The sequence below is a fragment of the Micromonospora sp. NPDC003197 genome (assembly GCF_053590565.1).
The window spans coordinates 1-57,671 of sequence record NZ_JBSFTE010000015.1; the positions used below are offsets into that span (position 1 = coordinate 1).

The following is a 57,671-nucleotide window of genomic DNA, read 5'->3' on the forward strand; positions in this document are numbered from 1 at the left end:
CTTGGCCCACACACGGGCGTCGTGGGTGTTCTGCCGGGCCGCCTTCTTGGCGATTCGGGCCGCTTGCCGCTTCGCCTGCTGGTAGCCCTTCGTCTTTCATCCGGCAAGAGTTCCCAGAGGTCAGATCCCGGATACCGACTCTGTGGACCAACTCGTACCTCGTCGCCACAGTCGGAGGCGCGACCCTGGAAATCGTGAAGAGGTATGTCGAGAGCCAGCGCAACGTCTGACCAGACACCCAACCGCCCTGGCCCGCCTTGGCGGCGGACGGGCTACCCCTGACCCGCTTCGCAGGGATTCCGTTTCCTCCCCACGGCCAAAGCCGGGGGTTTCCACGAAAGGATTTCGATGAACGACCACAACCATCATCCGATCGACCGCTGGACTCTTCTGCTGGGTGCCACGGCCCTCGGCATCGGAGCCACCCAGCTTGGCCGCCAGGCGGTCGCGTATGCGGCCAATGCCGGCACCGACGGTCGGGCAGCGACCTCCATCAGGTCCGTGGGCGGGTTCGACGTGACGGCGCTGCGCGACGCCTCCGGCCCGTTCTTCACCACCCGCCAGGCCGCCTTCCCTACTGCCTCGGCGGCCGACTGGGAACAGGCCGCACGCCTGGATCCCGACGCGTTCGGGGCGGACGGCGCGTGGAACCTGGACTTCCGTTGTTATGCGATCCGGCGGCCGGGGGGCCGGATCATCCTGGTCGACACCGGCGTGGGACCGGCCGGCAGTCCCGCCTCCGGCTGGGCGCCGGTACCGGGACACCTGCCGGAACGCCTGGTCGAGGCGGGGATCGAGGTAGCCGACGTGGATACGGTCGTGCTGACGCACGTGCACGAGGACCACGTCGGATGGTCGGTGACCCCGACCGGGACACCGATCTTTCCCAATGCCCGGTACGTGCTCCAGCACGCCGAGGTCGCTGCCCTGACTGCCAATGCCGACGCCATGCTGCGTTACCTCGTCGAGCCACTGCGGCGGGCCGGGCAGCTACACGAGGTCGACGGCGGGGTCGTACTCGTCGGTGACACCGATGGGCGGGGCGGCACCGTTCGGGTCCTGCCCACTCCCGGGCACACACCGGGGCACCAGTCGGTGCTCGTCGAGCACGGTCGCCGGCAGATCGCGATCACCGGCGACGTGCTGGTGCACGCGGTGCAACTGGTCAACCCCGATGTCGGTTACCGGTTCGAGGATGACCCGGACGTGGCTCGCCGCAGCCGGCGGGCACTACTGGCCGAGGCGGGCCGCCACCGGACCCTGCTCGCCACCGCACACCTCACGCAGCCCTTCGTCCGGACCGGCCGGGTACGGGCAGCCACCGCAGGCTGAGCCACCCGCCTCGCCAACCGGTCCGGTACTGAGCCAACCGGTCCGGTCAAGTACGCCAAGCCCCGGACCGGCCGGGTCGAGGGCCACGGCCCGGAGGGGGACTACACCGGGAAAAGCCACTCCAGCGCGGCGATGCTCTTCTCGGTGTACGTCCCCTGACCTGTCTCGATGCCGTATGCCAGGTCCTCCAACACGCTGCACCTGGCGTAGAAGGTGATCCGTTCACGTAGTGCGGTGGGATCGTCGGTGGCGGTCCGGTAGCTTTCGAGGGCCGCACGGACTGGCGCCGGGCCCAGATCACGGTGGATCAGACCAAAGTCGTACGCCGGGTCCACGATGGCCGCATCGCTCCAGTCGATGACACCGGTCACGGACCACGTCACCGGATCAACGAGGACGTGCTCTATTCCCAGGTCGTTGTGAGAGAAGACCGGGGTGTATGCGGGGTCGGGCGGCTCGGCGGCCAGGAAGGCCTCGACCGCCTGGTGGTATCCGGCCGGTACGTGTGCGACGACGGCGTCGAAGTTCACCTCGGCCTCCCTCCGCCACTCGGTCAACGGATGGTCGTCGGTCTCCACCAGCCCGCCGAACCGCTCGGTCGGCGCGGCGTGCAGCGCCGCGAGCAGCTCGCCGAGGGTTGCGCCGATCGACGTACCGTGTGCTGAGCGCGCGGTGCGAGGCAGATCCAACAGCGGCCGGCCGGGCAACTTGAAGTAGGCCAGACAGCCCAGTTCCGTGACGGTGAACACGGGCTCGGGAACCGGCACCGGTGAGATCCCGGCGACGGCGGAGAGCACCTCGGCCTCCGATTCGAGCCGCGCCGAGTCGGGCTCCTGGCTGAACCGTACGATCAGCCCGCCGCTGGCCTCGTACACCACGTTGTCCAGCCCCGCACCGATCCGAGTCACCGAGTCGACTGGGTGCTCCGGCAGATACGCCGCCACAATTTCGCGTACGTCTGCGGCGTGCTGGATGTGGTGATCGGGCATCGCCCGACCCTATCGACTGGTACCGCCCGGTGACGGCAGAAATCTGGCTCGTCGGTGTCGAGCAGACGGTTGGTCGTTCGTATAGCGGGTGTACGGCCGGCGCGACGACCGGCCACAGCGCACTTACGACAGGAGGTCCACGAGATGAAGCAGTATCTGCTCAGCATCCAGCAGCCCGACGGCGACCCGCCCGGGGCAGAGGTCCTGGAACCGATCATGCGGGACGTCGAGGCGTTCAACCGGGACGTCAAGGCCGCCGGGGCCTGGGTCTTCTCCGGCGGGCTGCACGACCCGAGCACCGCGACCGTGGTGCGACTCCGAGGTGACGAACTGCTCACCACCGACGGCCCGTACGTCGAGGGCAAGGAGCACGTCGGCGGACTCACCATCATCGCCGTACCTGACCTCGACGCCGCGCTGGATTGGGGCCGTAGGCTCGCCCGAGCAACCACGCTCCCGGTCGAGGTTCGCCCGTTCCATGGCGAACCGGGTGACGACTGCGGCGGCGAGTGATCGTCTCCCCCTTCGGAGTCTGGGTCGACCGTGCTCCGCGCGCCCCGTTCGATGACCGGCACCAACTGGGATAATGCCTATCGTGTCGGCCACCACCGGGGAGATCGAGCGGGTGTTCCGCGCGGAGTACGGCCGGGCGGTGGCCGTCCTGGTCCGCACATTCGGTGACATCGACGTCGCCGAGGAGGCGGTCCAGGACGCGTTCACCGCAGCGGTACGGCGTTGGCCGTCGACCGGCGTGCCGCCGAGCCCGGCGGGTTGGATCATCACCACTGCTCGCAACCGGGCGATCGACCGACTTCGTCGGGAGGCCAGTCGGGCCGAACGGCACACCCAGGCCGCCCTGCTGCACACCCACGACGAACCAGTAGCACAGGGCCCGGTACGCGACGAGCGGCTACGGCTGATCTTCACCTGCTGTCATCCTGCTCTGTCCCCGAACGCCCAGGTCGGGTTGACGCTGCGGCTGCTGGGTGGGCTCACCACCGCGGAGATCGCGCGTGCGTTCCTGGTGCCGGAGTCGACGATGGCCCAACGGTTGGTCCGCGCCAAAGGCAAGATTCGGAATGCGGGCATCCCCCACCGGGTCCCTGACGCAGCCGAACTGCCGGAGCGACTCCGGGCCGTGCACGCCGTCGTCTACCTCATCTTCAACGAGGGCTACACGGCGAGCGCGGGCGACCAACTCGTCCGGGCGGACCTGTGCAGCGAGGCAATCCGCCTCGGGCGGCTGCTGGTCGAGTTACTGCCGAACGAACCGGAAGCCATGGGGCTGCTCGCGCTCCTGTTGCTCGTCGAGTCCCGGCGGCCCGCCCGCACCGGGCCGGAGGGCGACCTCGTGCTCCTGGCCGACCAGGACCGGAGCCGCTGGGATCACCGGCTGGTCGCCGAGGGGCAGGCGCTGGTACGCGCGTGTCTGCACCGTAACCAGCCGGGGCCGTACCAGATCCAGGCGGCGATCAATGCCGTGCACAGCGACGCGGCGACGGCGGAGGCCACCGACTGGTCGCAGATCCGGCAGCTTTACGACCAGCTTCTCGCCCTGGATCCGAGCCCGGTGGTGGCGCTGCACCGCGCGGTCGCGGTCGCCGAGGTGTCGGGGCCGCGGGCGGCGCTCGATCTGGTCGAGCGTCTCGACCTGGATCGTTACCACCTCTTCCACGCCATCCGCGCCGACCTGCACCGGAGGTTGGGAAGCGTCGCCGAGGCGGCGCAGGCGTACGACGTGGCGATCGATCTGGCCGGGAACGCGGCCAAACGCGCCTTCCTACACCGTCAACGAGCGACTCTTCGCACGTTGGAGCACTAACGGGGGATCAGGCTGCGCCACTGTCGCAGGCCGTACGGATTTTGTAGAAGTAGCTGAGGTAGCTGGCGTGGTACGCGGCGCTGCTGATCCGGATCAGGGCCTGGTCGGACGAGCGCAGGGAGGATCCGTCGAAGTTGGGGCTGCCGGTGTAGACGCGGGGCGTGATGCTGCCGTTGTAGTCGCCGTCGATCAGCATGAACTTGTTGTGGGGCCGGACGTCGATGCCCGGGGCGACATTGAACTTGCAGCGCAGGTGCTGGATTCCGGCGGCGGCCAGCACGTCCACGACGTCGACCACGCCGGGGACGTCCGGGCTGGTCTCGGCGTAGATGACATCGATCCAACAGCCCTGGCCGCGTAGTTCGGCGAGCTTCCGCACCACCTGGAGCCGGGAGTTGAGGAAGTGCAGCATGACGATGCGGATGTCGGTCTGGTGCCGCAGCCCATCGTGGCCGGTGTAGCCGCAGCTGATCTCGTTGAGGGCGTTGACGATCGTGTCGCTGGCGGGGTTCTGGTAGTTGCTGTCCCGGCGTGGGTAGAAGTACGCGCGGAACGTACTGCCGGTCGGCGTGCTCCAGTAGTAGGCGTTGTTGCCGGTGCTGGAGTAACGCAGTCGCCGCATGTCCTCGTGATACCTGCGGAACCCGTTGTAGACCGTGGCGTCGACGAACGTCACCGCGTCGTTGTAGGACTCGACCTTGTACCAGTCGGTCAGGTTCGACGAGGTCTGGAAGACCACGTTCGAATAGGTCGTGCCGTCATCGAACGGCCCGATCCTGGAAAACAGGAAGAACTTGTTGTGGTTGTACGCCGGTCCTGGTGGCGACGTCGCGATACAGCCCCGCCTGACGTCGTCCACCCCGCCGCCGCCTTCGAACTGGTCGTCACAGACGACGATCCACGACCGCGCACTGTCGTCACTGCCCAGCCCGGTGGTCGGGTCCCGCAACACGTCATAGGCGGGACTGGGCTTGAGCTGACCCGCGCCGCCGAGGTACGACGAATCGTCGACGATGACCTTGACGTTGACCCCGCGGTCGTGTGCCGCGTTCAACGCGTTGGCGACGTCGATGTCGGTGAAGTCGAACATCGAGACGTGGATGTGTTCGCCCGGTGGTGTGGCGTCGACCAACGCGATGATCTGGTGAAAGATCGCCGCCTGCTGGTCCGGTGTTCCGAGTGGGTCGTTGAAGGTGCCGCCGTTGATGACCGGCTTGACGAGCGTTGCCGAGGCCGGAGTGGCCGGGATCACCAGTCCGCCGGCCAGCAGCGGCAGTGCGGCGGCCAGGACACCGAGACGGGACAGACTCCTCCTGCTCACTGCGCTCCCCCGATCCTTACTCAACTGGACGACGCCGTAGGGCTATATCGATATCGTCCTTCTGGTGCGCAACACCCGAACAAGATCGACCCCCGTTGGTTGCGTTACGCTCCATGGCCCATGTCCGATCAGCCCACCAGCACACCCAAACACCCGTTGCCGAGGGTCCAACTCGTCATCGGGATCGTCCGCCGTGGCGACGAGGTGCTGCTGGTTCGGGAGCGCCTGGGTCGCGCTGGCGAACTGCTCTGGTCGTTGCCGGGCGGCGGGGTCCAGGATGGCGAACTGTTCCACGAGGCACTGCGGCGCGAGATGCGTGAGGAGACCGGACTACAGGTCGGCGACCCGACGCGAACAGCCTTCCTGCTGCACATCGACTCACCGCAGTATCCTTCGGCAGTCGCGCTGGCGTTCGAGCTGACCGAGTGGGAGGGCGAACTGTCTCCGCAGGACGACGAAGTGGCAGCGGCCCGCTTCTTTCCGTTGGCCGAGGCGCTCGTGCTCGTCGGGCAGTTGGACAGCGCCGCCCAGCGCGAGCCGATCGTCGGCTACCTCGACGGGTCGGTGCCGCCCGCAACCACCTGGCTCTACCGCAGCCGTGACGGCGAGGACCACCTGCTCGCCCGCTGGTAAAGCCTGCACCGCGTTGCCCGTCTCGACACGCGGGTCGCCAACTGAGCGCTCTGCGCCGTTGCTGCAGTTAGCTGGTTTGGGCGGCGAAGGCCAGTACGACCAGGAGTCCATTGCTCACGGCATGCGCGAGGATCGGTACCCAGAGATTGCGGTGGCGGTGTAGCAGCCAGGCGAAGAGCAGGCCGGCGAAGAGCGCGCTGATGGTGTTGAAGACGCGGGGCAGGTGGACCACGGCGAAGAAGCCGGCCGAGAGGGTGATGGCGGCGAACGTGGGCAGCCGGGCGGCCAGCCCTCGATAGAAGACGCCGCGGTAGAGAACCTCCTCGTAGAGGGGGGAGGCGATGGCGCCGAAGGTGAGGGCGAAGGCGAACTGCGCAAGCAGGCTGCCGGCGGGGTAGCCACCCTCACCCCCACCGCTGTCGACAAGGGCTGGCGGTAACACCAGAAGCAGACCGAGGGTCAGTGCCGCCTTCGCCGTACCCCAGCCGATCGCGGCGCCGACCTGACGTCCCTGCGGACGGTTCAGCATGAGCGGTTGCCTGATCGCCCCGAACCGGTGTCGGACGATCGCAAGGCCGACGGCCAACTGGGTGCCGTTGATCAGGGCCCAGGCGATGCTCGACGCAGCCATCTCCGACATGCCCAGCCATGCCGGCCCCTGGGCCAGGTAGTCCGCCACCGACGAGTTGGCCAGGCCGATCCCGACGATGAAGACGATGGCCAGGTCGACGTAGCTGAATCGTGTCACATGCGATGTGGTGCTGGTCAGGCCCAGGGTGGAGTGGCTCATGGCGCCGATATTAGACGGTTGACCTATATCGGTCAAACGACCGATAATCTAGAATCGAAATCATGCCAAAGGTTGTGGATCACGAAGAGCGACGACGGCATCTCGGTGCCGCCGCGTGCGTCGTGCTGGCCCGTGCGGGTTCCGTCGGAATGACGGTGCGCGCCGTCGCGAACGAGGCCGGGATGGCCCTGGCGACCGCCCAGCATTACCTCCCGACCCGGGAGCGCATGGTCCAGGCAGCAATTGAGCATCTCGCCGACCGAGTGGTGCGGCGGGCCCGGACGATCCCTGCCGAGTCCATCACCCTGGAGGTCGTTCGGCAGGCGGTATTGCAGCTCATCCCGCTGGACGAGGAACGAAACTTCGAATCGCGCGTCTGGCTGATCTTGACAGCAGAAGCGTTGGTCGACGACCAGATCGCGGCGATCCTGGCCGAAAGCGAGGCCGAGTTGCTAGCCAACCTCGAACGGCTGCTCTCGCTCGGCAAGACCAGCGGCAGCATCGGCACCCAGGTGGACACCCGGTTCGAGTCGACCGCGCTGGCCACGCTGATGGACGGCCTCACGGTACGCGTTCTCACCACCGCACTGAGCCCAGCCGACGCGCGGCGCGAGATCGACAACCACCTCGCCCGACTCGCACCGAAACGCAACCAGCCGGCCAGATCCGACTGAGAAGTCGTACTCGGCCCGGACGACCCGATAACAGCAGGGGGCTCACGGCTCAAGGTGCTTCTCGAACCAGTGATGCGCGTAGGGCTCCGTGTTGTACGGCTCGATCTCGCGGTAACCGGCCGCGCGGTACATGGCGATCGCTTCGGTGAGGTTCCGGTTGGTGTCCAGCCGGACCGCGCCCCAGCCCCGCTCGGCGGCATATCGTTCCAGCTCGGCCAACATGCGCCGGCCGATTCCGAGCCCGCGCACGGAGTCGGCGACCCAGACGCGCTTGATCTCGGCAGGAGCATCCCGGTGCAACTTGACCGCACCGCAGCCCACCGGCTCGCCGTTGAGGGTGGCGAGCAGGAAAACACCGGCGGGCGGAAGCAACTCCTCGTCGCGTACCGGCTTGCTCAGCGCCGGCTCGAACCCGTCGTCGAACCGGTGGGCAATGTCCCGGGCATAGGCCCGTACGCATGCCCGGGCCTGCGGATCCGACGGCGAGCACGGTTCGATGACCACCATCGACGCGACGAGCAGTCGTTCGACCTCGACCATCGCCGTGACGAGTTGTTGGCGGCGCTGCTCGGTGAGCGGTGCCAGGATCGACCAGGCGAACTCGTCGGAGCGGTTGTCCAGCTCCGTCCACTCGGCCCGACCGGCGTCGGTGAGTGATACGGCCCGTACCCGCCCGTCACCGGCGAGCGGGGCGGCGGGGCCGACTGCGACGAGACCGTCCTTTTCGAGGGTCCGCAGGAGTCGGCTGAGGTATCCCGAGTCCAAGCCGAGTCGGCCTCGTAGCGCCGCTACCTCAGCACCGCCAGGGCCGATCTCCCAGAGCAGGCGCGCCTGCGCGAGGGGACGTCCCCGGGACATGTACTCGTCATCGAGTGCTCCGACCCGCTGGGTGACAGTCCGGTTGAATCTGCGCACCGCCGCAACAAGCCCTGCATCCATATAGCTGACTTTAGTCAGGCATATTTGCCTACGCCAGTCGGGAAGATGGACCTGTCTAGAGACGCATCACACCTCGGGCCGGGGTCGACGAGAAGACGTGTGGCACCGCAAAGCCGTGCGTCGCGAACGCGTCGGCGACCGCCGCCACCACGTCGTCCGCCCGGTCGGTGCCCACCAGCGCAAGGACGCAGCCACCGAACCCACCACCGGTCATCCGCGCCCCGTACGCCCCGGCGGCCAACGCTGCGGCCACAGCGACATCCAGTTCCGGCACGGTGACCTCGTAGTCGTCGCGTAGCGACTCGTGCGAGGCGGTAAGCAGCGGTCCGATGCCGGCGACGTCACCTGTCCGCAGCCGGCGTACACATTCGAGCACCCGCTCGTTCTCGCTGACGACGTGCCGTACCCGCCGACGCAGCGTCTCGGAGCCGAGCCGGTCGACCACGTCCAGTTCCACGTCCCGCAGAGCCGGTACGCCGAGTTCGGCCGCCGCAGCCGCGCAGGCCGCCCGGCGGGCCGCGTACTCCCCGGTCACCAGCCGGTGCGGTGCCCGGGTGTCAATGACGAGGAGGGTCAGGCCCGCACCGGCCAGGTCAAGTGGAATATGCGACGACGCCAGCGTCCGGCAGTCCAGGAACAGGGCGTGGCCCTCCCGGCACAATGTCACCGCAGACTGGTCCATGATGCCGCACGGCATCCCGACGTACGCGTTCTCCGCCTGTTGTGCCAGGCGAGGCCAGTCCGTGGGAGCTAATGGGAGTTGCCCGAGGTCGACCAGCGCGCCGAGTACCGCGCACGCCAACGCCGCCGACGACGACAACCCCGCGCCGACCGGCAGGTCGGAACTGATCGTCAAGCGGGCACCCGGCACGTCGTATCCCGCCTCCCGCAACGCCCACACCACCCCGGCGACGTAGGCTCCCCAGCCGGCCGGCGCGCCGGGCGTCAGATCGGTGGCGTCGAAGGAAACCGTCTCGGTGGCCTGGTCGGATGTCGCGACCCATCGCCGCTGCCCCAGCGGTGTCGCCGTAACGACGCAGCGCTGTGGAATGGCGAACGGCAGGACATAACCGTCGTTGTAGTCGGTGTGCTCCCCGATGAGGTTGACTCGTCCCGGGGCCGCCCACACCACGCCTCGGTCCCGCGCCTCCGGCAGCGTCACGCTCACCCTGCCACCTCTCGCAGTTGTCCCGCCGCTTCCTCCGGCCGGATGTCGTTGATGAAGACTCCCATCGCCGACTCCGACCCCGCCAGGTACTTGAGCTTTCCGGGTGCTCGCCGGATGGTGAAGAGCTGCAGGTGCAGATAGGCCAGGTCGCGGTCGACCCGGGTAGGTGCCTGGTACCACGCCGAGACGTACGGCATCGGCAACCTGAACAGGCCGTCGAACCGGCGGAGCACGTCAAGGTAGATCGGCCCGAAAGTATCCCGCTCCGCCGCGCTGAGCGCGGGGAGGTCGGGCACGCGGCGGTGCGGGTAGAGATGCACCTCGTACGGCCAGCGGGCCGCCGCCGGGACGAACGCGGTCCAGTGCTCGTTCTCTGCGACGATCCGTTCCCCCGCCGCACGCTCGGCGGCCAACAGGTCGGCGAACAGGTTCGCGCCCGACCGTTCCGTCGCGTACCGCCGTGCGGAGGTGAGCATCTGGCATACCCGAGGCGGCACGATCGGATAGCCGTAGATCTGCCCATGCGGGTGGTGCAGGGTCACGCCGATCTCCTCGCCCCGGTTCTCGAAGCAGAAGACCAGTTCCACGTCGTCGCGGGCAGACAGTTCGGTGGTCCGGTCCGCCCACGCCTCGACGACCGTACGCACCCGCGACGGCGACAACGACGCGAACGATCCGCCGTGTTCGGCGGTGAAGCAGACCACCTCGCATCGGCCGGCACCAGACCGAGACGCCGCCGTTGGACCGGACTGCACCAAGGCGCCGACTGGCGAATCCGGCGCCCGGTGACTGAACGCGGGAAACCGGTTTTCGAAAACGGCCACGTCGTAGTCCGGTGCCGGGATCTCCGACAGCCGGTCGAATGTGGAAGGACAGAGCGGGCACTCGTCCGACGACGGAAGGTGGGTACGGCTCTGCCGGTGTGCCGCGATCGCCACCCACTCATCGAGCACCGGGTCATAGCGCAGCTCGGAGGCGGCCGGCGGGGGCGGGAGATGCCGCCGGTCGACGGTGTCGCGCACCGAGTCGTCACACTCGTCGAAATAAATCAGCTCCCGACCATCGGCGAGCTGGGTTACGGTGCGCTTCACGTTGACGCCGGGCTGGGCGGAATCGGCCATGCTCAGCTCTCCGCTCGCGTCGGCGAACTGTTTGCGGGCCTCCGTCGGCGGACTGGAGTAAGGATCGCCGCCTGGCGTTGCTGCGCGAGCATTCGTTGTCACCTTCCCACCGCGTTTTGACGGCCGGAAACAGCGTGTGTTGACGGCCGGAAACAGCTTCGAGCTTGTCAACCCAGAAGTCAACGGAGATCAACAGCACGGAAAGGGTCTCGCTGCCGATGCCGGTAGAACAGCACCGCAGCAGCGGGATTGCTCCGGCGGAACCGTGCCGCTTGCTTCCGGTCCGGGATCTACTGAACGATGTCCCGCGTGACAGGGGACCGGAATCCGGCCAGCCTCCAGCCGGCCTTCGCGCTCTGGACATCGGCGGTGCTCCTTTGCGCCGCCGTCGCGTTACCAGTCACGCGCGGACATGACGTCGGCACCCTGGTCACCGGCGTCCTGGCCGGCACGACAGGAACCGGCTTGACCTGGTGGGCGGCCCGCCAGGGTCAGCAAGCCGTCGCGACAGTGCTTCTCGCGAGTACGGGGCTGTGGGCCGGTCTTACCGGCGGGGTGGCGACACTGCTCCTCGATCGAATTCCGGTGGTCGCCGGCGCGGCCGCAGCCGTCTGCGCGGTGGCCGTCACCGCCCTGGCGAGCCGCCTGGCCGGGGTCGGCCGGTCGCTTGTCACGGCCGTAGCCGTGGTTACCGTCGTCACCGCCGTAGCGGCTGGCTGGATCACCACGGGCGCAGACCCACGGCAGCCGGTCCGCGTCGCACCGGTCATCGTTCTGCTCAGCGTGGGGCTCCTGGCCCGGTACTCGCTTGCGGCGGGTGGCCTGACGCAGGCCACCTTCCGGCTACGCACCGCCGCCGAGCCGGTGGAACGGTCCGAGCTGCAGCTCACCGTGGCCGAGGAGTATCTGCGCGGCGGGCTGATCGGGCTCTCCACCGCCGCCGGTCTCTGCGCGGCGGTGCTGCTCGGTACGGGCAACGTGGCTGACGTGGCGCTCGGAGCGGCGGTGACCCTGCTGCTGTGGACACGGTCGCGGCTGTTCGAGCGGATCGCACACGTCCTGCCGCTACGCCTGGCCGCCCTGTCGGCGCTTCTCGCCGGGGCCGCCCGGATACTGACCGCCGCGCCCGCCTGGGGGCTGACGGTGGGCCTACTCGTGCTCGTCGCCACGACCGTCTACGCCGCCGGCTCCAGTGGTTGGCTCGCCCGTCGGGGTCGCTGGCTCCGGATTGGTGAACTGGCCCTCGCCGGGGCGATTGCGATCACGCTCCCCATCGCGGTCGGCCTGATCGACCTCGACTCCTAGACCAGGCAGGCCAAATGAAACGCTGGTTCCCCGATCCGCACGACATCGCCGCAGAACGTGCCGCCGCGGAACGGTTACGACAGCTTCCCGCCACGCCACGCGTGGTGGCCATCTGCTCTGGAGCAGGCGGGGTAGGTGCGACAGCGGTGGGTACGGGTATCGCCGCGACACTGGGCACGCTCTGGCCGGACCAGGTGGCATACGTCGGGCTGGCCACGACACCGGATCTGTCTGGCGTGCACGCCGTCACGGCACCAGCATGGACGGATCAGCTCGACCTCGATGAGGTTACGCAGCTCACCGAACGATTTACTGTTGTGTTCCTGGACATCGGCGCGTCTGCCGACCCGACCACGCGAGCCCTGCTGGGGCTGGCCGACCGACTGCTGATCATCACTGACCAGGCCCGGCGCGGCGAGGAACGCGCGCTGGCCCGGGCGGCCGAAGCCGGACCAGCGACCCGTACGGTCGTCGTGGTCGGTCGGGACGCTGACGACCGTGGCCAGCTCGGTTTGCCGCACGACAAGGCGTTGCGGCAATTGGACTACGAAATCCTCGATCGTGTTCGCCCGGCAACCCGCCGCGCCTTCCTGACGATCGCCGCCTGGTGCCTGTAGACAATTGCTATCCGAAGCCGTTAGACAAGATAGTCGGAGCTGCCAGCCCCCGGACCTTGCTACGTTTCCCTGGCGGACATCTCGGCGTTTTCTCGATGGAACGTGTCGACATTCCACGCAATCGTCCGCATTAGACACTGCGCCCTAGCGAACGATGGCATCCCAATTTATCGGTCAGGGGTAGACGGGTTTCGCTCGCGACGAAAGGCGCGATAGGCTGCCGCCCGGTCACACCTGCACGCGCTGCGGAGGCGACGATGAAGCTGCACCGGCTGCGGAAACTGACGAAGTTGCGGAAGCTGACGAAGGGTTACGCGGCAGGAGCAGGAGTGGCGGTGCTCGCCCTGGCGGCCACCATTTTCGCGGTCGGTGCCACGGCACAACAACCGGCGATCGCCGACGGCGCCTCGTGGCTGTGGAGTCGGGACACCGGTGAGGCCGCTCAGGTCAACGCCGTCTCCGGGGTCGTCGGCCTGCGGCAGCCGATGATCGACGCGCAGGGACACCGGGTCCGAATCAGCCAGAGCGACCAGTACGTGATCCTCCACGACCTGGACACCGGCCAGGTGACCTCCATCGACCTGGCCCGGCTCGGGTTCTCCGGTTCGCTGGAAGTGGGTGTCAAGGAGGACACGGCGCTGCTCCTCGACAAGGGGATGGCCGTCCTGGTCGACCGCAGTCGGGGCATCGTGCGTCCGGTAGACCCCGCCAATCTGCAGGGAATCGGCGAGCAACTGCGTCTCCCCAGCCCTCTGGTCGGCGGCGGGTTCGACAAATCAGGGCAGCTGTGGCTGAGTGTGCCGAGCCAGGGCACGGCGGTTGCGTTGCGAGTCCATGAAGGGAAGTTGCGGGTCGAACGGACCGAAGCGGTCAGCACCCCGGGCCGCGCTCAGACGTTGACCGTGCTCGACGAGGGTGCGCTCATCGCCGACCGCAGCGGCGCCGACACGATCACCGTCGTCGGCCGGAAGGGCACCCGGCAGATCAAGTCGCCGGTTCCGCTCACCAGCGCGGTCGTACCGGACCGTACGATCGGCGCGACGGCGGTCATCACCGTGCCGGCCGAGCAGAAGGTCGTCACCATCGGTGACGTGGCGAATGGCGCACCGGTGCGTACCCTGCCGCTACCCCCCGCCCATGGCGAGACCACGCAGCCGGCGGTCAGCTTCGCCAATCGGGTCTACGTGCCTGATCAGTCGGCCGGCGTCGTACGCGTCTTCAAGGCGGACGGTAGTCCCGCAGGAACAATCGACGTCGGCACGCCGCAGACTCCGGTGGAGTTGGAGGTCCGGGAGGACTTCCTGTTCATCAACGCACCCGATTCCGAGACCGCGGTGATGGTCAACGGTGCGGGGGAAACCTCCAAGGTGGAGAAGTACGACCCGAAGCAGGCCAACCCGACGCCGGGTCCCACCGCACCGGCCACCGGGCAGCCCACCGCCCCACCCATTCTCTCCCCGCCGACCGAGCCCACTCCCCCGCTCGAGCCGGCACCCGCCCCAACTTCGTCTCCCACGCAGATCCCGGTGCAGCCGCAGCGCCCCGGCCCGCCGGTCCCGGTCACCGCGTTGGCCGGTGACGGCGACGTACGGCTCTCCTGGGGCCGGGCGAAGCGTGGCTCGGCACCGGTACGCAACTACACGATCGCGTGGGACGAGGGCGGTGGTGGCCAGATCCGCGTCGACGGCGACGTACTCCGTACGACGATCAAGGAGTTGGACAACGGCACTACCTACCGGTTCCGGGTATTCGCCACGAACTCGGTCGGGGCCGGTCCGCCAGCGCTGTCCCAGCCGGTGACCCCGCAGGCCAGCAAGCCGCCGGCCACCCCCGCCGCCCCGAAAGTGACGATGGAGCGCAACGACGCCGGCTTCCCCACCGGTGCGATCGAGGTCAGCTGGGCGGCGATGGCACAGGCCGCCGACTACGTGGTGACGCCGATCCGCGATGGCCAGGCCGGAAGCAACCCGCCGCAGATCGTCTCCGACAACAGCGCCAGATTCCCTGGCCTCACCGCTGGCCAGACCTACACGTTCACCGTCACGGCGCGCAACGCGGCCGGTCGAGCCTCGGCGGCCAGCCCGCCGAGTGAGCCGATCCGGGTGCACTACGCGCCAGCTGCGCCGGGCGGCGTCTCCGGCCAGCAGACCGGCCCGAACACCTACCTCATCCAGTGGAACGCCGCGAAGACCAACGGAACTCCGGTCACGTCCTACACCGTGCGCGACGGCAAGGGCGCGGAACTGGCCAAGGTCAACGGCTCCACGCTCACCGCCACCGTCACCACCACCGGGCTGACCTCGGTCACGGTGACCGCCGGCAGCAGTGACGGGGACGGTCCGGCCGGGTCCGGTCGGGTGCAGACCGCCACCGCCCCGCAGGTCAGGATCACGTCGACGAGCGCCACCCAGAACTCGATCACGGTACGGTTCACCGTGGCCGGTGGTGGTGCCCCCACCTGCGCGGTCCTCTTGGGCGACCAGCGTCGGGCCGAGTCCTGCACCTCGCCGGTGACCGTGGGCGGCCTGAGCCCGAACACGGTTTACCGGGTGACCGTCGAGGCGACGAACTTCATGGGCACCCGCAGTGCCGAGCGCGAGCAGCGCACCCAGCGAATCACCTACGGCGCACAGGTCACCTGCACCGACGCACCGAACAACCCGCAGCCCAACTTCTGTGCGAACGGCCTACCGGTCTACTCCGACAGCAACGACAACGGTGCGGTACGCCGTCGCGTCGCCAACGGATCCCGCATCACGCTCTTCTGCAAGGTGCACGGCGAAAACCAACAGGCCGGGCCGTACAACAACTACAAGGAGGGCGACCACTGGGTGGAGCTCACCGACGGCGGTTGGGTGTCGTGGGTGTGGCTGCGATTCGACAACGGCGACAACGTGGAAGCGATCCAGAACTGTTGATCAGACCAACCGCACGGGGGGTAGGCACGACACTAGGCGGCTGCCTCCTGCTGCTAGCCGGCCTACTGCTCGGCTATCGCGAACTGTTCATGCTGGGCATGGCCGCACTTACCGCAGTAGCGGTAGGTACGGCCTGGGGTCTCGTCCCCCCGGCACTGCACGTCGACCGCGCCGTCGTACCCGCACGGGTCCGGCGGGGCGAAGCCGCCGAATCCGTCGTCGACGTCATGGCACGGGGTCGCGCCGGTAGGCTCCTCTCGCTCCACGACGGGGTACGGGACGCCGACGGCAAGGCATCCTCCGAAACCATCACCACGGAGGTGTTCGCCCGCCCCGGTCTACCCACCCGGGTACGGCTGAAGTTGCCCACCGACCGACGTGGCGTCTTCCAGGTCGGGCCGTTACGGGTCGGCCGTACGGATCCACTCGGTCTGTGGTCGGCACTACGGCCGGTCGGCGCCACCCAACAACTCGTCGTCTGGCCAACCTGGCATAGCCTGCCCGCTTCGGCGATCGGCCGCACCGCGCAGATCGAGGCCACCCGGGATCCACACCACACGGAAAGCACCACCTTCCACACCCTGCGCGAATACGTCTCCGGCGACGACCTTCGCCACATCCACTGGCGTACCTCGGCCCGTATGGGCACCCTGATGATCCGTCGACACGAAGGTGCCTCCATCGCCCGCCTGGTGCTGCTGCTCGACGACCGCGCCTCGTCGTACGTCGACGCCGAAAGCTTCGAGGCGGCCGTCGAGGTCGCCGCCTCGGTGCTGGTGTCGCTGACGGATGCCGGACGCCGGCTCGCGGTGGTAACCGCCTCGGATCCGACCCACGACCCGGTGACCACGACCGCCGCTGGCCTCGATCTGCTCGCCGCCGCCCGGCTGACCAACTCCGGGGTGTCCGACCAGCGGATCCAGGCCCAGCTACGGCTACGTCCACTGGGCGACGCTCTGCTCGTCGTCACCGGCACCATCGGCGACGTGACACTGGCTGCTCCACTCGCCGCCAAGTACCACTCGGTGCAGACCGTGGAACTTGGCCCCGAAAGCACATTCGATGCCGCCGGCATGGTGATCACCGCACCGACCGCCGCCGGCATCATCACCCGACTGCGGGAGCAACGATGAACCAGCTGGTTCTCGCGGTGGCCATCGCGACCGCCGGCCTCGCCGCCGGTGGCCAGATCGCCGGCGGCTACGTCGGCGACCTGGCCCTTTGGGCCATCGCGGCCGCTGCGATCGGCGCTGCCCTGGTCGGACAGGTGACGGCCAGACACCGGGCCCTGACGCTGCCGGCCAACATACTGGGCCTTCTCGCGGCGCTGTTCACCCTGCACAGACTGGCGCCGGCCCCGGACGGCCTGCTCGACGCTCTTCTTCATGCGGGTGCCCGGCTACTCACCAGTGCCACCCCCATCCCGCCTCGGGTAGACACCCTGGCCCTGCCCGTCATGGCCACCTGGATCACGGTCGCGATAAGTGGTGCCCTGGTCCGGGGACGCCACCCCGGCACCGCTGTGGTCCCGCCCGTCCTGCTCGCCTTCGCGATGTTGGCGTTGGCCGGCCCACGTCGGGATCCCGGTTACCTACTCACCGCGATCCTGGTCGCCGTACTGACCGTCATGCTCGCCGCAAGCCGGAGGCTCGCCGCGTCTCGGACGCTCGCTCCGACCCAGACGCTCGCTCCGCCCCAGACGCTCTCTCCGCCCCAGATGCTCGCTTCCACCGGGACTACTCGAACGGGCCACCCACAACCGCAGGTGACTCGACTCGGCGCTGCTGTCCTCCTCGCAATTGTCCTGGCCACAGCGACCGGGCTGCTGACACCCGTGCTGTTGCGTAACGCCACGACGAGCCCACCCGACCTGCGCACAAAGGTGCTCCCCCCGGTGCAGGCGCCGAACCAGGTACACCCGCTGAGCCTGCTGGGCCGGTGGCAGCTCCACCCCGAGCAGCCACTACTCGCCCTCGACTCGAATCGCCCGGTCGCGCTGCGGTGGGCCGTACTGCCGGACTTCGACGGCAAGAGCTGGCAGCCAGCCGCGTCCTACCTCGCGGCCGGCGGGGACCGGGCGCCCCGACAGCCGGTGGTCGCTGCCGAGTCGGTACGCGCCAAGATTGTCGTGGTGGGGCTGACCGGTGGCTGGTTGCCCGTGCCTGACGGCCTGGGTCGGGTCAGCGGGGTGTCGATCGCCATCGACGAGGAGTCCGGCAGCGTCGTCGTACCGGGCGGGCTGCGCGCCGGACAGCTGTACGAGGTCGAGGCCGTGGTACCCGCGCCGACGCCAGCCCAGCTGCTCACCGCGCAGATTCCCACCTCGGCTACCTTCGACCGGTACCGGGAACTTCCGCCGGGCAACACCGGCCCGATCTTCTCGTTGGCGCTCGATGCGGCAGGTGACGGACTGCCATTCCAGCAGGCGACGGCGCTGGCCACCTGGCTGAAGCGGAACTACCGCTACGACCCGTTGGCTCCGGGCGGCAGCGGCTATCCGAGCGTCGTTCGCTTCCTCGCCGCCAAACCACAGGTCGGCGGCGGTCGCGGCACCTCGGAACAGTTCGCTGCCGCGTACGCAGTCCTGGCCCGAGCACTTGGCATCCCGGCCCGGGTGGTGGTCGGCTTCGATTCGAAGGCTCCCAAAGCGGGCTCGACCATAGCCACCATCACCGCTGGCGATGCCCGAGCATGGCCCGAGATCTACCTGGAACCGGTTGGCTGGATTCCGATGGACGTGACCGCACCCCGGGCGTCCGAAAAGCCTGAGACGAGCCCCGCGCCGCAGCCCACACCGTCCGCCACCGCGTCGGTGTTACCGCAGCCAGCGGTACCGGATGTCCCGACGGTCGAGATGGAGGGCAGCAGCGAATCTCGCGTCTCCTGGTGGCACCTCGCTCTCCTACCCGTACCGGTGGCCGGCGCACTCGGGCTGATCGCATTGCTGCGCCTGCGCCGCAGTCACCGCCGCCGGACCGGTCCGGACGACCTGGGCCGGCTCCGGGGTGCCTGGGCCGAACTGATCGACGCGGCACGCCTCGCCGGGATCCACGTCAAGCCACATTGGACGGTGGGTGCGACGGTGGCCGCGGTGAGCACCGCCGTAGCGAGCGCGCCCGCTCCGCACCTGGTGACGGTGGTGAATCGGACCTGGTACGCGGCCAGACCGGACACCGACGGCGTGCCGCTGGCCGTCACCCAGGCCATGGATCTCGTACGCGGTGTACGCCGGAACGCGAGTCGGCTACGTCGCTTCCTCTGGTGGCTCGACCCCCGGCCGCTGTGGTGGTGATGACAACTGCCAGTTGCCCGGTCAGCCGCCCTTGAGTAGTTCGGCCGCCCGGGTGATCGCTGCCTCGTCCACCTCCGGCAACTGGTACTGCCGGCGGGCCAGATAGGCCAGGAAGTCGGCCTCGGGGGCGACGCCGTACCGTTGGGCGAAGTAGGCCAGCGACTCGGACCACACCCACTCCCCATCGGTACGGAAGTGCAGCGGCACGGTTTCCGGGTGCTCCGGGTCGAACGGGTCCGGGTCGAAACCGTACGCCACTGCCACCAGCGGGGCCGTACGCAGGTAGGCCGCGACCGCGCTGCGGTCCGGCTCGGCGAGCCGGGGTCCCCGTACGATCGGCCGCCCCTGCTCGTCCCGCTCGGTATCGACAGCAACGGCCAGCCTCGGCCCGACCTGGTCCTGCCCCGGCGGACCGCCCACGGTTCCGGCCTGCCGCTCGACCAGCCTGCGCCACCAAGCCGTCACTCGCTCCGCCGCAGCGGCGCCGATCGGTACCAACTCGTGGTCGAGTTCGCCCAGCTCGGCCAACTCCAGCGTTTCCGTGGCGCGCCACCTGCCATCCCGGCCAAGTGCCTCGTCGTGGTCGACCACGCCGATCCGGACCCGGCGCAACAGACCGCTCGGGCGTTCCGGCGTGTCGTCATCCGCCACCCGGGCGTAGTACTGGATCTCAAGCTGGTCCAGCCCCAGACCGAACGCGAAGCGCCGACCGTCGGCGGAACTCCACGCCTGATAGGCGAGTTGCCTTGGGCTGGAGAGCCCGAAAACATCCCGCACCACCCCGACCAGACCGCCGGCCAGGTCCGCGTAGCCGGCGGCCGGCGCTGGCCACGCGAGTTCCCGCCACCAGTGCCCGGGATGCTCCTCATCGGGCAAGGACCAGCCTGATTTCCGCAGGTCGTCCTCCTGCTCAGCGGAGAGCCGGCGGTCGCTGTCGCCTGCCGTGGTGGCGGTACCGGAGACCTCGACAACCAGGCGGTCGGGGCGCTGCCACAACTGGGCGAAGTATCCGTCGATCGGACGGGCCACCTCGTGCAGTTGCAGCACCATACCGTCCGATAACCGCCCCACCAGGTCGGTCAGTTGGGTCGTGAGTTCGCCCCAGTTCGTCTCTGCGGTCACCACTCCTCCTTGTCGACCGACGGCTTCGCCGCCCACGCGTCCCCGTCTGCCGTCCGCTCGTCCAGGCTGGCGGCGTACGCGGGGGACAGCAGCGCCAGCTCGACGAAGATCCCGCCGTCGCGTACCCGGACGATCCCGCTCGCAGCGGGCCAGCGGACCTCGGGTCTAGGGCCCGGCCGCCGGTCGGCCGGCGTATCCAGGACGGTGCCGACGGCACCTACGGCAGTGGCGAACGCGTTCCGCCGGAAGGCGACCGCATCCATCGACTCACCGGTCGCCCCGGCCGTCACCATGATCGAGAAAATGGTCGCGGCCGGACCGAAAAACGCCAGCTCGGCATAGTCGGTAACCGGAGCGAGCCCGACCCGCAACACGACACCACTACTGGTGGGGCCGGCGGCTACCGGCCAACCCAACTCCGCCAACGCCAGGTCCAACTCGGTGGTGGACCAAGACCACCGCAGCCCCGCCAACTTACCCGTCAGCTCGACCAACTGTGCCGCCGTGAGCGCACAGGCTGAGGAGTCCATGGCGTTGATCGTAACCACTTGTCAATGGGCGAAGCGGGACGCGAACTACCGGTCGAACCCGGCCAGGGCACGGTCATAGGCGGCCCGCGCCGCCTCCAGCCGCACCCGACCGAACCGACCTGGCTCTGCCGCCCGCACCAGGCGGCCCCGGTGCGACCAGAACGCGTCGTCCGGCACCGCCGCCGCATCGTCCGGCAGGAACTTGAGGACCTCATTGATTGCCGCTCGGGCGGCCAACAGGTCGATACGCGCCTGCGCCCGTTCCGCCTCGGACAGGTCGTCCATCTCCACCGGCACGCTGCCGTAGATGTCCGACACCCACAGCCACTCGCCCGCGTCGATCAGCTCAGACCGTTGCGAGCCGGGTGCCCACTCGCCCTCGGCCGGCGCGGTCGGCTCATCGGGCTGCCGAAACTCGAAACCTCTCGGCCGGCCACAGGCTACACACTCGCCGAGGTAGCTCACGATCCAATCGCCGTCGACCTGTTCCAACGAGCTGGTGTCGCCGAAGTCGATCTCTCCGCACGGACACGGATGCAGCTCGAAGTAGAGGTGCGCCTCCTCGTTCGTACGGGCCAACGGCCGACCCACGTCACCGACCATGACGCTCGGTCAGCTCGGTGCGTTGCTGCTGCAAAATGGACCGTTGTTCGGCGAGAAAGGTCCGTTGAAACCACTCGGGGCTGGTCCGGCGCACCTCGTGCCCGTTGGCCGTCCAGCAGACGCTGCTGGGCAACTCCTCGACCTCGGGTGGGAAGAACTTCTCCACCTCGTCCAACGCGTACATCGACATCGTCAGCATCGTGACCACCGCCTCCCGCTCCGCCGGATCTGGCTCGATAACCTCTCCGCTGGTCTCAGCCACGGCATCGACCGCCGCTGCCAACGCCGTCATCACGCTGGCCGCCAGCACACCGTACGCCTGACTCACCGCCACCCACTCCCCCGGATCGAGCAGTTCCGACGGACCGTCCTCGGGGTAGCTGAACCGCCGCGGATCCCCGGGTAACGAACCTGGGCGCGGTGGCAGTCGGAAGACATGGTCGCGGGGTTGGCCACAGTCGTCACAGGGACCGCTGTAGTTGACGACCACGCCATTCTCGTCACTGCCCAGGACCGCCATCGCGTCGCGGGGAAACTCCACCGACCCGCATCGGCACGGATGGGTGTCCAGGTAGGCGTGCACCTCGGCATAGGTCCGAGCAGGTAGGGGCGAGGGCGGGGCGGTAGTCGGAGCCTCGGTTGACGCGGTGACCGGTTCACTGGCCGCAGTATGGAACGACGACTCGAACCGGCGCTGAAATTCGTCACGGCGGTCCCGGTAGAAGGCCGCGTCGCGGAGCGCTCGACTACGCCGGAACACGTCCCGCCGCTGCTCGTGGACGCGTCGACCACGGTCGGTCCAGAAGGCCGTATCCGGCACTACCTCCACGTCGAATGGTAGAAACTTCTCGATTTCCGTCGCCGCCGCGGCGGCCCCGTTCCACGCGTTCAGGATCGCCCAGTACGTCTCCTCGTCGGGCGGCTCGTCACCCAACTGGGCGAGGCCGACCTCGGCCATGCCCGCGTTGGCCGACTCGATGACATACCACTGGCCGGCGTCCACGAGGGTCGACCGACCCACCCCGTACAGCTCGCCCGACTCCTCCGCGGCCTGCATGCCCGCCTTCGACACCGGCACCTCCGCGACGTACCACTCCCTCTCGTAGGGGCCGTCGAAGCGCAGCAGCCAGTGCTCGTCGTCGAGGTCGTCCAGCGCCGTGTGGCGAAGGTAGTCGACCCAGCCCTCCCCCTCGGGCAGGGTCAGCTCCAGAAAGGCGTACGCCTCAGCCACCGTCCGCGCCGTTGCACTCGTCCGGTTCTCGGCAGCCGTTCGGACCTCAGTCATACGGCAACTCCTCCCCCTTCCTCGATCACCTCACGCAACAGGTTCGCAAGCTGACCCAGGAAGGCGGCGGCAGCAGCGTCCGTCGGCTCATCGAGGACCCAGTTCGCGTCCCATTCCACCAACTTAACCAACTCACCGGGTTCGGTAGGCCCGCTGAGAACCTCCTCCAACGCGGCCAGGTCACGGCGGAGACCCCGTAGCGTCGACTTCGCGATCAGTTGGAAATCACCCTGCACCTCCTCCAGGCTCGACGCGTCGGCAACCTGCCCGCGCAGGAGCGACCGGACGGTCTCAATCGATGACTGTCGGGCCAACTGCTCAGCCCTGCGACGCAACGACTCCGTCAAGTGCGACGGTTCCATGCTGAAGGCACCTAGCTTTCTGGGAAGGCGGTCACGATGAAGGCCCGCGCGGGATCACTGCCGGGCACCAGACGCATCGCCACCCGGATATTAGTGGGCACATAGCGTCTGGCGAGCGGACTTCCCCCCACACCATGCGAGTTCGCGTTGTAGTACCCCTCACCATTGACACCGGATGGACCAACACCTGTGTGACGGCCCTCCAAGGCGAGATCCTCTCGGATGGTCTGCCAGTTCGCCTCCACGTACTCCTTGATTGCCCGGTTCATGCTGATGGCATCGGGCCAGCGGGAGGAGTAATTCTGTCTCCGAGGCCATGGCGGATCTCCGTAGATCCGCCCCTCGATGGTGCGTGTGTGCGGATCACGGGCCAACGGCACGTTGGGTCCGTGCCGATCGAGCGTGTGCGCGCCATGGCTCGCATGGGCCGCATCATTGCTGGCGACATCGAAACTCGGCGGATTGTCGCCGAGGTCGATGAAGACCTTGGCGACCCGAGCCCACTCCACGCGTTCTGTCGCCTGCTGCGGTGTCTCGCCGGGGCGCGGAGTGGGATCAAGGTCGCTCGGGTCGAACGGGAAATGGCTGGATGTCGAGCTGTCCACTCCCCACGCGACCGGGTCGCCGGGCAGTGTTCTTGGAGATTGCTGGAACGATGCGGGTCGCTCGGCCGGCGGCAGGTTGGCGGCGATCTGTTCCAGGTACTGCAGTCGGTCGAATGCTGACTGGGTACGGGTCAACAGCGCGTCGGTGTCCGCCCGGAAGACCGCCAGGTGTTCCTCAGCCGCCGTGCTGATGTGTCGCTTGAGCAGTTCGCTACGGTTCTGCGACGAGACCGCCTCGTTGCCGTCGTAGGAAATGTTGGACAGTTCCCTGGAGCTGGTAGTGACGAGCGCGCTGTTGCTGTAGGCCACCTGCCGCCGGGCGACCCGTTCCAGTTCCCCCTCCGGAGCTCGGAGCAGCGAGACAGACGAGGCGAGCGCCTGGCTGCCCGAGTCACGGGCGAAGGCCAGCCAGCGGCCCTTCGCCCTGGGTAGTCCGGTCGGCTGTTGGGAGATACGGTGGATCTCCTGACTGGCCCAGTCGCGGATCACGTCGGTGATCTTCTCCGGGGTTTGCCTCGGATCGACTCGGAGCACATAGGTCACATCGGAGTCGACGCGGTAGGCGGTGATCGGTGTCCCATCCTGGGCCGGGCCGGTACCGATCTCGAAGGTCAGTTCCTCTGGGCGGTTGCTGGCCCCCTTGAACGTGAGCCGGAAGGTATGTTCGGCATCGGCCACGCGGGTGATCTGCGCACCACCGGGCAGGTCGGTGAAGGCGGCGACGCGTTCGTCGAGGTCGGGCAGCAGGTCCGCGTCGGCGATCGGCAGGAGGCCGTACAACGCCCGAAGCCGGGCCACGACGTCGGCCGTACGCGGATCGGCAGCCAGTTGTTCCTCGATCTGCCGGGTACGCGCTTCGAGTTCCTCGACGGGTTGCCGCTGCTGCTCAACCTGTTCCCGGAGGTGCTGCGGGGTGGTGTTGTCCTTGTTCGTCTCCGACAGCGACCTGATGAAGGCCAAGTCGTTGGTGTAGAGCTGATGGAGCCGAGCGACCCGGCGGCTGATCATGAATCCGACCGCACCGACCCCGGCAAGCAGGCCGTAGATGACCGATCCGACAAGTAGGCCGGTAGCGACGGCGGCGCCTCCCTGGGCCGTTGCTGGCACCAGGTCCTCCCGGACCCATCGACGGGTGGGCAGCCGGTTTTCCCGATCGAACAGGATGTTGTCCCCGATGTGGGTCAGGGTGTCGGCGATCCGGGTCGGGTCGGCATCCACGTTCACGGTGAAGGTGAACTTGCCACGGCGGATCCGGTCGGCGGCAGGCACGACTGGGCGGCCGTCCTCGACCGAGTCGAGCCGGAACCGCATCTCGACACCGTAGCCCCGTTCTGACTGCTCCGAGCGGTAGACCAGCTCGCTTATGTTCCCGTTCTGATCGGCTGTCTGACTGGTAAGGACGAAGGCGTTCCCATGGCTGTCGTTCAACCGCTGAATGGCTTCCTGAACCGCCGTCACGGCTCGGGTGTGGTTGCCCGGTACGGCCGGCGGGGTCGGGGTGGGGATGTGCGGTGTGCCGTCGAGCCGATCGAGAGCCGCACGGGCCAGGTTACTTCCGGTGTTCGCCAACTCACCGATCTGGCCACCGACATTACGCCGCTGCGCCGCAGACAACCGGCCCGAGTGTTCCAGGTCGTGCCGCTCGAGAAGGTCGACGATTTCCCGGCCGCGGAGTCCGTTGTAGCGGTCCACCACCATCTGCACCAGGGCCTTGGCCAGGGCGGCCGCCACCTGCAAGGTGCCGGAGCCACTCCGCGCCAGGTGGCCCGTTCCGAAGACCGGCCCTGCGGTCACTCTCTCGTCTCGGAACCTTCGCGCCAGGTACGCCCGGATACCGGCGTCGTGTCGGGTGAGCTCGTGCTGACGTTCTGCAACCTTGGTCAGGGCGTCCCGGACTGCGGTAGGTAGGCTGCCAGGCTCGATCTCCGGGGAGACCTTGAGGATGATCCGCCAATCGGTGTATTCCACCTCCACCTTGTTCGGGTCCGCGGTGTGGGCCACCTCGACATGCACTACCGCGTCCCTTGCGTCACCCTGCATCACCAGCTTGTACTGGTGGTCGTCGAGGACCCGGATCTTCTTCAGGAACTCGATCTGCTCGTTCCTCGACCGCCGGCTGATCAGCTCGTTCCTCAGCCGCCGGCTGATCAGCTCGATCTCATTGTGTACGAGGCTTCGGATCGGCCGGGCCTGCGGCTCCGGCACCATACGGTTGTCCGGTGTCGGATCCGGATCAGGGTGCTTCGTTCGCTCAGCGGCCGACCGGTCGCCCAGCACGGTCGCGGCCAGCTCACCGGCCCGGTCGTAACTGGCATCGAGGCGACGTTGCAGCTCGCCCTCGGCGATCCCGCTCCGGTCCGGCAACTGGGCCAATGCCCGGTCGTGCTTGTTCTCCAGCTTGCGCGTAGTGACATACCGCGAGAGCCGATTGTTCGTCGCCAACTCGACCGCGGCAACCGTGGTCCGCCTGATCACGAATCCCGGCATACCCAATACGGTGGCCACGACGATCGACATGCCGGCCGCCGCGAGGGTGGGGGCGTTGGCGGCCAAACGGTCAATCCGCCGGTACGGCACCTCACCCGGCCGCGCATGCTGCGTCCTGATCAGATCGCCCAAGGCGTTGCGGATCTGCCGGTCCAACTCATACTCGGCTGCATTGTCCCGTCCTGGCCCCGGCCCGTCCGAATCAAACCAGTCCCGGTCCACCACCAGAACGAAGTGCCGTTCCCGGCCACCGCCCCGAAACTCGACCGCCCATCCGCTCCTCGGCACCGAGCCGGATTGGACCTCGAAGGTGAAGGACAATCGGCCGATATCGCTCCAGTTCTCCGGGGTGACCCGGTACATGGTGCGACCCCATGCCGACACCGGCTCATTCATCATGCCGATCATGCTCGCCACGGCCAGCCGGTGCTGGGTGCCAGCGACCACAGGGTCAGAGTCGTGCCACCAACGTCGACGATCCTCAAGCAACCTGGCCGTTGGTTCGGCCAGATGCCGTCGGGCCAGTTCGGCGCGGGCGTCCGCGCCAGGTACGCCCTCGCGCAACGCCCGAGTCTCGATGAACGCCTGCAGTTCGGCCTCGAGCGCCTTCCGTTGGGTATCGTCCGCGTCGGCGTACAACCGGCCCAGCGCGTCAAGTTCGGCGAGCGCCACCAGATCTGCGTGGCTGGGGCGAAGCGGATGTCCCGGTGTCGGATCGTTGACCAGCGCGTCGTGTCTGTTCAGCCGGCCACCGTGCATGCCGAGAAGCCGACCGAAGCGACTGCCGGTGGTAGCCCTCACCTCACCCTGGACATGTCCAATCGTCCGAGTTAGGAACCGGTCGAGGGCAGCCGCGTCAAGGCCATCGAGATGATTGGCGGCGAAGACCACACGATGCACACCGTCGTTGCCGAGTGCGAACACGGCCGGCGATTCATCGTGTGGAGTCGTGGCGATGTCGATCCGGAACGGCCGGCCATGGCGGGGGTGAATCTCCACCGTGTGCTCGCTCACCACCGTGATCTGCGCAATGCCGCTGGTCTGCTGGCCGTTGAAGGCATCAGCCAGCCTCCTGGCGGAGTCGTACAGTCGACGACCGAGCGCCGGATCAGGCTTTGCGGACGGAGGCGGCAACCGGTCGGCCAGCCCGTCGAGGTCCAATCCGCTCAGATCGGTTTGCCGGGTCGTGATCGACACCTGCCGGTCACCGTCGACATCGAAATCGACTTCGACGCGGCGAAACTCCACCTGGAGATCCCCCCGAGCCAGCGCCCGGTGCAGCTCGTCGAGGACATCCGGGTTCTGACGCAGCTGCTCGTGTAGATGAGGGCTGGTTTCCAACACGTCCCGCACATGCTGCGGCGTGCCGCGCTCGGTGAGGCTGCCGTCCTGCAGTAGATATCGGGACTGGTGAACCGGTCGCGTATCCAGGATCACCAGCACCTGTTCGGTCGGGTTGAAGCGAGCCACCAAGAACTCGCCGTCCGGCTGCGGCCCCTGCGACGTCGTACCGGTGGAAAGATCTGCCCCGGTCAGGCCCGACGGATCGGACAACAGATGCATCGCGGCGACGTGCGGCACCGCCGCCGCCGACTCGGCCAGCCCTACAAGGCGGGCATGCTCTGCCGCCGCGCCGGCCAACTCCTGGACGTGGGCGAGCATCGCCGGGTCGTCTGCGTGCTCCGCCCGCAGCTGATCGAGGGTCTGGCCCAGGTTCATCCAGGCCACTGCTGGTGGTTCGGAAAACCCCAGCGTGTCCATCAGCGGTCGCAGCGTCGTTTCCTGGAACTCGGCGACCACCGTACGCGCCTCCGCAGCCAACTGCACTGCCCGCGTTACCTGATCCGGTGCCTGCTCAAACTCGTACGTCTCGGGTGGCCCCTCGACCGCCAGGTGTTCTGTCGGCCGGTTCCGATCGGTCAGCGGGTCGGGTATCTGCTCCCCGGTCTCCACGGATCGCAACGAGAAGTCCGACTCGCTCCGATAGGTGCCTGGCTGGTCCAGTTCGTGATGCAGCCGATAGGTGCCTGGCTCGCGGAACGTTCCCGTCCGGTCGCCGATGAGGTGCAGCCGGCCGTCCGGCGTCCGGAAGCTGTCCCACCGGTCGCCGCTGACCCGCAGCCGGGTGCCACTGCCAGGCGCCGCCAACGGGCCCGCTCGACTTCCTCCACCTGACTCGACCGATGGGATCGGCGGCACTGCCGCCTCCGAGGCATCGGTGGGTGCCGACGTGATCTCTCGACCGGTCGGACCGAAAGTGCGCTCCCTACCGTCGGCCGGCATCGTCGGCATCCGTCCGTTGTGCACATCCGGGCTGGCCAGCACCTCGGTGCCATCCAGAAAGGTCCACATTCGTTCGGTGACCCCGGTGACCTCCCGACGGAGGATCCGGGCCAGCGTTGCCGCCGCAGGCTGGTCGCCTGCCCCGGAATAGCAGGAAACCAGATTGATCCGCCGATCACCGAGGCTGATCCGGCCGGATTGGTTCAGGTCGGCGAGCCCTCTAGCGAAACTCACGGCCGACATCCGGTAGGGGCCGACCACCACCTCGCCGTCACGCAGTCCGTGCAGGGCGATCTTGAGCACGCCGCTCTCCGGGCGCAGTGCTTCGGCGTACCGCCGCATCTCCGGATCACCGGTGAACTCCACCCCGGAAGGAGTCGGCATCACGAAGTCACGAACCGCCTGGAACGCCTGCCTGCCCGTCACCAGCGGCAACTGCGCGTACTGTTCGTCGTTCCACGCCATCACCATCGGCTGAGACTGCTCCCGGTGTTCCGCCGCCGGCTGATCAGTTGTGCGACTCGCGGCCGCCGGGCGGAAGTCGGACGATGGACCGACGTCGGGCAACCGAATTCCGTCGATGCCATCCGGCGGGCGGACCCGCGCCAGCGCCTGCTGCCGCTGGTCCGACAGGTTACGCAGCCGAGCCGGATCGGCCCCGGACCGACGGGCATCCTGCCATTTCCGTGTGGCCTCGTACGCCGCCCGGCTCTCCGGAGTGTCCAGTCGAAGGTGGAACTCCCGCCCGGTGCTCGGATCACGCCACTGGCTGACGACACCGCCGGTCTTCCCCGTCGCCCAACCGTTGACCAGACGGACCGGCTGGTAGCCCCGCGCGACCAGGTCGTCGATGGCACGCCGGACTGCGTCGGCATAGCCCGCCGACCGCAACTCGATCGCGTACCGCAGCCGGGGGCGTACCTGCCGGTCGGACCGGCCCGGCCGCGACTCGGCCACCTCGGCGGCGGCCCGCCGCCGTACCGCCGCTGGGTCCTCGTCTGCCCACACCGGCCGAGTACCGCCGCCGACGGCCGCCGCCTCGACCGCCCGGGTAATGGTGACCTCGGCACGCGCGGGCGAAAGGTTCAGGGTCGACGCCAGCAGCGACCGCACTCTGTTCACTCGCATAGTGAGTGTGCCGTCAAACGTCGGGCCGCCGTCGGTCGTCCGCACGCCGGGTATCGAGTCGAGCGACCCGGGCTGGCTCGCGCCGGAGTCCTCGCCGTGCCTGTTCAGGGTGGACGCGGAAACGCCGCTACCGTCGAGGAGCAACGCCTGGGAGGACTCGACATCGGTGTACGGCGGTGCGGAAGCCGCCGCGATTCCAGCTACCGGGTCTGTCCATTTGACGGTGCCGGCGTCATTGACCACGACAAGCTCGTGGGCCGTGTCGAGCCCTGGGAACCGGACCACGACAAAGGCGAACGCGCCGGGGCCAGTCGCTCGCACCGCCGCATGGATCTGATCCAGTCCCGCTACCCCGCCCGGCTGCGCAACGTACGGGCTGCCAATCCACGCCTCGGTAGTGCGGACCGTGGATGTTCCGCCAAGGTTCGTACCAGCGATCATGGGTCGGCCGAACCATGTCGACGCCAATGCCCGAGCGACCTCGGACGGATTGTTGTGTCGACCCGTCTGGAATGGTCCGCCCCCATTGGTCAACAAAGTCCAGCCGTTGTCCAGGGGCGGGTGGATGACGGGCAATCCCTCGTCGTCCCGGCGGATGGCATCGTCCAGGGCTCTCTCCTGGGCGGGAGTGGGGGGATCATAGTGCTCCGACCGAACACTCTCGGCTGGGATGCCACTCCCCAGCCGCAGTTCACTGGCCGGCCGCGCTCGATACGCCGGTCGCGCAGGTACGACTGGCTGCCCCTGGATCCCCAGCGATCGGCTGTCGTTGTACGACACCGCAGGGGTGCCGGGCAGGGATGCCGGGTCCGTCTCCGCTCGCGTCGACTCAGGCGAATGTCGACGGGACTGATCAGGGCCAGTCGGGGTGTCGGGGGTGCTTTGTGCACCGTCGGCGTCAGCGGGTGCGGTCGGAGTCGCGGCAGGCGCTGCGACAGCGTTCTCGGGGCGAGCAGAGTCGGGGCGAGCAGATCCTCCTCGCGCAGTGGCACCCGAAACAACCCGTGCCACCTCCGGCGCTGCATCCAGTGCGGCATGCGGGTTCTGCTGCCTGCCGGTCGGGATCGCGGACGGTGTTGCATCGGGGCTGGTGGTGGGTGTGGTGTCGATGTCAGCGTGGGCGGCGGCGATGTTTCTGGCATCGACAGCTTCCGCACGCGCAACCGCGGCCGCCCGGACTACTTCCCGCACCTCCTCCGGCGACTCGGCCCGCACCGCCCGCTCAACCGCCTCCCGCGCGTCCTGAGCCGCCTGCTCAGCCACCCGCGCCTGCTGAGCCGCCGTGTCAGCACTGCGCTGCGCCCGCTCGGCAGCCTCCTCAGCAACCCGCACCGGATCAACCTGCTGCCCCTGGATCAACTGCCCAGCCTGCGACAACTGAGACCCCACACCGGGCGCAACACCAGACACACCAACAGTCGACACACCCGGCAGCCCTCGCCCCACCGAAGACGACACCGGCGAACCAGCCTCCGCCGCACCCGCAGCATTCGTATCCGACAATCGCGGACCAGACACCTGCGTAGCAGGTGCCTGCGTACCAGGCGCTTGTGTATCGGACGGTTGCACACCGGGAGCCTGTGTGTCGGACGGCTGTGTACTCGGCGCTTGAGCCGGAGACGTCGAAGTGGACGGTGCCTGACCAGGTGATCGCTCACCAGCAGCCAACCGGGCCGCATCACGCGCCGCAGCAGCCTCCTGAGCACGCACCTGCGCCGCATCAGCAGCCGCCCGCGCCTGCACCGCAGCCAACTGCGCATCCCGCTGATGCTGAGCTGCAGCCTCCCGCGCCTCACGAACCTGCCGCTCCAACTGCTGCCGCGGCGTCTCCAACCCCACCACACCACGCACAAAACTACCCACACGCTCACCAACACGCGCACCATTACTAATGTAATTACGCGCCATACCAGCAGCAACCTGCTCAAACCCCGGCGGCCGCAAAGCAAACGTGCCATCATCCGCCAGCGACCCACCCAAATTCCCTAAAAGCTCCTCAGCCCACTCCGAAGCCGCATCCGCACCAATATTCGAAAACCCCCGAACCACCCCATTATCGATCTTCCCCGCCAACGTCCGACCGAAATCACCAACAGGAGAACCCAACGACCCCATCGCACCAGCAGCAGCATCCACCCACACAGCATGCTTATCCACGCTTTCACGGGTCCCCAACACCTTCACCTGATACAACTGCGGCAGAAGATTGACCACCCCCTCCCGGACCGCCTCATCCCCCGCCGCCAATGCCAGAGTCTTAACCCGCAACCCCGACGCCATCTCCCGCAAACCCGCATAACCAGACCGCTGAGTAAACGACGCACCCGCCCGACTCACCAACAACTCGAAAATCTGCCGAACCGTCAACCGCGTCACACCGATCCGCGCCGCCGCCAAAGTCATCGCCGCACCAAACGACAACCACGCCATCACCGCAAAAACGAAAATCTCCGTAATCACGATGCCAACCTCAAGCAACGTGGACAACTTCGTATGCTCAACATCAAGCGCCGCCGCATCCAACGAATCAGCAAGCACACCAACCGCCTCAAACAACTTCTCCGGCAAATCACCCCCCACCTGCTGCCACACCTGCGCGAACCAAGCCCCCGAATCCCCACCCCACAACTCACTCAACACACCCGCCGAACCCCGCGCCCCCTCCACCGCAGGACCCAACTGCTCCCCCACCGCACGCCAAGCCGCCGCCAACAGCCGAAACTCATCCTCATTACTTTCCGACCAAGTCTCCCCACCCGAACCCAGCCAAATAACAGCATCACGGATCACATTCCACGGATCACCAAAATCCCACAACTCAATCACAAGCAGCACCTGCACGCTGCGTAGCGATCGAGACAGATCGACCCGCCGACTGACACAGGGCGTCGAAGAAACGAGGTCTCCACTTCGGAGCAAAGCGTGACGCACAGGAAGCCGTAACAGCAGGTAAGGGCACCGAGCGAGGCTACGTTGCCCGCACTACCCGTTGATCAAGAACAGATAAAGATCATGTTTCAGAATTGATCATGACCGTTGCGGGCATCCGATGGTTACGCTGCGTTTGCTTCGCTCGGTTCGAAGAGGCACCGTGAAGAAAAAGTTGTGCCATCGTCTCGCATGAACTGCGCACGGCGGCGGGGGTCTTTCGCTGATCTTGTGATGGCTGCTGGAGGTGGTGATCATCCGCGGTGTGCCTGCGCGATTTTCGAAGAAGGTACTTCCTCATTTGTCCAGGTGGTCGTCGATGTGACCGATCGGTCAACTGGCACGATCCTGCTGCGGAGGCACCCCCCGCGCCGCGAGGGACGATGCCACGCTGCGGTACGCCATCCCGGCGGGCGCATGGCCGCTATCCATGCCGGTTGGTCAATGTCGCACTGGGTGGTTGCACGGTGGTGATCGAGCCGTTGGCTCCCCGGTCAAAGTCGGGACTGTCCCCGGCTGCGGCTACCACGCCTCGTCCAGGTAGCCCGCGTAGCTACAGATGAGCTGGTGCAGGCTGGGCAGCAACTGCGCGAGCATGGCTCGTGGAGAGTCGACGACGATGTCATCGCCATCAAAGGGATCCTTATATGCCTCGTAGAGTGCCTCGCAGGCGTCCCACAGGGTGGCCGCGATCGGAGTCCATCGCCAGATGTCGTGCACCAGACTGTTCACCATCAGCCATGGCTGGCCCGGCCCGCCGATACCGTACATCCCCATCCAGTCCAGTTGGGTGCCATGGCCGTACAACATCGACTGCCACCGGTAGGACCGGGCCATCTCCTCAGCCTCGGGCATGCCTGCGTCCACCGCTAGCAGCAATCCGCGTTCAGTCAGTTCCGCCATTGCCGTGTCGAAACGGTGCGGCGGCAGCTCGGCCACCCGAGCTACGTCCATCGGCGTCCATGGGACAGTGCCACCGGTGGCCCCATGCGCCAACAACCAGATCTTGTACGGATCGCCGCCGGGCAGGATACGCACCCGCTCGCCGATACACACCCGGTGCGTCGAGGGCAGCGGCTTGTCTGATCCGTCGGCAGGGCCAAGATAGTGCCCTACCGGATATAGCAGCGGCGACCACACATCGTCTCGCACGGCTCAGCCCTCCCAAACCCGCGGCGAGCGACCCGGCAACGCCAGATCCAGGCAGGCCGCGCCACCACCCATCAGCTCTCCCAATCTGAACAGCAACTCCACCAGTACTTCATCCGGTGAAGTCCATCGTTTGTCGACCTCGCCCGCAGTGCGCCGAGCGTCCGCAAACGACTCACACGCCTGCCACAGCGAGCGTCGCGCCCCGGCCACCGCCCACAACTCGTATGTAAGCCGGTCCACTGTCACCGACGGGCGGCCCGGAATCCCTATGTCCCACTCTTCAGGGTCATCAGCATTCGGCCCGAGCCCCACCATCAGCGGTAACATTCGATATGTACGTGCGAGCTCCGCTTCGCCACCCTCGGTCAGCACCACGAGCAAGCCTAGTTCGAGCACTGACTCCACCACCGATGGATCATGCTCGTCGTCGGCGGGTGTGAACCACACCTCTGCTTGATCTTCATCCAGAACGTGAATCTGCGACCCTAGGCGGACCTCACAGCACTGTTCGCCCTCCTCGGTGGGGTACACGCCCAGGTAGTGGCCGACTGCCACAAGACCAAGTGGCGCTGTCATGCCCCCTGCCCATCTGGGTTGAATATCAGGAGAGTTGCACCACCGGCAAATTTGGTCTGCAACCAGCCATTGATGACCTGATCGAGCACCTGCGCCAGGCGTGCAGGATCGCCTATAACCCCGGGCGCCAACAGCAGGCGGTCTACTTGTTGCGGTGCCGTTACCGTCGTCGCAGACGCGGGTTCAACCATTGCCAAGATATCTTTGTCAGCAAAGCTGCCTTCGCTCAACTGGAGATCGAATGTTCCTGCACCGGTTACCACCCGCACGGCGTCGCCGGGCATAACCCGAACATGCCATGCCCGATCTTGCACTTCGAGGTCTGGTGTAATCAGACCATCCCGCGCCATCAGGTTAATCGCGTCGAGGAGCGCATAGGTGGTCGCCTCCTCTTGACGCCGCGTTGCTATGTACTCCCGCACGCGGTTCGCCTCACTTTCCCTCGGCCAGTCAGAATAGTCCTCGCGCAGAGTCCTCAGCTCATTCTCCACGCTGCGGTCTATCCCCCCATATCGAGCGCTGACGTCATTGATGATTGCTTGCCATCGCTGCTCGGAGCCTTCCTGATTGACCAATAGCCCCAATCGCTCCATTTGCAGCCGAAGATCACCGCGCAGCAGAGTTGGATCCGTCAGGGGCGAACGAGGCCTTGTTGCGTTGGCACTCACGTCGGATTGACCATTTGTATCGGACGGTCGACGTGCCGAGATCTCCCACATCAACATTTCGGCCACTTCGATTAGACGGTCGATCGCCCTGACATCCTCCTTGCCCAGGAGTACTCCCTCGGGTGGGTTGTGACCAGGCCGAAGCCCGGGGTGACGGCCCAAACTGGTGCGCCCAGCCAATCGTATTGTGGCGAGTGCCACCCGAACGGTATAAGTACCTATCCCATGACCTCGGGTAATCGGCCGATCCGGCTGTTGATCGACCGCTGCGGGAAGAATTCGCTTATTTTGCTCAATAACCGCCTCGGTAAGCTTCTTCAGTTTTTCCAGAGTTTGTTCGGGCGTGTAGTCCAGTCGCGTGGCATGCCTTATGAGCTGCTTCTGCCGGTCTGTTCGCTTAATCATAACCGGCACCACCCGCGACACGCCCTCACCGGTTGCGTACCCGGCGGTGTAGAGCATTTGCCCGCCGTAGAAGAGCAGGATAGGACCGATGGTCAAGGTGGAAGCGGGTGCAACACCGCCCACGCCCAGGTCCGCGATTATCATGATCGGCGCGGTTAAAAGTATGACGCCTCCCAACGCACCCACGTGCTTCCGAGACTGCGTTCGGGCAGCCTCGTCCCGCGGAACCCCAGCCAAGTGTCCACGTGCAGCTTGTCGGGCAATAGCAGATCGCCCAGACGGCGCCTGCGGCATGGGCTTCGACCTCGGCCTGAATCTCTTCGGCAATTTCCTGCTTCTCCAGGCTGCCCTCTTGAGGCGCCTGCGAGCCTGTTTCAGATGCGCCAATGCCTGGGCGGCGGCTACCGCTTCCGCATCGCGTGCTTGGGTCACCGACAGGTCCGTCCAGAACGCCCCGTAGTATGCCCCCCGAGCCGCCGCGGCCAACATAAGCGCAATCGCCAATTCTGGCGTCCCGCTGATGGCAAAGAAGAACGACGCTGACTGTATCAACACACCCTGCGCCATCACACGCAGCGGATTCACCGCCCGTGGCGCCCGAGCATCTGGCAGGTGTGCCATCTCGTACGTCAGCTTCGGCGACTTGAAAGCTAAGTCAGGACGGCGTTTTTCCACCGCCCTGTTCCACAGCCTCTTCGCTGGCTCGATTACGACACTACGGCGACGCTTAAGGGCTTGGACTTTACCCTCGACGCCTCGACGCCTGTCTCCCTTGACCTCCTTCTCCAAATCAGCGATCGCCTCGTCAAGCATCTTCAACGTCTCCCGCAATTGCTTACGGTCCATAACATCGTTATCGGGATCATACTCCGCCAAAAGTTTACTCGCGAGGTAGTAGATCGACTCCGCATAATTGTTACGCGCCGACTCCGGCTCAGCCTTCACCATTGCCTTGCGCTGATCCCCCGCCGTCATTTCATGCGGATCGGCAAGCTTATCAGCCCACGCGCCACCCAGCGCTCCAACTAGCGAAATCAGGCCGCCTATGGCCCCGGGGCCCATCTCCCCCCCAACCACAATAAACGCTATGAAGGTCCCCGCCGTTGTCCCTATTGCCAGTCGTATTCGCTTCGTGACATTATCTTTAAAGGGCACTCCATAATTGCGCTGCGGCGGCTCCAAACCTCCTAACTCGGGAGCCGGCTCAACTTCGAGGGTCAATTTCGCCTCGGGCAGCGGGCTTCCTAAGACATCATCCGCCGACGCCTGACCGAGGTTGCCGACGAGGCCCCCACCCGTACTGCCCCCCATCCCAGGGACCTCTCTACCGAATGTTGGTCCGACCCACCACGTGTTTCCAATACTTGCCAGTGAGGAGACAAGGCGTCGGAAGTAGTGCGGCCAACGGATCCGAGGGCGCCGTCGACCACCGCCCAGACCACGCCCAGTATCGACTTCTTTTTTCCGCTTCTTCAACGACTCAAGCACCATTGCCTTGTCTTCACGGGATGGAGCCTGCCTCTCCTTCACGTACTGACGAAGCATTTCCCGCTCTGCTGGCGTAGCAATCAGGTAGAGTTCCTCAAGAACGCGAGCCCGGGCATGATAGGCCGCTTCGGCCGCAAATAGGAAGGACCCATATTCTTGCTCGTACGCTAAATACGCTAGCACCCCGGCCAGCTCTACCCGAATCGCTGCGTCACTGGCGTCCGATCGCACCTGGATCCGAATTCCACCGAACGGATCCCGTTTCAACCGAATCGCGTAATCCCGACTCCGAAACGGAACGACCTCCACCTGCACTGATTGCACTCGTCCAGCAACCCGGATCTGGAAGGTTTTCGCTTCCATGTTAAACAGTCGAATTTGCACAGACGAAGACAGGTCGATCGTTAGGAGCAACTTGTCGACCGCCTTCAGAACGTCTTTCTCGGTTCGCGGGCTCTGCGTATCGAAGAGTCGTCGCAGCAGCTGTGAGGGCATCCTCGAGAGCCATTTTTGCCGGCGCTTAATCCGCTCCCGCGCTCCCTTCTGGTCAGGAAGCAGATTGTTCTCAGCCAGAATCCGCACAAGCCCGAGGTCATCGCCTATTCTCACTGCCTGGAGGGCAGCACCAAGGGCGGCCGGCTCCATTAGAGGGCGCGGTCCGAAGCGAAGTCTAGAAATCAGCGAACTACGACCATGGAACATCCTCGCCGCTCCGACCACGCGCTCGGAGACGATGTTCGCCAAATCCTGTGGCCCAACGGACGTCGACACACCGATACGCACACGAATCGAGCCATCATCCATTATTACCGCTTGCACTTGGTCGACCTGGTCGGCCCTCAAACTGTCAAAGAACACTTCGATCAAATGCTGTTTTTTGTCGGGGGTTTCAACTTGAACAAAATTCCTAACCCCATCGTTACCAAAACCGATCATCCTAACATCTGCCGCCGCTAGGCCGGCTCGAATTTGGTCATGCGACCGTTTGATCGCCGCTGCTATATCGGCAATCTCCTTCGGTGTGTTTACTCTGACCATTTGCAGCAGCGCCAGCGGGTTCCCCGGCCGATCATCGTCGTCCTGAGGTTCCGGTGGTTGGGAGGGCCGAGTTGGCTCGGCATCAGGCTCAGTAGCGGCGTCACCCTCGGAATTCACCGGTCCGGCGTCCTCGTTGAGCCCGGCTGCCAGCCTTCCGGAGAGTTCGACGGCTGAGCCGGGCGCCGTTTCAGACGTTATATCCGCGCCGGGCGGTAGGAGCAGAACACTGGTCTGACTAACGTTCGCGAAGTATGCAGGTCTCGACGTACTTATGTCGCGGTTTCCGCCACTTCCGGCGGCCCTCATCGGCATCTGCGCGTCGATCCAGCGCACCTCTCCCCTCGAATTGACGACAGCCGCCACCAAGTGGCTTGTTTCGATGCCATCAAACGTCAAATTTACTGCTGCTGACGCACCCGGGCCCAAGGCTCGCAATTCCGCCTCAATCTGCGCCAGCCCTGCCTGACCGTCCGGCGCTCCCATATTGGACGAATCTTTCGGTATTCGGGTAAAGCTGGCTCCCAGTTCCTGTTCGACCAAACTCACATCGACGCCAGCGCTACTCCGATTACTGCCAGCCACCCGAGGCTTACCTCGCCACGTCGACAGCACAGCGAGAACCACCTCGGCACAGTTGAACCGTCGGCCCGAGGTGAACGGCCCACCGTCGTTGATCCAGCTAACCCAGTCGCTGGCATCCGGATCCGGATACATGCTGAAGCTGCCGTCAGGCTCGAGAGGAAGGCGACGGAAAAGCCGTCGTTGGTCAAGCGAAATCGGTGGATCATGATTTTCTAGCTGCGGCGGTACAACGTCGCCGCTCTGCGCATCAACACCGGACGGCCTGGTATTCGAGATCGGAGTGGACGACTCCTGGGATGGCGAGTTGTTGCTATCTGTGGTTTCCGGCCTGATCGGGATGACCGGGGCTGACGCTGGCTCGGGAGCGGGTGTCTGAGCTGGGTCGGTTGTTGCGTCGGGTCCGCTGAGCGATGCCGCATCGTTCGCGGGCGACTCGAGTTCGGCGTCAAGCTCCGAACTAGGTACGGAAGATGTCGGCGTGACAGCTCCCGGGGGCATCGCGCTCGGAGTTGATGTGTTGACGTCGCTGCGGCTCGCTGCCGTCTGGCCGTTCCGGCTGGTGGTGGTATGTGGTCTGACCGCACTAGGGCTTGCTGTAGTGCTCTCGGTCATTCTTGTGCCGGTCGACGGCCCCTGGCTCGTCGAGGTAGCCGCACTGGCAGCAGTACTGACACTCGATGAAGTACTCGTGTTGGTCGTAGACGAGGCGTCGGCGCTGTTTAACCTGCTGGTTGGATTGGTGGTGTGGGTCGCATCAGGGTTGGCGGCGGACTCGGTGTCGATGCTGGCGTGGGCTACGGCGAAGTTCCTTGCTTCGGCGGCTTCGTTGCGCGCGGTCTCCGCTGCCCGGACTGCCTCCTGAAGTTCCGCAGGGGAAGCAGCCCGGGCGGCCTGCTCAACCGCTTCGCGCGCGGCTTGGGCAGCCTGCTCGGCGCTCTGCGCCTGCCGGGCCGCCGTGTCAGCGCTCCGCTGCGCCCGATCAGCGGTCTCCTCGGCAAGCCGCACCGGATCGCCCTGCTGCTGGCCCTGGTTTTGTGCCGGCTGCCCACCCTGCGGCGCTACGTTGGGTGCTGCTTGAGGCGTGACGGTGGGCGACATGCCCGGTAGTCCTTGCCCGACCAGAGATGGCGCGGGCGAACCATGCTCCGTCGTACCCGGCGCCTGCGTATCCAACGACTGCATGCCAGGTGCCTGCGCACCAGGCGCTTGTGTGTCGGACGGTTGTGTACTCGGCGCTAGAGCCGGAGACGTCGAAGTGGACGGTGCCTGACCAGGCGATCGCTCACCAGCAGCCAATCGGGCCGCATCACGCGCCGCAGCAGCCTCCTGAGCACGCACCTGCGCCGCATCAGCAGCCGCCCGCGCCTGCACCGCAGCCAACTGCGCATCCCGCTGATGCTGAGCTGCAGCCTCCCGCGCCTCACGAACCTGCCGCTCCAACTGCTGCCGCGGCGTCTCCAACCCCACCACACCACGCACAAAACTACCCACACGCTCACCAACACGCGCACCATTACTAATGTAATTACGCGCCATACCAGCAGCAACCTGCTCAAACCCCGGCGGCCGCAAAGCAAACGTGCCATCATCCGCCAGCGACCCACCCAAATTCCCTAAAAGCTCCTCAGCCCACTCCGAAGCCGCATCCGCACCAATATTCGAAAACCCCCGAACCACCCCATTATCGATCTTCCCCGCCAACGTCCGACCGAAATCACCAACAGGAGAACCCAACGACCCCATCGCACCAGCAGCAGCATCCACCCACACAGCATGCTTATCCACGCTTTCACGGGTCCCCAACACCTTCACCTGATACAACTGCGGCAGAAGATTGACCACCCCCTCCCGGACCGCCTCATCCCCCGCCGCCAATGCCAGAGTCTTAACCCGCAACCCCGACGCCATCTCCCGCAAACCCGCATAACCAGACCGCTGAGTAAACGACGCACCCGCCCGACTCACCAACAACTCGAAAATCTGCCGAACCGTCAACCGCGTCACACCGATCCGCGCCGCCGCCAAAGTCATCGCCGCACCAAACGACAACCACGCCATCACCGCAAAAACGAAAATCTCCGTAATCACGATGCCAACCTCAAGCAACGTGGACAACTTCGTATGCTCAACATCAAGCGCCGCCGCATCCAACGAATCAGCAAGCACACCAACCGCCTCAAACAACTTCTCCGGCAAATCACCCCCCACCTGCTGCCACACCTGCGCGAACCAAGCCCCCGAATCCCCACCCCACAACTCACTCAACACACCCGCCGAACCCCGCGCCCCCTCCACCGCAGGACCCAACTGCTCCCCCACCGCACGCCAAGCCGCCGCCAACAGCCGAAACTCATCCTCATTACTTTCCGACCAAGTCTCCCCACCCGAACCCAGCCAAATAACAGCATCACGGATCACATTCCACGGATCACCAAAATCCCACAACTCAATCACAAGTACCCCCGAGGGAGTCGGGCCGAACGGCACAACAAGGGCTATTGGATGGTGACAGTTCGTCGAAGGGCGTTAGCAAAGGCCGTTGCAGATCGAAGCGACCGTGGATAGGAAGCGCCGCCGGTAGGGCGACAAGCGACACCCATCGAGACTACTTTGCCACCCCATCGCTGGAAAGTGCGGCAATCCACATAGGGGTGGATGAGTAGCTGTCGTCCACAGCGGATCTAAACGCTCCGGGATCGGTCCCCACGCCCCAACGGGCGGGACGGTGGTATCTATCGGTTCGCTCGGCCGTTAGGGAGTCGACGGCACGAGCATCAGGCAATGACCACGGGTCAGGCCCCCATGGCACGCGGGTCATCGGCATCTACCAGTTGGCCGAGTAACTTGCCGACTGCTCCCCCGACTTCGGCCAGTCCATCACCGAACAGTCGGATCACCGCTTCCAGTTGCGGTCCGGCATCCTCGTAGTTCTTTCGATACCTGCGGCCGGCTTCGTCCTCACCGAAAGTAACCGCAGTAGCCGTACGAGCGACGAGGCCCAATGCGTTCGCGCTCACCGACTGAGCATCGGCAGTCTGAGCGGCAAGTCGCGACGCTGCGGTCAGCGCACCGGGTATGTGCTTGATATCCGTGTATTGGGACATGTGCCTCAACGCTCCCGGATCAGGTTGGCAAAGCCGGCAACGATGCCATCAGCATCTCTGCCTAGGTGGGCGTCGATCAGTTCCTCCGGCACATATTCCTGGAGGATCTCCTTGACTCGCCCCTGTACCCCTTCGGCGGCGACGGCGATGGTCTCCTCGATGGTGCGAGCGAGATAATCGGCGTCGGGATCGCGGTAGATGCCTGGATCGATGAGGAGTCGGCGCAGCCGCCCGTCGGCCCCCACGATGGCGGTCACCAGCCGGTCGGCCGAGACAGCGGTCGCCTCCAACGTACCGAATTCCTCGGTAATCTTGTGAAAAGCACCGGTTGCACGCTCCACCTGGCTACGCATCCGCTCGGCGCGCTCGCGTAGAGCTTCGACTTCTTCCCGGGTGGCTGACACGGTTTCACGGTACGACAAATGGTGGGCACGCGGAAGAGGCCACTATGGACGTCCTGACGGGCTACCATGTACGGGTGCGACGCGGCATGATCTGCATGGTCACAGCGCTCGCCGCGCTGTGGCCGATGGCTACCCCGGCTCCGGCGACAGCCGCTGAGGCCTGCTCTCGAGGCCGAGCGGAAGGCACCCAACCCGCCGCAAGCATTCCCTGGGAGCGGCAATGGCTCAACCTCGACCGCGCCTGGACCCTATCCAGCACGTCTGCAGCCGTAACGGTTGCCGTGGTGGATACCGGAGTGGATGTCCGCCATCCCCAGATGGCACGCGCGGTGCTACCGGGAGTTGATTTCGTCGACGGCGGTAACGGCCGGGTCGACTGCACCGGCCATGGCACTGCGGTGGCCTCACTCGTTGCCGCCAGAACGGATCCCAAGGTTCCGTTCGCGGGGGTCGCTCCGCAAGCCCGGATTCTGCCGGTGCGGGTGGCGGAGCGGATCGACGACGACATGGATCCGCGACTGGTCGGCAACGGGGTGGATTGGGCGATAGCTCGGGGCGCACAGATTGTGGTGTTGGCGTACGCACTGCCGACCGACAGCCCGGCTGTACGGGCTGCGGTGGCGCGAGCAGTCGCCCGTAACGTGCTGGTCATCGCCTCGGCTGGCACCGTCTCGGGCAACGCGGGAGCCCGGTCGGCGCCGGTTCCGGCCGCTTATCCCGGAGTCTTCGGGGTGAGTGCGGTCGATGGCATCGGTGCCGTCCAGTCGGAGACCTATCCCGGTTCCCATGTCGACCTAGCCGGCCCCGGTGTGGCGATAACCGCCGCAGCGCCCGCGCGTGGGCACACCAACTACTCCGGCCCGGACATGGCTGCGGCTATCACCGCAGGCGTCGCCGCCCTGGTGTGGGCCAGTACTACTGGGGCATCTGCTGATGCAGTCGCACAGCGACTGGCCGCGACAGCTGACCCCTCACGGGGTGGGGCAAACAGCCCTTCCTACGGCGCTGGCATCGTCAACCCGGTCCGGGCTCTGAGCGAGCCGATCGCGACCGGCGGGCCCAGGCCGCCGGCCCGGTTCATTCCCGTAGCGGCCGCCCCGGGCGATTCCGGCCCGCCACGTGGTGCGGTGGTCGGCTTCGCCGGCGTCATCTCGGCACTGGGCATAGCGGGCCTCGCCGCACTCCGCCGGGCTCGTCGGCGCATGAGTCAGCCGAAGGGACAACATGATCCAGCTTGACGAGGCGCACGAAATTGCGCAGCGCTGGGCACACGACTTCCACCCGGACGCTACCGTTCGGCTGGAACCATTTGAGCTGGGGTACGTGGCCTACCGGACCACACCGGAGTACGCAGGGCGGGCAAGCCGGATCACCGACGCCGAAGTCAGCATCGTGATCGATGGCGACACCGGGGAGATCGCCCCGTTCGCGGCGCTGCCCGTAGCTTCGATAGTTCATCTCTACACCGCTCAGCGCGTGGCAGAGCAGCGATTTCCAGCGGCCCTAAAAGGGCTACTCAGTCTCAGCGGCTGGCGACCCGCCCGTGACATCGGTACTGCGGTGGACGGATGGTGGTCCCGGAACGCACCCGCTGGTAAAAAGCTACCAATGTCCGTCCGTGAGGTGGTGGCGGAGTTTGGTGGCCTCCAACTGCTACCCGTCGGCCTGTCGTTCGTACCTCAGCCAACACCACGCCCAGTGGAGTTGCTGACCACCGGCGCAGGAAACGCCGTCGTTATCGGCGAGCTACGTAAAGGGTCGGTGGCGATTGATGAGGACGGCGGTGTGTGGCTGTCCGGCGAGGGCGTACCGCACAAGGTCGCTGATAGCTTCGACGCCGCACTTCCCCATCTGCTCGGGGTGACCGATTGAACCGCCCCGTCTCGTAATCGCAAGGCCGACGATGACGCTGTGGTCTTTTCGCTCTTCAGATGCAGGCTCGCGTCGGTGGTGGTCGCTGTGACCACCACCGACGCGAGCTCGACTTCAGCTGGTGAGCGGAGTTGACTAGGCCTTGACCCCGAAGTCTCGAAACGTCTTGCCGACGTTCATATCAGCGTCGTACATGTTGTCGCTTACCCGATCGACCGCGATCGCCATGTTCGTGGCGATTTCCCCCAGCTTCCGTTCGGCGATGTCCCAGGTTTGCTTGGCCTCTGCATAGGAGTAGTCGCCATCCCCCTCCCAGTTAGCGAGGAGGCCGTCCAGCTTGCCCCGAAGCGCATCCAACTCCTGCCGAACCTGGCCGATCGCCAAATTCATCGAATGGACGCCGCCCTTGATCGCTGTAAAGTCCCACAGAGACTCAGGACTTCCCATGTCAGACCATCCTCGTCGTCGTAAGAGCGTTGCCAACCTTGCCGCCGGCACCGAGTTCCGCCGTGTTCGCATTCACGATGCGAGCAGCGTCGTCCTCTTCCTGCTCGTAGCTACGGGCAGAGCCCTGGACTAGAACTCCGAGTTCGTTCAATGAGGCATAGAGGTCTTGGATCTGCTGCTGGTACGCCGGGTAGAGCTGCTGGAACACTCCACCCGCGTTACCTCTCCAGCTAGTCCCGTCCAGGAGTGGCGCCAGTTGGGTGCTGAGTCTCGCCTGGATGCTGTTCAGTTCCGCCTCGCAATTCGTGATCGCCGAAGACGCTTGCAGCAGGTTGTCTCTCTCTACCCGAGTACGAGCCATCGCAATCTCCGTCCTGGTCAGTTTCAAGCGACCACGGCCACAGCAACACCCACGGGCATGGACTCTGGCGTCGTCGACGGGACGCCCGGACCATCGCGGTATGTGACTGTGTCGCCGTAGCCTGAGCGTTGCGCTGCTCAGGAGAATAACTCTCCGGAAGCCCTGGCAACAGTATCCAATCTCGACAATCGCCCGCGGTAACTCCACGGCTAACGCGGGTTGGAAACCACGGCCGATCGGGCACGGGCTGGGTCCAGGGACACTCCTTCCTCGACGCGATCCAGCAACGCGGCAGGCAGTGACACCGGCGTTCCGGAGAAGCCCAGCATGGCGGGAACATCATCGCTGGCGCACGGATGCCGTACACCCAGGTCTGTGATCAGCATGAGCGGCCCGCCGGGAGCGCCCGGGCCGGCCATGCTCCGAGCCAGCACCGCGTGACCGGGGGGCACGAGCACCGCGTCGGCGATCGGTACTCCATAGCCGACGGCGCTCCTGGCGACGATGCTCGTTGCTCTCGTCGGCAACTCACCATCGATGGTGACGGTGATGGTGTCGCCGAGCATCTCGGCGCAAAGCACACCGGCATTCGGCCGGACAAAGCCAGGGACCTGCGTCGGCGGGGCGAATCCAGACAGCGTCATCGGTGCCATGATGGGCGCGCCAGCGAGTGCGGCAGGTGTCAGCGCCACCGGCTGCGTGGCCGCAGCACCTCGTACCAGGGCCTGTTGCAACGCGGTCAGTTCCTGCAAGCCTTCCCGACGGACCAGGTAGACCCGGTCTGCGCCATCGGCGCCAGGCAGCTTCACCAGCTGGCCAACCTTCGCGTGCGCGAACCCGGACAGCTGCGTGCCGCGATCCGGCACATCGATCGGGCCGAGGGTGGCACCCAGTGGAATCGGGGCGAGCCAGGCGTCCGCGACAGCCAGCCCGTCCTCGGCGGCGAAGCCCAGTGCCGGCAGAACGTATCCGGGCTCTCGGATCGGGAACCGATGCCCGGACCACAGCAGGTAGCGCGTACCGTCTGCCCCGGCCAGCAGCACTCCACGCTCGTCAACCGGCACAGCAGCACCCGGCTGCGCTCCGGCCAGGATGATCGTGGCCGGGGCAGGTCGGCCGGCACTGTCCGGTCGTGGCAACGAGCACAGGTTCCACGCGCCGGTCAGATACTTCTTGCTCGATACGATCTCGTCAGGTGCGCCGGTGAGCCCCAGCAGGGCTCCCCTCGACCAGTTGAGCGACTCGCTCGCCACCCGGACCGACTTGCTGCCACCCATGATCAGAGCAGCTGAGCTGAAGTTGGCCACCGGATAGAGGGTCTTCGAGGTCGCGTCGCACACATAGGTCGCGCCGGTGTCGCGTTCGACGATGACGGTGTCGCAACTTTGCCAGGTGGTCTTGCCACCGGGCCAGATGATGCCGATGACCGCCGCCCCGGCCAGCGCGATGATCAGAATCATGATTCCGGCGAACGCGGTGGCTCCGCCGTGACGTCCGGCCCAGTCCAGCGGGTCGGGCCGATGGGCCAGTAGCGCGCGTACCTGGCGCAGCGTGAGGTACTGCTGCGATTGGATGAGGTCACGACGGCTGAGCATCGCGGTCAGCCTCCCAAACCACGGAAGTAGCCGAACAGCCCAAGCACCAGCGCCACCAGCACCGGTACCGCGGCGGTGAACGCCAGCGACGTCCAGTCGGCGAGTCGGCCGACCCGTGGTGGCGGCGTACGCTGGGAGAGCCGGCGGCCAATCGTCAGCGACAGCAGAGCGACCGCGATCAGGCCGGTCATGAGCAGGGCGGCTGCCACCGGTGTGTGCATCGGACCGGTCCAGGCATACCAGGTCAGGCTGAGGACACCCACGATGGCGGCCCCGATCAGCGGCACGCGATGACGTACGGCAGCGAACGCCCGGGCCCGCAGCGCACACACCAGGGCCATCGCCACCACCAACAGCAGGCCGCTGGTGGTGGGTGCCCGGGTCAAGAGCACCAGACTGACTCCGGTCACCGCCATGGCACCGAGGAGTAAGCCGGTAAAAAGGCTGTCAGCTCGACGTACCGCCTGGTGCAGATCTGCCGTCGGCTGAGGCGGGGCCTCGACAGCGCCGCCAGCGATCGACGGCACCGGCGGAGTGGGAATTCCCGCCACTGACATGGCCAGACGAGGCAGTGCGAACAGTGAGATCACGATGAGACCACCGACTACCGCCGCCGCGCCCTCCAGCGTGGTCAGTTCGGTGGCCACCAGTACGGCAGTCGCACCGATGCCGACCGCCAGGGTGGCTCCGGCAACGAAGGCTGTCCCCGGTAGCAGCATCTGCCCGACCAGCGCGACGAACAGTAATGCGGCGGCCGCACCGGCAACCGGCCACGGCTTGATCTGGAACGTGGCACCATCGGCCCCCATCAGCAGAGCGCCGATCGTTGCGTAGAGCAGGGCGGCACCGCCGGTGAGCTGCGCGGTGGAGTGGTCGCGCGTGATGCGGTCGGAGAGAACCGCGGTAAGCATCAGTGCCGCCGCGCCGATGAACGCCAACGCGCCGATCTGCCAGGACATCGATCCGGTAAGCAGCAGCACTGCCCCGGTCACGATCACTGCTGCCGCGAACGCCCGGCCCGCCTGTAGCGTCGAGTTCGCCGTCCACTGCCCCCCGAGGCCGGTGGCATCGTTGGCGATGGCCTCGGCAACGTCATCGAAGGCTGGCTCCGGCCAGGTCGCGTCATTGGGCGAGAGAATCACGGTCTCGCCGTCCAGCACGTTCTGCATTGCCAACGAGTGGGCGTTGTCCAAGCGCTGGCCATCTACCCGGCGCAGCACCCAGCCGCCGTGCTCCACGCCGTCCTCGGCCAGCGTCGATCCACCGTGCCGCAGCAGCGTAGGCATGATCCCGGCCAACGGGACATGCTCCGGTACGGTCATTTCCATTCGGCGGTTCGGTGCGATGACGATGATCCGCGCCAATCCCGTCTGCTGCTGCACTCGTCAGCCTCCTTTGTTCGCGTCCACGTTAGACACATCGGCCATCCGCGTCACTACTATGGCCCGGTGGCGACCACCATTCGCAGACGCCGAGCACGCCGTGCAGCTCCGCCGTTTCCCGCCGGTGACATCATGCTGGAGCCGCCCTCGGAGATCCCCGATCCCGAGGGTGGTCTTGCCGGCCGGCTAATCATGATCCTGCCGATGATGGCCGGTGCGGCGGCGATGATGCTGCTCTTCGCGGGAAACTCGGGGGGCATACTCCGCATGATCACGGGCGGACTGCTCGGGATTTCGATGCTCGGCATGGTAGGCGCCCAGATGGGTCGCTCGGGTGGCGGCAAAGGCGAGATGAACCGGCTCCGGCGGAGCTACCTGTTTGAGTTGGATGGAGTACGGCGAAACGTACGAAACGCTGTTCGGATCCAACGCGCAGCCGAGTATTACCGACATATCGACCCTACTTTGTTGTGGTCCATGGTGGACAGCAGCCGGCTCTGGGAACGGTTCCCCGGTGACCAGGACTTCGGGCAGATCCGTGTCGGTCTCGGCCCTCGGGAGCTGACCACCCCCCTGGTCGCCCCTCCGTTCGTACCGGTCGAGAAGGCCGAGCCGGTCAGCGCCGGCGCATTGCGACGCTTCCTGTCCACCTACCGACAGGTGGACGACCTTCCGGTAGTGGTGGCGCTCGACGGCTTCGCCAGCGTCTTCCTCTCCGGAGACCCGGAGCGGGCCCGGGCGGTAGCCCGAGCCATCGTGGCGCAGGCGGCATTCGGGCATGCCCCCAACGACATGATGGTCGCGGTGTGCGTCTCCGACGATCGGCGCTACCTGTGGGAATGGTGCAAGTGGCTGCCACATGCGGCCCACCCGTCGCAAACCGACGCGCTGGGCCCGCTGCGCCTGATCAATGCGTCGGTGGTGGGTCTCGAAGCGATGGTCGAAGAACTGCTCGTCGCTCGGCCGCGGTTCAATCCCGCAGCCAGCGAGGTCAGCTTCGAGGGGCCGCATCTGCTGGCCATCGTCGACGGGGCTGAGACTGCCGGGTCCGACCACTTCGCCACCGAGGTCGGTCTCGAGGGCGTCACCGTCGTGCACGTCTGCGGCGAGCCACCGCGTCATCCCGACCGTAGCTGCCTCGTCATCGACTTCGCCCAGGACGGCACCATGACCGCCACCACCCACGGCGGCAGTCAAGCGTTGGGCCGCGGTGACCAGATGCCGCTGGTGGTGGCGGAGAGCCTGGCCCATCAGCTCGCCCCGCTACGGCTGGCCCAGGCCGGTGGTGCTGAGCAGGCCATGAACTACACACACGAGCTGACGGATCTGCTGGAAATCGACGACCCCGAACAGATCGACCCAGCCCGCACCTGGCAACCGCGGCCGAACCGGCAGCGGCTACGTGTACCGATCGGTGTCATGTCCGACGGCGAGAAACTTGAGCTCGATCTCAAGGAAGCGGCACAGGACGGAATGGGTCCGCACGGGCTGCTCGTGGGTGCGACCGGCTCCGGAAAATCCGAACTGCTGCGTACCCTGGTCCTGGCACTGGCGGTAGGGCACTCACCGGAGACTCTCAACTTCGTCCTGGTCGACTTCAAGGGCGGTGCGACCTTCACCAAGCTGGACCGGCTGCCGCACACCAGCGCGGTCATCACCAACCTCGCCGACGAGCTGCCCCTGGTCGACCGGATGGCCGACGCGATCAACGGCGAACTGGTACGTCGCCAGGAACTGCTCCGGCGGGCCGGCAGTTATGCCTCGCTACGAGACTATGAGCGGGCTCGCGCCACTGGTGCGCCCCTCGATCCGGTGCCCAGTCTGTTGATCATCTGTGATGAGTTCAGCGAGCTCCTCACCGTGAAGCCCGACTTCATCGACATGTTCGTTCAGATCGGACGCGTCGGGCGGTCTCTCGGAGTGCATCTGCTGTTGGCCAGCCAGCGATTGGAGGAAGGCCGACTGCGTGGCTTGGACACGCACCTGTCGTACCGGATCGGTTTGCGGACGTTCTCCCCCATGGAGAGCCGGGCGGTGCTCGGTGCCACCGACGCCTACGAGCTTCCGCGCGCTCCGGGACATGGCTTCCTCAAGTACGGCAGCGAGCCGCTGGAGCGGTTCCGGGCCGCGTACGTCTCCGGTGTGTATCAACGGGCCACCGCCACCCTGGTCGACTCCGCCCAGATGGATCACCCCGTGGCGACGTTCACGTCAGGGTACGTGGCTGAACCGGCCAGCCGGACGATCGAGACCGAGGAGGTCGAGGAGCTGGCCGAGGAGGCAACGGGCGACACGCTGCTCGACATCATCACCGATCGACTGGCCGGCCATGGCACTCCCGCGCACCAGGTGTGGCTGCCGCCCTTGGGGGAGTCAAACACCATCCACGACGTACTGGGCGATCTGGTCACCTCGCCCGAGTTGGGGCTCACCACCCGCGATGCGACGCTACGCGGCACGCTCGACGTGATCGTCGGCGTGGTGGACCGCCCGTTCGACCAGCGTCGGGACCGGCTGCTCCTACCGCTGGCCGGCTCGGCCGGGCACGTCGCCGTCGTCGGCGCTCCGCAGTCCGGAAAGAGCACACTCCTGCGGACCCTGGTGCTGAGTATGGCCCTGACCCACACGCCGGATCAGGTGCAGTTCGCCTGCCTCGACTTCGGCGGCGGTGGCCTCACCGCCCTGGCCGAACTGCCACACATGTCAGCCGTCGCGACCCGGCGTGAGGCGGACCTCGTTCGGCGTACCGTCGCGGAGATCATGACCCTGCTCGCTGAGCGGGAGCAAATGTTTCTCGACCACAACATCGACTCGATCGCGGCCTTCCGTCGTAGGGCGGCGACCGGGGAATTCGGCACCGCGCGCTGCGCCGACGTCCTGTTGGTCATCGACGGCATCCTGACCTTGCGCAACGAGTTCGAGGACCTGGAGCCGCAGGTGATGGACATCGCCAACCGGGGCCTTGCCTACGGTGTCCACCTCGTGGTCGCCGGTGGCAGATGGTTCGATCTGCGGCCGGCCATCCGAGACTCCTTTGGCAGCAAGTTGGAGCTACGCCTGGGCGACCCGTCCGACTCCAGCATTGGCCGACGGGCTGCGGCGAACGTGCCGGTGCAGGCCCCGGGCCGGGGTATCACGCCTGATACGTACCAGTTCCTAGCCTGCCGGCCGCAGCTGAACAACGCTGTTTCGCCGGACAACGCGGTGAGCGAGGCTGCCGCCGCCGTACGCGTGGCCTGGTCTGGCCGGGTTGCGCCAAAGGTACGCCTGCTGCCCCGCGAGGTCACCTATGCCGAAGTCGCCCGCCTGAGCGACAAGCCCGGACTGCCGATCGGCCTCGCCGAGGCGGACCTCATGCCCGTACACCTCGATCCCGACACCGACCCGCACTTCATCGTCTTCGGTGACACCGAATGCGGCAAGTCGTCCTTCCTACGGATGCTGGCGGCCAGCATCGCGGATCGGTACACCCCGGAACAGGCGCGGATCATCGCGATCGACTACCGGCGCAGTCTGCTCGGCGGGCTGCCGGAGCAGCACCTCATCGACTACGCCACCACCGCCGAGCAGGGTACGGCGTTACTCAAGGAAGCGGCCGCCGCCCTACGCGAACGGTTGCCCGACTCCGACGTACGCCCCGAGCAGCTACGTGCCCGCAACTGGTGGACCGGCGCTGAGCTGTACGTGCTGGTGGACGACTATGACCTGGTGGCCGGGGACGGTAACCCGCTGATGGCGCTTCAGGGGCTGCTACCCCAGTCTCGTGAGGTGGGTCTGCACATCGTGATCGTTCGCCGCAGCGGTGGCGCCTCGCGGGCGATGTACGACCCGATGATCAGTCGACTGCGTGACCTCAACGCGCCCGGTCTGGTCATGTCAGGTGACCGCAACGAGGGACAGCTACTCGGCAACATACGTCCCAGCGCCCTGCCGCCCGGCCGAGGCTGGATGGTGACCCGCAAGGAGGGGAATCGTCTCGTTCAACTGGCCTGGTTGGACAGTGAGCTGTGACGATGCAGGGCTGGCCCTGGTGATTGGCCGTCGGTACGCTCAAGAATCGTGGGCGATGGTGATTTGCTCCAAGCTGAGCTCGCTGGGCTGCGAACGTTCGCCGACGCCGCAGCCGAAACCGGCGCGACCTTCGCCAATGACGCGCGTCGTCAGCTCAACGGCATCGCAGAGGCCGCTCGACAACTCGGCCAGCCGGCCGGGTTCCGCGAGATGCAATGGTTCACCGACATGGGTGTCGCTGATCTCGATACCCTGCACTCGTTTGCTGTGGATCTCGCTGACGGCCTGGTCAGCACGGCCAAGGGCGCAGACCTCGCCTACCAGTGGTATGCCGGCGTCGAGGACAGTTCCGCCAAAGAGATCGATCGCATCGAGGACGCGCTGGTCTCCGGCGATCTCCCCGGACCCTCCTACGGACCGGTGCTGCCGACGGTCGGCGCGCCCCCTCCGCGCCCCCGTGAGTACGACTACGCCCCACCCGGCATACAACGCACTGATTGGGAGGCGCTCGACGCCGAGCAGATCGTCGCGCTCGTGCTCGGGGCACGGCTCGATCTCATCGGTGAGCTGGCGGACGAGTGGGATGCGATTAGCGTCTCGATCGAAGCGGCCGGTAGGACCCTGGACGAGCAGGCCGAGCCGCTCAACTGGTACGGCCAGGGCGGACAGGAATTCGAGAAGAACGTCGAACGGACGGTCTCGTCGACCCGGTTGTGGCAAGCCAGCGCCGCTGCCCGGGTAGCGCAGTATCGCCTCGCCGCACGAACACTTCGCAAAGCTCAAGAAGAGCTTCGTCCGATCCTGCCGCAGCGCCAAGGCCAACTCGATGCGTTGCAGCTCGATCTGACCGTCGCCATCTCACCGCTCGGGCAGGCCGGTGTCCAACGGCAGATTGCCAATGCCAAGCTGGCAGCGGACCGAGCTGCCCGAGCCGTAGCCATCCGACTCAGTAGAGAGCTTGGCGAGATCCTGGACGATTGGCAGCCCGCCGACCCGTATCGAGGTCTGCTAGGTCTTGCGCCCGGCGGTGGACTTATTGGACCACTGGCAGATAACCCCGCCGAGTTGACGTCGACCGACGCCGAGCCGGATCCACCGCCCGATGTCGGACTTGGTTCAGCCCCGGGCGTAGGTCCTGAGGTTGGTCCGGGCCCCGGTCCGGCTGGCCTGCCTCCAGGGAGCATTTCGCCTGCCGCTCTTCCGCCGAGCCCGTTGCCCAGACTGAGTGCACCGGGTCTGCCTGGCCTGCCGTCCACGCTCCCCGCCGCCTCCCGGCTACCACCGGCGCTGCCCGTTCCAACAGCCGGTACGAGCCCGGGCGGCCTACTCGGGCCAGGTGGGGTACTCCGGCCTGGCCTGGGTGGTGTGGGGACGGGCGGTGTCGGCGCTCCAGGACTGGGACGGGGCGTACCGGCCCTGGGACGACTCCCCGACCGAACCCCACCGATACACCACCTTGCGGCAAGTGACACAACGGATATCCGGGAGCCCACCCTCGGCGCTCGGACCCCGCAGCTATCAACTCCGCAGGAGAACGAGGGGTTCATGCCGTTCATGCCCGGCCTGATCGGCCGCGCAGCGCCGGATTCTGCCAGGTCACAACGTCCATCCGCCAGTCGGACCAGGTCATCGACGTTCGCCGAAGGCGCCCTCTCCGGGCGCGCCGCCAGTACGCAGCCTTCATCCACCGATCGGCCTGACGATCGGCCCAAGGTATTGCAGTCGCGCCCCAACCGCCGTGACGCAGCAGAGCCCACCACCACCTCCTCCCACCCCGCCCCCGCCCTTCCCAGCAATCACGAGACAAAAGCTGGGCACGACCCCCTCAAGCCGACACCAGCACACCTCGAAGGTGGCGCTTATGGGTAAATCCAATCCACAAAATACTCGACTCGAGGAAGATGCACGCCACGGCACTGTGCCATAGCAAGCGCTGCGGTCAATCTCGCGGCGAGACGCTGGCAACATTTTCGAAGCTAAAGCAGGAGCAGCATTTGGCGACATATCATAAATCAACAACCGTCAGAGTTGACCAACAGAACAGCCCATCACATCCAGTCGAATTAAGCACCATAATCACGACAAAGCGACAGGGGCTACCACGAAGTATAAACATAGCACCTTTGCTAACTCACGGAAATCCGCTCCGACACGACAGTTAAACCGAAGGCCGCTAGGGCCGCACTGCAGCAACGCCTTCGACAATTCAATCGCTTCGAACGCGCAAAATATTCAAATCCCACACCTCAAGCACGCCACCAAAACACTCCGACAGGAGTAGACGAACGAAGGCGCCCATGGTTTCAATTACTGCTCAAATTCAGAACATGCGTTCACTGGCAGCAGAAATCGGACGCTTATCAACCGAGTTCAGCGAGGAACTAGATGACATTCTAGCCGGCATTAATGTTGACACCATAAATGGCTCACCTCCGATCCTGGAGGTTATCTATTTTGCAAACGCATTGAAAACTTGGCTCGGACACGATCAGCGAGGCATCACCGGATACCTCTTCACCATAAAGGCCGCGCTTGAGTCGTACCAAAATGCGATGAACATCGCGGCAGACACCTACGAAGAACAGGAATGGCAATCACAAAAACAGCTCCACAAGATAGACAAGGACATACTAAACAAGTTCGGAGTAACTTACGTCGAAGGGTCGATTGTAGAGAATCGACCGGACTACGCCAAGCCCAGACTCGTGAACGAAACGGCTGGCTCAGTGGCGAACTTCACCTCCTTCGACAACTTAGACGCACCAACAAGATCCAATTGGAACGAAACAGATGTCAAGGCCATACATGAACTCATTTCCGCACTACAGCCAACAGCAACAGAAGTCGTATCGACCAAGATTGGCCAACTAGCGACACTTCTTGAGAAATACGCATTAATGCTCGCGAGACGCGTTAGTGACATTTCACGATTCAACGTCGACTTTAGCACCGCCACTTATAGCGACGGCCCACGGTCCGCCCGCGCCGCGGAATACAACGCCGGAGAGAACATTTGGAGCAGCCTGGCCGCCGAACAATACGTGACACTCACCACTCAGACGTACAACTCGATGACATCTTGGGCCTTCAAACTAAAAACGCTACAAGGGTACATTGGATCAAGCGCCGAATGGATGAAACTCACCAAAACGGACGAGCAAACCATGTACGAATGGTATCTGGAAGAAGACCCTAAATGGAAAGGAGCCACAGCTTCGATTAAGGGCATCATTTTCGACAGCCCCGAAGAAATATACCGGAAGACAGTGGAGAAGCTCGCCACTGATCTGACCGACATTCTCCTGGAATACACAAAATGGGAAACACCGGAACCGTACGCAGGCTTAATGATGTCTGATCCGATAAAAAACCTCGGACCGGGCCCAGGCCCTGGCCCTGGGCCTGGGCCCGGCGCTGGCCCTGGAGCTGGGCCGGGAGGGGGGCCCAACGCTACTCCGAAGACGCCAAGTCCGAATACTCCACCGCAGCTTCCAAAACTGCCAAATGCAGATATCCCGAAGAAGAATGAGCAGCCCAACCAGAATCCAACGGCAACCCCGACTAAACCCACCATTCCCAACCTCGCGTCCCCGAATCTGCCGAGTGGGAACAACCCGTCACTGCCCGGCGGACTGAACACACCCGCCCTGCCCGGCGGCCTCTCTCCCTTGGCGAGCACACCAAGCCTGCCCACTGGTGGGATTCCCGTCCTGCCCACCACCACGCCCGGCAGCCTCCCCACTCTGCCCGGCGGCACCCCCAATCTTCCTGGTTCGTCGCGGCCAAACACGCCATCAATCACGCCGTTGCCCGGTAACGGAATTTCGCTCCCTGGCCGCACTGGCGGTTTACCACCAGGCGGCGGAATTCACAGCGACCCCACAACGGCTGTGCCAGGCGCCACCAACGTCACCCAATTGGACCCCGCTGTCGTCACCCCGATCGCCAACAGCAACACCGGCCCAGGTGGCGGCGGGGGTGGGGACGGCAACAACAGCATGCCAATGATGCCGCCGATGATGGGCGGCGGCGTGCCGCCGGGTGGCGGTGGCCAGGGTGGCGGCCCTCCCCGAGCAGTACGCCGTGGCAGCCCTCGCCTCGTCGATCCTGGCGCGGGCAATGGTCCGGCCGCGCTCAGTGGCCGTACCAAGGATCAACGCCGTGACCAGCCAAAGGTCGTCTCCGTGGAAACCGAGAGCTGGACCCCGGAGCAGGAGCCTGGGCAGGCACCGAAGCAGACCTCGGCCCGTCCCGCCCCAGGCATCGTCCGGGGGTGAGCCAGGCCGATCGCGATCCGGCCGCCGCCGCTAACTGATTGCGGCGGCCAAATCGTCGAGTAGCAGCAACTGCAGTTCGTCGCCGTTGGGCACCCGGCGCAGTTGCCGAAGCCGCTGCGCCTGGGCCTTGCGGATGCCGTCGAAGAGCTTGCGCGCCTCCCGGGCGTTGCCGAAGTTGCGGTCCTTGGCCATCGCGGCGAAGTAGCCACCAATCGACGCGTGCAGGTCGTCCGACAGGCGATATTCGTGGGCCTCGGCCATGGTGGCGAGGATGCTGACCAGCTCATGTGGTGAGTAGTCCTCGAAGACGATCGTCTTGTTGAACCGGGACGCCAGGCCAGGGTTGGCGTCCAGGAACTCCACCATCTCACCGGTGTAGCCAGCGGCGATGACGGCAATCTCGTGCCGATGGTCCTCCATCAGCTTGACCAGCGTGTCGATTGCCTCCTGGCCGAAGTCGCCCCCAGACCCGAATGACCGCGACAACGTGTATGCCTCGTCGATGAAAAGCACACCGCCGATCGCCTTCTCAAAGGCCGCCGCCGTCTTCTCCGCCGTGTGACCCAAATATTGGCCGACCAGGTCGCGCCGGGCCACCTCGACGAATTCGCCGCGTGGCAGGATGCCCAGCGCGGCCAGCAGCTTCCCATAGATGCGGGCCACCGTGGTTTTACCGGTACCCGGGGAGCCTGCGAAGATCAGATGGTTGGTCGAGGCGGCGACGGTCAGTCCGCCCCGGCGTCGCCATTCGTTGACCTGCAACTCGTCGATGATGGCGTGCACCTCGGACTTGACGCCGGGGAGGCCAACCAGCGTGTCGAGCTCGGCCAGTAGCTCTTCGGAGCGCACGGTGTCCTGGGCACGCATTGCCACCGGCTCCACCTTGGCTGCCGGACGGCCGGCTTCCACCATCTCGACGTTGCTGCCTGGTGCCAGCAGAATGCCCGGGGTGGCGGTCTGGTCGGTGGTGCACCCGGTGATCTGCCCGCCGCAATCCGGGCCGATGCTGATGCCCACCCCGACCGTCTCGGAGATCCGGCACCGGCGCATCACCACATTGCTCGCCTGGACCACGGCCACCCCGATGTCACCGGTACGGGAGATCGTGCAGTTCTCCAGCGTCGGACGGGAGTAGTCGTACACGTAGACGCCCCGGTAGCCGGCATCACTGATCAGGCAGTTGCGCAGGACCGGATCGGCCGAGCGCACGAGGATCCCGTCGGAGATGACCTGGGAAACGGTGCAGTTCGAGAGTGAGCCGGCGCAGTCGTCGATCTGGATGCCCAACCGGGCGTCGACCACACGGCAGCCGTCCAGGTCGAATTCGGTACGGGCACCGAGGTGGATGCCTGCGGCTGAGGTTGCTGAGCATTCGCAGCCGACCATCGTCAGTTTGGTACCGGTCGCGCTGACCGCAGCCGCGTCCACACCGGTGATGCGCAGCTGCCGTAACTCCACTGTGCCGCGCTCACAGTGCACGGCCGGACGTTGGCCGTCGGGCGCGACCAGGGTCACCGTGTCGGCCTCGGCTGCCATGATGGTCACTGACCTGTTCGTCAGCACCAGGTTTTCGCGGTATTCACCGGGCCCGACAACAATCTGGTCGCCGGGGCCGGCTACGGCCACCGCGTCGCTGATCCGGGGATAGGCGCCGGCCTGACTGGTCGACACGTACAACATCGTCATGGTTTTGCCGTCCCGAATCGAGTGGTGCAGACCTGCACCGAAGAAGCAACCTTGTCCACGGAGATCACAGCCACCACGACGAAACAGTAGTCCACCTCGGGATTGACTGCGCTGATGCGTACCGACTGCGCGCCCCTCGGGGCTTCGGCCAGGGTCGTTGCCTGGAGGCCAACCGGCCCGCCAACGACATAGAAGGCGGCTTTGCCGTCGCTGCGGTCGGTGAAGCTGAGGGTGACGGACACTCGTTCGTCTTGGAGGTTGGAAATCACGGGTGCCGCGTCGGCAAGCTCGGTGGCCTGCGGCAGCTTCGACGGAGACGTCGGCTTGGATCCGGGGGCGGCGACCCCCTGGCTGAACGCCACCCCGACG

Annotated in this window: 39 protein-coding genes (1 of these 39 running past the window's edge); 15 read left to right on the forward strand and 24 right to left on the reverse strand. The window is 66.0% G+C overall.

The annotated features are described in order from the left end of the window. A partial coding sequence (locus tag ACWDV4_RS18050) for an IS200/IS605 family transposase (protein ID WP_449980084.1) occupies positions 1-230 on the forward strand: 230 nt, incomplete at its 5' end. A gap of 118 nt (positions 231-348) precedes the next feature. Continuing rightward, positions 349-1,332 carry an MBL fold metallo-hydrolase gene (locus tag ACWDV4_RS18055; RefSeq protein ID WP_449980087.1) on the forward strand — a complete coding sequence of 328 codons (984 nt, stop codon included), beginning with the start codon at positions 349-351 and terminating at the stop codon, positions 1,330-1,332. A 101-nt stretch (positions 1,333-1,433) separates the two neighbouring features. Here the strand turns inward: ACWDV4_RS18055 and ACWDV4_RS18060 are convergent, their stop codons facing one another. Further along, positions 1,434-2,321: a phosphotransferase family protein gene (locus ACWDV4_RS18060; RefSeq protein ID WP_449980088.1), complete on the reverse strand. Its 888-nt coding sequence runs from the start codon at positions 2,319-2,321 to the stop codon at positions 1,434-1,436. A gap of 144 nt (positions 2,322-2,465) precedes the next feature. On the opposite strand from ACWDV4_RS18060, the gene ACWDV4_RS18065 reads away from it, so the two are divergent. Together ACWDV4_RS18065 and ACWDV4_RS18070 are read left to right on the forward strand one after the other, a co-directional pair. Continuing rightward, on the forward strand, positions 2,466-2,834 hold the full coding sequence (locus ACWDV4_RS18065) for a YciI family protein (protein WP_449980090.1): 369 nt from the start codon (positions 2,466-2,468) through the stop codon (positions 2,832-2,834). Positions 2,835-2,916: 82 nt separating this feature from the next. After that, complete coding sequence (locus ACWDV4_RS18070) at positions 2,917-4,143, forward strand: RNA polymerase sigma factor (protein ID WP_449980093.1); 1,227 nt, start codon at positions 2,917-2,919, stop codon at positions 4,141-4,143. A gap of 7 nt (positions 4,144-4,150) precedes the next feature. Here the strand turns inward: ACWDV4_RS18070 and ACWDV4_RS18075 are convergent, their stop codons facing one another. Further along, on the reverse strand, positions 4,151-5,464 hold the full coding sequence (locus ACWDV4_RS18075) for a phospholipase D-like domain-containing protein (protein WP_449980096.1): 1,314 nt from the start codon (positions 5,462-5,464) through the stop codon (positions 4,151-4,153). A 120-nt stretch (positions 5,465-5,584) separates the two neighbouring features. Here ACWDV4_RS18075 and ACWDV4_RS18080 point away from each other — a divergent pair, with 120 nt between their 5' ends. Next, entirely contained in the window at positions 5,585-6,097 is a 513-nt protein-coding gene (locus tag ACWDV4_RS18080; RefSeq protein ID WP_449980098.1) for an NUDIX hydrolase, read from the forward strand. Between the two features lie 67 nt (positions 6,098-6,164). Here the strand turns inward: ACWDV4_RS18080 and ACWDV4_RS18085 are convergent, their stop codons facing one another. Further along, positions 6,165-6,887: a CPBP family intramembrane glutamic endopeptidase gene (locus ACWDV4_RS18085; protein WP_449980101.1), complete on the reverse strand. Its 723-nt coding sequence runs from the start codon at positions 6,885-6,887 to the stop codon at positions 6,165-6,167. Positions 6,888-6,949: 62 nt separating this feature from the next. Here ACWDV4_RS18085 and ACWDV4_RS18090 point away from each other — a divergent pair, with 62 nt between their 5' ends. Next, positions 6,950-7,561: a TetR/AcrR family transcriptional regulator gene (locus ACWDV4_RS18090; protein WP_449980104.1), complete on the forward strand. Its 612-nt coding sequence runs from the start codon at positions 6,950-6,952 to the stop codon at positions 7,559-7,561. 42 nt (positions 7,562-7,603) lie between these two features. On the opposite strand, the gene ACWDV4_RS18095 is transcribed toward ACWDV4_RS18090, so the two are convergent. Genes ACWDV4_RS18095 through galT form a run of 3 tightly spaced genes read right to left on the reverse strand, consistent with a single transcriptional unit; the run spans position 7,604 to position 10,789 of the window. After that, positions 7,604-8,500 carry a bifunctional helix-turn-helix transcriptional regulator/GNAT family N-acetyltransferase gene (locus ACWDV4_RS18095; protein WP_449980106.1) on the reverse strand — a complete coding sequence of 299 codons (897 nt, stop codon included), beginning with the start codon at positions 8,498-8,500 and terminating at the stop codon, positions 7,604-7,606. A 55-nt stretch (positions 8,501-8,555) separates the two neighbouring features. Further along, positions 8,556-9,668 carry a galactokinase gene (gene galK / locus ACWDV4_RS18100; protein ID WP_449980109.1) on the reverse strand — a complete coding sequence of 371 codons (1,113 nt, stop codon included), beginning with the start codon at positions 9,666-9,668 and terminating at the stop codon, positions 8,556-8,558. Then, the gene (gene galT / locus ACWDV4_RS18105) at positions 9,665-10,789 is read right to left on the reverse strand and encodes a galactose-1-phosphate uridylyltransferase (protein WP_449980111.1); all 1,125 of its coding nucleotides are present in this window, start codon (positions 10,787-10,789) and stop codon (positions 9,665-9,667) included. The genes galK and galT overlap by 4 nt, the downstream gene beginning before the upstream one ends. A gap of 309 nt (positions 10,790-11,098) precedes the next feature. Between galT and ACWDV4_RS18110 the strand changes: the two genes are divergently transcribed. The 5 genes from ACWDV4_RS18110 (at position 11,099) to ACWDV4_RS18130 (ending at position 18,921) form a co-directional block, all read left to right on the forward strand. Then, positions 11,099-12,094, forward strand: coding sequence for a hypothetical protein (locus tag ACWDV4_RS18110; RefSeq protein ID WP_449980114.1), 996 nt, complete (start codon positions 11,099-11,101; stop codon positions 12,092-12,094). A 14-nt stretch (positions 12,095-12,108) separates the two neighbouring features. After that, positions 12,109-12,711, forward strand: a complete 603-nt coding sequence (locus tag ACWDV4_RS18115; protein WP_449980117.1) for a hypothetical protein — start codon at positions 12,109-12,111, stop codon at positions 12,709-12,711. A gap of 257 nt (positions 12,712-12,968) precedes the next feature. After that, complete coding sequence (locus tag ACWDV4_RS18120; RefSeq protein WP_449980119.1) at positions 12,969-15,629, forward strand: fibronectin type III domain-containing protein; 2,661 nt, start codon at positions 12,969-12,971, stop codon at positions 15,627-15,629. Next, positions 15,626-16,762 carry a DUF58 domain-containing protein gene (locus ACWDV4_RS18125; protein WP_449980122.1) on the forward strand — a complete coding sequence of 379 codons (1,137 nt, stop codon included), beginning with the start codon at positions 15,626-15,628 and terminating at the stop codon, positions 16,760-16,762. The genes ACWDV4_RS18120 and ACWDV4_RS18125 overlap by 4 nt, the downstream gene beginning before the upstream one ends. After that, the gene (locus ACWDV4_RS18130) at positions 16,759-18,921 is read left to right on the forward strand and encodes a transglutaminaseTgpA domain-containing protein (protein WP_449980125.1); all 2,163 of its coding nucleotides are present in this window, start codon (positions 16,759-16,761) and stop codon (positions 18,919-18,921) included. Before ACWDV4_RS18125 ends, ACWDV4_RS18130 begins: the two co-directional genes overlap by 4 nt. Before the next feature lie 21 nt (positions 18,922-18,942). On the opposite strand, the gene ACWDV4_RS18135 is transcribed toward ACWDV4_RS18130, so the two are convergent. From ACWDV4_RS18135 to ACWDV4_RS18185, 11 genes are all read right to left on the reverse strand, one after another. Next, positions 18,943-20,043 carry a TY-Chap domain-containing protein gene (locus ACWDV4_RS18135; RefSeq protein WP_449980128.1) on the reverse strand — a complete coding sequence of 367 codons (1,101 nt, stop codon included), beginning with the start codon at positions 20,041-20,043 and terminating at the stop codon, positions 18,943-18,945. Continuing rightward, complete coding sequence (locus tag ACWDV4_RS18140; protein ID WP_449980130.1) at positions 20,040-20,573, reverse strand: DUF6301 family protein; 534 nt, start codon at positions 20,571-20,573, stop codon at positions 20,040-20,042. Before ACWDV4_RS18140 ends, ACWDV4_RS18135 begins: the two co-directional genes overlap by 4 nt. A 45-nt stretch (positions 20,574-20,618) precedes the next feature. Next, positions 20,619-21,164, reverse strand: a complete 546-nt coding sequence (locus ACWDV4_RS18145) for a hypothetical protein (protein WP_449980132.1) — start codon at positions 21,162-21,164, stop codon at positions 20,619-20,621. Position 21,165: 1 nt separating this feature from the next. Beyond that, positions 21,166-22,461, reverse strand: a complete 1,296-nt coding sequence (locus ACWDV4_RS18150) for a hypothetical protein (protein ID WP_449980134.1) — start codon at positions 22,459-22,461, stop codon at positions 21,166-21,168. Next, positions 22,458-22,823 (reverse strand): hypothetical protein, encoded by a 366-nt coding sequence (locus ACWDV4_RS18155; RefSeq protein ID WP_449980136.1) that lies wholly within the window; start codon positions 22,821-22,823, stop codon positions 22,458-22,460. The genes ACWDV4_RS18150 and ACWDV4_RS18155 overlap by 4 nt, the downstream gene beginning before the upstream one ends. Before the next feature lie 11 nt (positions 22,824-22,834). Beyond that, positions 22,835-32,257, reverse strand: coding sequence for a WXG100-like domain-containing protein (locus ACWDV4_RS18160; protein WP_449980139.1), 9,423 nt, complete (start codon positions 32,255-32,257; stop codon positions 22,835-22,837). 519 nt (positions 32,258-32,776) lie between these two features. Beyond that, positions 32,777-33,406: a hypothetical protein gene (locus ACWDV4_RS18165; RefSeq protein WP_449980142.1), complete on the reverse strand. Its 630-nt coding sequence runs from the start codon at positions 33,404-33,406 to the stop codon at positions 32,777-32,779. Between the two features lie 3 nt (positions 33,407-33,409). After that, the gene (locus ACWDV4_RS18170; protein ID WP_449980143.1) at positions 33,410-33,982 is read right to left on the reverse strand and encodes a hypothetical protein; all 573 of its coding nucleotides are present in this window, start codon (positions 33,980-33,982) and stop codon (positions 33,410-33,412) included. Continuing rightward, positions 33,979-40,617 carry a WXG100-like domain-containing protein gene (locus tag ACWDV4_RS18175; RefSeq protein WP_449980145.1) on the reverse strand — a complete coding sequence of 2,213 codons (6,639 nt, stop codon included), beginning with the start codon at positions 40,615-40,617 and terminating at the stop codon, positions 33,979-33,981. The genes ACWDV4_RS18170 and ACWDV4_RS18175 overlap by 4 nt, the downstream gene beginning before the upstream one ends. Positions 40,618-40,955: 338 nt before the next feature. Then, the gene (locus ACWDV4_RS18180; RefSeq protein WP_449980147.1) at positions 40,956-41,180 is read right to left on the reverse strand and encodes a hypothetical protein; all 225 of its coding nucleotides are present in this window, start codon (positions 41,178-41,180) and stop codon (positions 40,956-40,958) included. A gap of 92 nt (positions 41,181-41,272) precedes the next feature. Continuing rightward, a complete protein-coding gene (locus ACWDV4_RS18185) occupies positions 41,273-41,671 on the reverse strand; it encodes a YbaB/EbfC family nucleoid-associated protein (RefSeq protein WP_449980149.1) in 399 nt (132 codons plus the stop codon). Positions 41,672-41,796: 125 nt separating this feature from the next. Between ACWDV4_RS18185 and ACWDV4_RS18190 the strand changes: the two genes are divergently transcribed. Next, positions 41,797-42,909: a S8 family serine peptidase gene (locus ACWDV4_RS18190; protein WP_449980410.1), complete on the forward strand. Its 1,113-nt coding sequence runs from the start codon at positions 41,797-41,799 to the stop codon at positions 42,907-42,909. Next, positions 42,896-43,543, forward strand: a complete 648-nt coding sequence (locus ACWDV4_RS18195) for an SUKH-3 domain-containing protein (protein ID WP_449980152.1) — start codon at positions 42,896-42,898, stop codon at positions 43,541-43,543. Before ACWDV4_RS18190 ends, ACWDV4_RS18195 begins: the two co-directional genes overlap by 14 nt. Positions 43,544-43,678: 135 nt before the next feature. Here ACWDV4_RS18195 and ACWDV4_RS18200 read toward each other — a convergent pair whose 3' ends face one another. The 4 genes from ACWDV4_RS18200 to eccD all read right to left on the reverse strand — a co-directional run bounded on the left by ACWDV4_RS18200 (position 43,679) and on the right by eccD (position 47,328). Beyond that, positions 43,679-43,990, reverse strand: coding sequence for a WXG100 family type VII secretion target (locus tag ACWDV4_RS18200; RefSeq protein WP_449980153.1), 312 nt, complete (start codon positions 43,988-43,990; stop codon positions 43,679-43,681). A gap of 1 nt (position 43,991) precedes the next feature. Then, the gene (locus ACWDV4_RS18205; RefSeq protein WP_449980156.1) at positions 43,992-44,351 is read right to left on the reverse strand and encodes a WXG100 family type VII secretion target; all 360 of its coding nucleotides are present in this window, start codon (positions 44,349-44,351) and stop codon (positions 43,992-43,994) included. Between the two features lie 209 nt (positions 44,352-44,560). Next, the gene (gene eccB, locus ACWDV4_RS18210) at positions 44,561-45,946 is read right to left on the reverse strand and encodes a type VII secretion protein EccB (RefSeq protein WP_449980159.1); all 1,386 of its coding nucleotides are present in this window, start codon (positions 45,944-45,946) and stop codon (positions 44,561-44,563) included. Positions 45,947-45,951: 5 nt separating this feature from the next. After that, positions 45,952-47,328: a type VII secretion integral membrane protein EccD gene (gene eccD, locus ACWDV4_RS18215; protein WP_449980161.1), complete on the reverse strand. Its 1,377-nt coding sequence runs from the start codon at positions 47,326-47,328 to the stop codon at positions 45,952-45,954. Positions 47,329-47,394: 66 nt separating this feature from the next. On the opposite strand from eccD, the gene eccCa reads away from it, so the two are divergent. After that, positions 47,395-51,339 carry a type VII secretion protein EccCa gene (eccCa, locus tag ACWDV4_RS18220; protein ID WP_449980163.1) on the forward strand — a complete coding sequence of 1,315 codons (3,945 nt, stop codon included), beginning with the start codon at positions 47,395-47,397 and terminating at the stop codon, positions 51,337-51,339. Positions 51,340-51,378: 39 nt separating this feature from the next. Here eccCa and ACWDV4_RS18225 read toward each other — a convergent pair whose 3' ends face one another. After that, positions 51,379-52,155, reverse strand: coding sequence for a hypothetical protein (locus tag ACWDV4_RS18225; RefSeq protein WP_449980164.1), 777 nt, complete (start codon positions 52,153-52,155; stop codon positions 51,379-51,381). Between the two features lie 1,511 nt (positions 52,156-53,666). Between ACWDV4_RS18225 and ACWDV4_RS18230 the strand changes: the two genes are divergently transcribed. Next, a complete protein-coding gene (locus tag ACWDV4_RS18230; RefSeq protein ID WP_449980167.1) occupies positions 53,667-55,616 on the forward strand; it encodes a hypothetical protein in 1,950 nt (649 codons plus the stop codon). 30 nt (positions 55,617-55,646) lie between these two features. Here the strand turns inward: ACWDV4_RS18230 and ACWDV4_RS18235 are convergent, their stop codons facing one another. Both ACWDV4_RS18235 and ACWDV4_RS18240 read right to left on the reverse strand, forming a co-directional pair. After that, positions 55,647-57,296: a right-handed parallel beta-helix repeat-containing protein gene (locus ACWDV4_RS18235; RefSeq protein ID WP_449980413.1), complete on the reverse strand. Its 1,650-nt coding sequence runs from the start codon at positions 57,294-57,296 to the stop codon at positions 55,647-55,649. Between the two features lie 2 nt (positions 57,297-57,298). Further along, positions 57,299-57,671 carry the 3' portion of a hypothetical protein gene (locus tag ACWDV4_RS18240; RefSeq protein ID WP_449980169.1) on the reverse strand. 218 nt of this gene lie beyond the right edge of the window, so only the last 373 of its 591 coding nucleotides appear in the window; its start codon lies beyond the right edge, outside the window — the gene reads right to left on this strand; the stop codon is at positions 57,299-57,301.

Bases quoted from the DNA above. Each gene is read 5' to 3' on its own strand.
- ACWDV4_RS18055 (WP_449980087.1), top strand. From the start codon at position 349: ATGAACGACCACAACCATCATCCGATCGACCGCTGGACTCTTCTGCTG.
- ACWDV4_RS18060 (WP_449980088.1), bottom strand. From the start codon at position 2,321: ATGCCCGATCACCACATCCAGCACGCCGCAGACGTACGCGAAATTGTG.
- ACWDV4_RS18065 (WP_449980090.1), top strand. From the start codon at position 2,466: ATGAAGCAGTATCTGCTCAGCATCCAGCAGCCCGACGGCGACCCGCCC.
- ACWDV4_RS18080 (WP_449980098.1), top strand. From the start codon at position 5,585: ATGTCCGATCAGCCCACCAGCACACCCAAACACCCGTTGCCGAGGGTC.
- ACWDV4_RS18085 (WP_449980101.1), bottom strand. From the start codon at position 6,887: ATGAGCCACTCCACCCTGGGCCTGACCAGCACCACATCGCATGTGACA.
- ACWDV4_RS18090 (WP_449980104.1), top strand. From the start codon at position 6,950: ATGCCAAAGGTTGTGGATCACGAAGAGCGACGACGGCATCTCGGTGCC.
- ACWDV4_RS18095 (WP_449980106.1), bottom strand. From the start codon at position 8,500: ATGGATGCAGGGCTTGTTGCGGCGGTGCGCAGATTCAACCGGACTGTC.
- galT (WP_449980111.1), bottom strand. From the start codon at position 10,789: ATGGCCGATTCCGCCCAGCCCGGCGTCAACGTGAAGCGCACCGTAACC.
- ACWDV4_RS18115 (WP_449980117.1), top strand. From the start codon at position 12,109: ATGAAACGCTGGTTCCCCGATCCGCACGACATCGCCGCAGAACGTGCC.
- ACWDV4_RS18120 (WP_449980119.1), top strand. From the start codon at position 12,969: ATGAAGCTGCACCGGCTGCGGAAACTGACGAAGTTGCGGAAGCTGACG.
- ACWDV4_RS18130 (WP_449980125.1), top strand. From the start codon at position 16,759: ATGAACCAGCTGGTTCTCGCGGTGGCCATCGCGACCGCCGGCCTCGCC.
- ACWDV4_RS18140 (WP_449980130.1), bottom strand. From the start codon at position 20,573: ATGGACTCCTCAGCCTGTGCGCTCACGGCGGCACAGTTGGTCGAGCTG.
- ACWDV4_RS18150 (WP_449980134.1), bottom strand. From the start codon at position 22,461: ATGACTGAGGTCCGAACGGCTGCCGAGAACCGGACGAGTGCAACGGCG.
- ACWDV4_RS18155 (WP_449980136.1), bottom strand. From the start codon at position 22,823: ATGGAACCGTCGCACTTGACGGAGTCGTTGCGTCGCAGGGCTGAGCAG.
- ACWDV4_RS18170 (WP_449980143.1), bottom strand. From the start codon at position 33,982: ATGACAGCGCCACTTGGTCTTGTGGCAGTCGGCCACTACCTGGGCGTG.
- ACWDV4_RS18190 (WP_449980410.1), top strand. From the start codon at position 41,797: ATGGCTACCCCGGCTCCGGCGACAGCCGCTGAGGCCTGCTCTCGAGGC.
- ACWDV4_RS18195 (WP_449980152.1), top strand. From the start codon at position 42,896: ATGATCCAGCTTGACGAGGCGCACGAAATTGCGCAGCGCTGGGCACAC.
- ACWDV4_RS18200 (WP_449980153.1), bottom strand. From the start codon at position 43,990: ATGGGAAGTCCTGAGTCTCTGTGGGACTTTACAGCGATCAAGGGCGGC.
- ACWDV4_RS18205 (WP_449980156.1), bottom strand. From the start codon at position 44,351: ATGGCTCGTACTCGGGTAGAGAGAGACAACCTGCTGCAAGCGTCTTCG.
- eccB (WP_449980159.1), bottom strand. From the start codon at position 45,946: ATGCTCAGCCGTCGTGACCTCATCCAATCGCAGCAGTACCTCACGCTG.
- ACWDV4_RS18230 (WP_449980167.1), top strand. From the start codon at position 53,667: ATGCGTTCACTGGCAGCAGAAATCGGACGCTTATCAACCGAGTTCAGC.
- ACWDV4_RS18235 (WP_449980413.1), bottom strand. From the start codon at position 57,296: ATGTTGTACGTGTCGACCAGTCAGGCCGGCGCCTATCCCCGGATCAGC.